We start from the raw sequence: 55,756 nt of genomic DNA on the forward strand, positions 1-55,756 counted from the left end.
GCCGAGCCGAGCCAGCGCTTCGAAATAGCGAAGCTGTTTGAGCGTGAAGTTTGCCATAAGCCCATCTTATCGCGCCAATCAGGAAATCCAACTTAAATTAATGGAAAGGCTTGGCTATAGTGCCGCAGCAGAGATGAGATGCGGCCGCCTGTCATACGAAGCTCATATCGAGAGCAATGACTACGCTCAGTTCATCGATGCACGGGCCGGTCGGAAGGCAGGGGACCCAAGCTTTGCCTGCTTCCACGTCTCCGTTTCACGCGAGGCCAGAACAACGAGAGATTCATGCGTCTGACATGTCGCTGCCATATCCGTTTTAGAACCGGGCCATTTTCCGGCGGGCTGGCAAAGCTCCTTCTCCGGTCGTCACAAATCAAATCATCGTAAGGGAGAGTATCATGGATACAAAAGTCGAAACTGCCGGCAAATGTCCGTTTCCGCATGGAAACACGAGCGTTTCCGCACGTTCGAACCGAGACTGGTGGCCGAATCAGCTGAACCTTCGGATTCTTCACCAGAATTCGGCCCTTTCCAGCCCGATGGGCAAGGCGTTCAACTACGCCGAGGAATTCAAGAAGCTCGATCTGGAGGCCCTGAAGAAGGACCTCACCGCCCTTATGACGGATTCGCAGGATTGGTGGCCAGCCGACTTCGGTCACTACGGTCCGCTCTTCATCCGCATGGCCTGGCATAGCGCCGGCACCTACCGCACGGGCGACGGCCGCGGTGGCGCCTCCTCCGGCACGCAGCGTTTCGCTCCGCTCAACAGCTGGCCGGATAACGTCAACCTCGATAAGGCCCGCCGCCTGCTCTGGCCGATCAAGCAGAAATACGGCAATAGCATCTCCTGGGCCGACCTCATGATCCTGACGGGCAACGTTGCGCTGGAATCGATGGGCTTCAAGACCTTCGGCTTCGGCGGCGGTCGTGAAGATGTCTGGGAACCGGAAGAAGACATCTATTGGGGCGCGGAAGACACCTGGCTCGGCGACAAGCGCTACAGCGGCGATCGCGATCTGGAAAACCCGCTCGCAGCCGTGCAGATGGGCCTCATCTACGTAAATCCTGAGGGACCGAACGGCAATCCGGACCCGCTTGCAGCCGCACGCGACATCCGCGAGACCTTCGCCCGCATGGCAATGAACGACGAGGAGACCGTCGCCCTCATCGCCGGCGGCCATACCTTCGGCAAGACGCATGGCGCAGGCGATGCCGCCCATGTCGGCCCCGAGCCGGAAGCAGCCGGCATCGAAGAACAGGGCCTCGGCTGGAAGAACAGCTTCGGCACTGGCAAGGGCGGCGACACGATCGGCAGCGGTCTCGAAGTCACCTGGACCTCGACGCCCACCAAGTGGAGCAACAACTTCTTCTGGAACCTGTTCGGCTATGAATGGGAACTGACGAAGAGCCCTGCTGGCGCGCATCAGTGGGTGCCGAAGCACGGCGCCGGCGCCGGCTCGATCCCCGACGCGCACGACAAGTCCAAGCGTCATGCGCCGTCGATGCTGACGACCGACCTCGCCCTGCGCTTCGATCCGGCCTATGAGAAGATTTCTCGCCGCTTCTTCGAAAATCCGGATGAGTTCGCCGATGCCTTCGCCCGCGCATGGTTCAAGCTGACCCATCGCGACATGGGGCCGCGTGTTCGTTATCTCGGTCCGGAAGTGCCGAGCGAAGAGCTCATCTGGCAGGACCCGATCCCGGCTGCCGGTCCCGCATCGATCGATGCCAACGATGTCGCTGTCCTCAAGGCCGAGATTGCTGCATCGGGTCTCACCATCCCGCAGCTGGTTTCGACCGCCTGGGCTTCAGCTTCGACGTTCCGCGGCTCGGACAAACGCGGTGGTGCAAACGGCGCTCGCATCCGTCTTGCTCCGCAGAAGGACTGGGAAGCCAACCAGCCGGCCCAGCTCGCTTCCGTGCTGGCAACGCTTGAAGGCATCCAGAAGAAGTTCAACGATGCTCAGACCGGTGGAAAGACGGTATCGATTGCCGATCTGATCGTTCTCGGCGGCTCGGTTGCTATCGAACAGGCTGCGAAGAAGGCCGGTCATGACCTGGTCGTCCCCTTCGCTCCCGGCCGTACCGATGCGACGCAGGAACAGACCGATGTCGAGGCCTTTGCCGTTCTCGAGCCGATCGTCGATGGCTTCCGCAACTACCAGCGGCAGGCCTACACCGTCTCTTCCGAGGAGCTGCTGATCGACAAGGCACAGCTGCTGACGCTGACGGCGCCGGAAATGACCGCCCTCATCGGCGGCTTGCGCGTGCTGAACGCCAATGTCGGTCAGAGCCAGCATGGCGTCTTCACCAAGCGTCCGGAAACGCTGACCAACGACTTCTTCGTGAACCTGCTTGACATGGGCACGGAGTGGAAGGCGGTTTCGGATGCCAAGGACGTCTTCGAAGGCCGTGACCGGGCAACCGGCGACGTGAAGTGGACCGCAACGCGCGTCGATCTCGTTTTCGGCTCCAACTCGCAGCTGCGCGCGATCGCCGAAGTCTACGGCCAGTCCGATGCCGAGACGAAGTTTGTCCAGGACTTCGTTGCGGCATGGACCAAGGTCATGAACGCCGACCGCTTCGACATCGCTTGATGCAAGATATCGGGCGCGATCAAAGGTGATCGCGCCCTTTTCAACCGGTCTCAGAGACGGCATTTTGCCGCTTGCTTCTTTCGAACCACGCATTCAATCCCGTGCGTGCCGGCTGCTCGATCAGATAGTAGCTAAGCAACCCGAGGCATACGGCTATGACAAGCGCAGGCAGTTCGGCCAAGCGATCTAGCCGAGCCAGTACGTAAAACGGTTGCTGCCATAAATATATTGAGAACGACATCCGCCCAAGTCGCCGGATGGCAGAGCCTTCAAATAAAATCTTAGAGAAGCGAGTAGCACTCTCGATCGAACATACGCTGATCGCCAGCAACAAGGTTTTAACGCCAAAAAACAGCCAGGCGGCGTCCGCGAACAAGCGTGCGGCCAAGCCGCAGAAAAATATCAAAGGTACCAACCATTCCAGGGATAATCCGCAGCTTCGCTGCCCGATCAGCAGGAACAACGCGGCAGAAATCAAAATTGGCGCTGCCGCCACTTGGCTCGACCAAAAGACGATAAATGGATTTTGCCCGTAAACGTCATATTGCAAAATGCCGGTGGCAAGTGCGGTAAGACCAAGTAACAACAGGGAAAATCCCACGAATTTGTTGCCGGCATCGCGCAAGCCAAAGGCCAGCAGTCCGAGCAGAAGATAGCTGTGCTCTTCGACGCATAATGACCAAATGTGATCGAATATCGAAATGAAAGTATGGCTCGTAATTATAAAGTAGTTCAGCGTGAAAGAAAGCGCGGCGAGCACACCCGCAAGATCGGGTGCAAGCGACGTTGAGGAGAAGATCGCTGCATTCACCAAAACAAATATAAACAAAGTCGGATAGACGCGGCTGAAACGCCGAAAGAAGAAAATGCCCAAAGGCATCTCCCTGACGAAAAGGATCTCGGCCATAAGCCGTCCTGAGAGGACAAAAAATAGATCAACACCGGCGGATCCAAGACCGGGCAGGTAGTTGTCACCGCCGAAATGACCCATCAACACCAGAAAGACGGCCAGTCCACGCCATCCATCTAGGGCCGGAATATGGGGCGGTCTTCCTGCTTCTGACATCGGTAACCATCGGTTGAGCTATCCAACCGCTAGCGTAAGACATCAATATTAATGAAATTACTTTAAGTATTACCGAAATTAAGCACACGCTGGCATTTGAAGTAATGCGACTTCGTTACACTAACTCCTCAAACACGTGCTGGGAGTTCAATCGACGCAGCACAGGGGCGCGGCGTTGTACAACGGCGACGGCAGGGCCGTCACTGGATTCGGAATGGTAAGCGCATCCAGCGTCGCTGTCTGTTCGGGCGAGAGCCGGACTTCGAGCGCACCGATATCCTCATTGAGTTGCTTCAGCGTATGGACGCCGATAATCGTCGAAGATACGCCAAGGCGCGCCATTGCCCAGGCAAGGGCGACGCGTGCGGTTGTCGTACCGAGTTCATCGGCAACGCGGAACAGGGCGTCGACGATTTCAAGATCCTGTTCGTCGGGCCGTTGCATCAATTGCGCCGCATGCCCTGTTCTTGCGCCCGCATTGTTGGCACGCGTATATCGGCCGCTGATGAGGCCGCCGCTCAATGGCGAATGCGAGACGACGCCAAGCCCCAACCCGCGCGCCAAGGGAATGAGCTCGATTTCAAACAGCCGTGCGGCAAGCGAATATTCGATCTGCAAACCGATGAATGGAGCCCAGCCGTTGGACTGCGACAGGAGATGGGCATGCGCTACCTTCCAGGCCGGCGTATCTGAAATGCCGAAATAACGCAGCTTTCCCGACTGAACGAGATCGTGGAGCGCCTCCAGCATTTCTTCCAAAGGCGCCTGTATGTCCCAATTGTTCAGCCAATAGAGGTCGAGATAGTCGGTGCGCAGCCGACGAAGCGTCTCCTCGAAGCCGTCGATCACAGCTTTGCGGCCAAGCCTTTCGCCATGTCGCGCGACATCGAATTTGGCGGCGATGACAAGACGATCGCGCTGGATCGAGTTTTGTGCGACATAGCTGCCGACGACCGTCTGGCCGCCCGCTTTCATCGCTCCGTTGCCTGTATCGAGATAATTGCCACCGAGTTCGAGATAGCGCGTCAGGATCGCCGCAGGCTGATTTTCATGCGAATGCCGAATGAACCCCTTATCGAAAGTCATGGTTCCGAGCGCAAGCGGACTGACGCGCAACTCCGAGCGGCCGAGTGCGGCATAGTCTTCAAGATGCATGCATAATCCCCCAGCCGGCCTGCAACCGTTACATACCCGTGCAGGTTATGTAAAAGCATCCAGCAAAGGAGATAAGCACCAATTTCCAATTTTACAATTCGGGAATCCGGATAATCAGCCCGATATCGTTCAATTTTGCAATTGCGAAGAGGGAGGAACAGTTCTAGCGCTTGCGTATGAACTCGGTGCGAAGAACCAAACCCTTGATCCCGTCGTAACGGCAATCGACCTCTTCAGGATTGTCGGTCAGTCGAATCGACTTGATAACGGTACCCTGCTTCAAAGTCTGATTGGCGCCCTTCACTTTCAAATCCTTGATGAGGGTGACGGAGTCGCCATCAGCGAGGACGTTGCCGCTTGCATCGTGAACGACAAGCTCCGTAACGACGGCAGCCGCTGCCACCTCCGCGGCAGGTCGCCACTCGCCGGTCACTTCGTCATAGACATATTCGTCATTTTGGCTGGTCATGCCAAACTCCATTCTGCAAGTTTCTTGAGTATTCCAAAGCAGGCAAATGCCTAGCTTTCGTCTCATTCACGATCTGTGAATGGCATCTACCCGAGACAATCAGCCGATGCAACAAGCGCAAAGTGGTGAGCCGATGCGGACATTCGGCTTTGCTATTTCAGCTCAGATGCCGGCCAGGGATTGCGACCTTCCCGAAGCCAGGACAGCGTATCGACCCAGAAACCGGCGGCATGGCTCTCGTGAAAGAGGCCGAAATGGCCGATTGCGTCCCGACCGAAATCAGCCGGACGGAGCAGCACCGACTGGCGTTGCGCGCCCGTATAATAATTCAGTGTGCGGCGAATTGCCGGTACAGTGCCAAGCTCGTCGTCCGAAACCGCAACGGCCAGGATCGATGCTTTGACGGCGCTCATTCGCCGCAGCACCTCCCGCCTCTCGCCCGCAGGATGGCTGCGCTCGAACCTGGGGCCACGAAAGCTCCACTCGTTTGCCACGCCTTTCGGCAGATCCTCCAGCCAGCCAAGCCGCCGGCCCGGGAAATAGCCGCAGAGCGCAGTCATCGCAGGCATCGCGACATGCCATTTGAGGAATAGAGCGGCCCGCCTGCTCCGCATGTAATCGCCCCACCAGGCATATTGAGCTCCGACCGTCAGCATCCTGTCTATCTCCGGAGCATTCTCAGCCAATCCCGGCAGGAATCCGCCGACGCTATGACCCACCACCAAAAGCGGACCGTTGCGGCGGTGATCGGACATCAGCCGAAGCGCGGCGTCGAAATCCTGCTCGCCCCAATCCCGCCAGCGATAACGGGACCCACGCAGCCGTTGCGGACGCGACTGGCCGATGCCGCGATAATCGAAGGTCAGGACATCGAACCCATGCCGCACCAGGAATTGCGCATAGCGGTGATAATAGCGTGCGAGAACTCCGGTGGCCGGGTTGATGATGACGCTGCCTTCCGGCCTTTTCGTCTCCGCCAGCCAAAGGCGGCCACCGAGAACGACGTCATCCCGACAGGGGATGGAAATCGAAAGACTGTCTTCATTCAGGGATGGTCGAGGTTGCTGGCTCATGGGCGTCAAGATGGGACGATCGCCGCGTTGTGTATATTCACTACCCGGTATACATTGAACCATGAGAGACAGTTCCCTGCCGACACGCGAGCGTATTCTTCAGGCCGCCGCAAAACTCTTCCACAGCGACGGCATCCGCGCGATCAGTGTCGACGCCATCGCCGAGAAGGCAGCCGTCACCAAGCGCACCCTCTATTATCATTTCCGCAGCAAGGACGACCTGATCGCCGCCCATCTGCAGGCGCGCGACGAGCCGAACCTTGCCTTCTTCAAACGCTGGTTCGAAGAAACCGAAGGCGACATTTCAGAAAAGGTTGCCAGCATTTTCCGCCAGCTGGCGCAATCGGCGCGCAGCGCCAAATGGAAGGGCTGTGGTTTTTTGCGGACTTCGGTGGAACTCATCAACCTTCCCGGCCATCCCGCGCTGGTTGCGGCGCGCGCTCACAAGAAGCGGGTTGAGGAGTGGCTGGGATCGGTCTTCGTGGAGGCGGGCGCGGGCAACAATGCCCTGCCGCTCGCGCGCCAGATCATGCTGCTCCTCGACGGTTCATTTGCGGTGGTCCTGCTCCATCGCGATCCGAGCTACATGGAAACCGCTGCTGATGCGGCGGCACGGCTGATTGCCGAACGATTGTCGGATGCAAAGACGCCCGAGAACCGGCTCTCGGGCGCTGCATAGCAATACGCTCAATGATACTTCAGGCGCTCGCGACCGAGGATGGCGGGCGCGTCCACGCCAGCGATCGGCTGGGAAAGATCGCTGGAAATGTCGCCGGCCAGCTGCAGGTCGAGATAGCGGGCGCAGCACACCCGCAGGAACGAGGTGAAATTGCCGAGATCGTGGCCGGCGTCGATGGATTCGTGGTGCAGCTTGGTGATCAGCTGCACTACATTCATTCCGTCACGTCGCGCGATTTCCTCCAGCTTCGACCAAAAGAAATTTTCCAGCCGGACACTGGTCACCATGCCATCGATGCGCAGGGAGCGCGTGGTGCTTTCCCAGAGCCTGGCATCGGCCTTGATGAACAATTCGCACATGCGCGTCTCCCCTCAAGTTCAAGCAGCGTTTGCTGACGACAAGGCATTGGCATCCAGCACGGCCATGAATTGGCGCAGCCATGACGGATGCGCCGGCCATGCCGGTGCAGTCACGAGGTTGCCGTCGGCAACTGCATCATTGATGGCGATGTCGGCATAAATGCCGCCGGCAAGCTCCACCTCGGGCCGGCAGGCGGGATAGGCCGAGCAGGTGCGTCCCTTGAGGACGCCGGCCGCGGCTAACAGCTGCGCGCCGTGGCAGATGGCGGCAACCGGCTTGCCCGCCTCGAAGAAGTGCTGAACAGCCTTGGTGACGTCTGGATTCAGGCGCAGATATTCCGGCGCACGGCCGCCCGGAATGACGAGCGCATCGTAATCTTCGGCGCGGATGCTGGCGAATGTCGCATTCAATGCAAAATTATGACCGCGCTTCTCGGAATAGGTCTGATCGCCTTCGAAATCATGAATGGCCGTTGCCACCGTCTCGCCGGCATTCTTGCCAGGGCAGACGGCATGGACCGTGTAGCCGCAGGCAAGCAGCGTCTGGAACGGCACCATGGTCTCGTAGTCTTCGGTGAAATCACCTGTAATCATCAGGATCTTTGCTGCTGGCATCGTCTTCCTCCCTGAAAACCAACGGACGGCACTTTAGCAAAGTGTCTGCGGTCGCAGGTATTAGGCGAATACTACACGCCGTTTATGGCCCCGCCTATTGCAGCGGCGCACGGCTGATGTCCGGGATTGCGCAGGCTTCGCCACCGCCGAAGAGGCGCGAGCGTGTGAGAAATCGTTTCTCCCGCCCATTGTCGAGCGAGAACATGCCGCCGCGTCCCGGTACGACATCGATGATGAGCTGCGTGTGTTTCCACGCCTCCCACTGACTGCCGCTGATATAGACGGGCATACCGGCGATCTCGCCGAGCTTGACGTCGTTGTCGCCAATCATGAATTCGTCTGCCGGATAGCACATCGGCGAAGAGCCATCGCAGCACCCGCCCGACTGATGAAACAGGATATCGGGATGGTCTTGCTGTATCTCGCGGATAAGCTCAAGTGCCTTCTCGGTCGCAAGCACCCGCGGTTCCGATCCATTATCGTCCATGATGATCCTCCATCCCGAATGTGCGAATACTCGAAGGCTCCCGGCCGCAGCCGGGAGCCTTCCTAGCTTTGTTGGGAGGTCTCAGAAGAAGCCCAGAGCCTTCGGGCTGTAGCTCACCAGCATATTCTTGGTCTGCTGATAGTGATCGAGCATCATCTTGTGCGTCTCACGTCCGATGCCCGATTGCTTGTAGCCGCCGAAAGCGGCGTGGGCCGGATAGGCGTGATAGCAATTCGTCCAGACGCGGCCGGCCTGGATCTCGCGACCAAAGCGATAGGCGCGATTGCCGTCGCGGGTCCATACGCCGGCACCGAGGCCGTAGAGCGTATCGTTCGCGATCTCAAGCGCTTCCCTCTCATCCTTGAACGTCGTGACCGATACGACCGGACCGAAGATTTCCTCCTGGAACACGCGCATCTTGTTGTGGCCCTTGAAGATGGTCGGCTTGATGTAGTAGCCGCTCGACAGCTCGCCGCCGAGATCGGCGCGCGCGCCGCCCGTCAGGACTTCGGCGCCTTCCTGCCGGCCGATATCGAGATAGGAGAGAATCTTCTCCATCTGCTCGCTCGATGCCTGGGCGCCGATCATGGTTGCGGCATCAAGCGGATTGCCCTGCTTGATGGCTTCCACGCGCTTGACGGCACGCTCCATGAAGCGGTCGTAGACCGATTCCTGAATCAGCGCTCGGCTCGGGCATGTGCAGACCTCGCCCTGGTTAAGCGCGAACATCGCAAAGCCTTCGAGCGCCTTGTCGAAGAAATCGTCGTCTTCGGCCGCAACATCGGCAAAGAAGATGTTCGGCGACTTGCCGCCGAGTTCGAGCGTGACGGGGATGAGGTTCTGGCTGGCATATTGCATGATCAGCCGGCCCGTCGTCGTCTCGCCGGTAAAGGCGATCTTGGCAATGCGCGGGCTGGTGGCGAGTGGCTTGCCGGCTTCGAGGCCGAAGCCGTTGACGATATTGAGTACGCCCGGCGGCAGGAGATCGCCGACCAGTTCGGCCCAGACCAATAGCGAGGCGGGTGTCTGTTCCGCCGGCTTGATGACGACGCAGTTGCCCGCGGCCAGTGCCGGCGCAAGCTTCCAGGCGGCCATGAGGATCGGGAAGTTCCAGGGAATGATCTGGCCGACGACGCCGAGCGGCTCATGAAAGTGGTAGGCGACGGTATCGTGGTCGATCTCGCCAATCGAGCCTTCCTGGGCACGGATGCAGGAGGCGAAATAGCGGAAGTGATCGATGGCGAGCGGGATATCGGCCGCTATGGTTTCGCGGATCGGCTTGCCGTTGTCCCAGCTTTCAGCCTGCGCCAGCACTTCCAGCTTGTCTTCCATGCGCTGGGCGATCTTCATCAGGATATTGGAGCGCTCGGTGGTAGACGTCCGCCCCCACTTGTCCTTGGCTGCATGGGCGGCATCAAGCGCGGCGTTGATGTCCTTTTCGTCGGAGCGCGGTATCTCGCAGATCTTGCCGCCTGTTATCGGCGTGAGGTTGTCGAAATACTTGCCCGCGATCGGCTCGCGCCACTCGCCGCCAATATAGTTGCCATATTTGAGTTTGAACGGAGATTCCACGATCTTCTGATGCAGCATGCCATCCTCCCTTGGTCGGCAGGTTCAATAAGCGAACCGATGGGAGAAGTCTGAGGGCATATCGAGGCGGGCGATAGAGGCGGCTTGCCGTGCTGCAGCGCACAGTGTCGCAACTCTGCGACAGCTGCCAGATCGAATGCGCGTTGATGGCGCTTCAGTGGAGATTGAGGCGGTTCATCTTCCGATGCAGCGTCGAGCGGCTCATGCCGAGCGCCGCGGCCGCCTGGGAGACATTGCCGTTGGCGCGGGAAAGAGCCCTGAGCAGGGCCGCGCGTTCAGCCTCGGCCAGATCCTCGCCGACGGCTCCCTGCTGCTCGCGAAGAACATCGGAGGCAGGAATGCCTGCAGCAATGCGGTGATCATCGAGCCGCAGTGCTAGACGGGCCGCGCGGGTCGCACCAAGCACGAGGTCGTTGCGGTCGACGGCCAATAGCGCCGAGGTGGAAGCCGTATCCGTCGGCACCATGACGAAGCGGGCACCTGCAAAGGCGCTGCGGAAAAGATTGAGTTCGATGCGCACAGCCGCATCGCGCACCGTCTGCGACAGGATCGCCAGTGTCGCGTCGTTCACGTCATCGCGGCAGGTGGAAATGTCGAGCGCGCCGGCAAGCTGGCCGCGATGATCGCGGATCGGCGCTGTGGTGCAGCTGAGATTGACGTTTGAGCAGAAGAAATGCTGGTCACGGAAGATCGCAACGGCCCGCTCGTCGGCAAGCGCCGTACCGATGCCGTTGGTGCCGATGCTCGCTTCCGTCCAGACGGATCCGGTCCATAGACCGAGATCGTGAAAGTCCTTGTCGTCGCCGGCAGCGCCCCGGCGTTCGAGTGCGATGCCATCCCGATCCGTCAGAAGCAGGCAGCAGCCGGCTTTGCCGACCGCGAGAAAAAGACGATCCAGTTCACTGGCCGCTTCGGCAACCAGCCGTTCCGATCGCTCCAGCGCTGTTTGAAATTCCTGGCTGGTCAAGCGCATCGGCAGACGCTTCTCTTCCGGCGCCAGACGATGCATGACCATGCACCGTCGCCAGGAGGCAACGACCGAAGAACTCGCCGCCGCCGATTGCGCCGACGCGTAAACCTGATCCGCATGTGCGGAATAGTGCTGCATTTGGCTCCTCCCACCGAACGCTAGCCCAATTGTCGCTAAAAAAGGCCATCGAAGCAATCCTCCTGGCGACTTTCGCCCGGGGCCGCGAAATTCGGCGGCTACCTTGTTGATGGCACAGTCTTTTTCGGCACCGTTGTTTCTTCAGCCCATGACTGCACAGTCCGACCATCGAAGCTGTCTGGCAGATGCCGTGCGTTTTGGTTTTGCCGCCTACACAACCGAGATCTGACCCGCCAATCGCGACCTTTCAGGCCGCTGTCAGCGTGTTGCTGTAGCAGCTTCTTCCTAGGGAAACGGAGCGGAAGGCGATTGGTGAGCCCAGCTCCACGAGCGGCTGTTTCGACATTGATGGAAGTCGGCTTTATGCAGGCATGGCAGCGGGGCCGAGAGGCCATAAAAGAAATGCTGGGACGTTCCGCCGACACCGGTCGCAGACGCATGGCTGGCGGCCTTCACTGCTTCTTCAACACCCCGACCATTAAGCCGCCTGCGAATCGCGCATTTCTGGAGCGCCCGATCGTTATCATCGCCATCTTCCTCGCCTTATCATTGCTCGTCATGTGGGCGGCCGATTATCCCTTGGGCATCTGGATGAAATCGTTTCCCGCGCAATTGCGTGGGACGGCGAAATGGATCAGCAGCCTCGGCACCGGGCTTCTGGTGCTCTCATTCAGCGGAGCGCTGCTGATATTTGCGATCCTCGCGCCCGCGCATAAGCTGCGGAAATCCATGCGAACGGGGGCAGATCTCATCGCGACTGCGGCTGCTTTCGTCTTCCTGGCGGTGGCCGGCGGCGGCATTGTCGATTCGCTCGCAAAGAACATCATCGGTCGCGCCAGGCCGGAACTCCTGGATACGAACGGCGCCTTCTCTTTCCGACCCTTTGCTTTCCATGCCGACTTCGCCTCCTTTCCTTCCGGACACTCGGCAACGGCCGGCGCCATGGCGATGTCGCTGGCGCTGGTCTTTCCCCGCCTTCGCCCCGTCTTCATGCCTGTCGGCGTCCTGATCTGCCTGTCGCGCCAATGGGTCGGCGCACATTGGGCAAGCGACACGCTGATGGGCTGGGGTGTCGGCGTGGCTTTTGCCCTGTGGCTGGCGCATGCATTCGCGCGACGCCGTCTCCTGTTTGCCTATGATTCCAACGGCCGCCTGTGCCCTGGGGAACAATACAAGGCAATTCTCGCCGTTCTGCGCGCGTTGATCCGGCGCATGCCGGTCATCGGCAGGAAAACGGTGCCTGCGGCAAAATCGTGCCCGGCTCAATCTCGCCTCGCATCCCGAGCCCTTGAAATTCGATCCTGATCCCGCGGCCTGATCCCGCGGTAAGTACAGTTCTCCTGCATCGCTCGCCGGCTTACGCACCGCGTATGCCAGCCTTTCCCGTCCGAATGCAAAATCATCGCTATGCAGCGACGGATTTGCCGCTCGTCCCCGTTCAAGCGCTGAAGGGATAACAGCTTGAAGCTCTTCAAGGACGAATGAGGACATCATGAAAAAGATCATTTTGCTGGCTTTCGCCGCGACCGCCTGCTTTGCGGCCATCTCTCCAGCCGAAGCCCGCGATGGCTGCGGCATCGGCTGGCATCGCAACCCGTATGGCTACTGCCGTCCGGATGGACGGCCTGTGGTCGTCGTGCCGGCGGTTCCGGCCTATGGCATCTACTATCCCGGCCGCGGCTACTGGGATGGGCATCGCTATTGGGTGCATCGCGAGTGGTGGCATGGTGGCTGGCGTTATCGCTAAGCTACTCTTCCGCGATGCGTGCGGCCCGATCTTGCAGATCGGGCCGCATGCCAACCGGCGATCGAACGGCTTGCTTCTCTCGATCCTTCCGCTGCCCAGCGCTGCGATGCAAAGCTCGCGGTCGTTTGCCGGTTTGACATGGCAGCCCACGGAAACGTGCAATTGACGGCGACAATGCAACCGGTCAAAGCTGTGACCAGACCGGTTTACGGAAAATAATGCCGCCAACATGAGCAAAAGCACCATCAGCGATTATCAAGGGCCGATCATCGTCTTTGACGCCATGTGCGTCCTGTGTACCGCTAACGCCCAGTTCGTGCTGCGTCATGATCGCCTCGGCCGTTTTCGTCTTGCCTCCATGCAGAATGAAACCGGTATCGCCCTCTATCGCCGCTGCGGCATGGACCCCGCCGATCCGGATAGCCTCATCATCGTCGACGGCGCGAAGGTGCTGCGCGATAGCGACGCGGTGCTGGCCATTTATGCCGGTCTCGGCTGGCCCTGGAAGGCAATTTCCGTGCTGCGCATCGTACCGCGCATGCTGCGCAACCCGATCTACCTTTGGCTTGCCCGCAATCGCTATCGCATCTTCGGCAAACGGGAGACATGCTGGCTGCCGACACCCGAGCAGGCGAGCCGCATACTTTGAAAAGAATCCTCGTTCTCGGCGGCTATGGCGGGTTCGGCGCGCGGCTGTCGCGGCGCCTTGCCGAAGACGGTTTCGAGGTTCTGGTCGCCGGACGCAATCTCGAAGCGGCAAAGGCATTCGCTTCACGATTACCCAACGCACTTGCCCTGCAAGCCGATCGAAATGGCGATATCTCTGCGATCCTCGGGGAGCACAAACCCCTTCTGTTGATCGATGCGGCAGGTCCTTTCCAATATAGTGAGCGGAGAGTCCCGCAGGCCTGCTTAGAGGCCGGCATCCACTATATCGATCTTGCCGACGCGCGCGATTTCGTCGGCGCGATCGGCTCGCTTGACGAAGAAGCTAAGACCGCTGGCGTCACTATCATCTCGGGGGCGTCGAGCGTCCCGGCGCTCTCCGGCGCCGTCGTAGCCGCCCTTACCAAGAACATGGAGGAGGTTCGCTCGATAGAAATGTCGATCAGCGCCTCCAATCGCGCGACCGCCGGCGCCTCGGTCGCAGCGGCGATCCTGAGTTACGTCGGCAAGCCGGTGCGGCTCTGGCGCGGCCGGCGCTGGCAGGACGCGACGGGCTGGCACATGCTGAGGCGCGAAACCTATACCATCGCCGGCCACCGCGCTCTGCGCCGGCTGGTGGCGCTTGCCGACGTGCCAGATCACGATCTTCTGGTCGATAGTTTTGCCGGACAGCCCGGCGTCATTTTCCGCGCGGGGCCGGAATTCGCCTTTCAGACTTTGGCGCTCTGGCTGTTGTCCTGGCCGGTCACTTGGGGATGGCTGACGTCGCTCAGAAAGATCAGCCGCTTCCTGCTGCCGCTGCAACGCCTGACGGCAAGGCTTGGCACGGCGCGATCGGCCGTGACGATCGAAATCAAGGGCATAGAGCAAGGCGCCATGAAGGCTCGTCGCTGGACCCTGATTGCCGAAAACGGCGACGGGGTGGAAATTCCCACGCTTCCGGCGCAATTGCTGGCGCAAGCCTTGCGCGACTGCCGTCTTTCGCCCGGCGCCCGTCACGCCGGCGGGCTCCTGTCGCTTGAGGATTTCCGGGGCTTGTTTCGCGATCTGGCAATCACAGAGGAAACGACGGAAGCGTCCTATAAGCCGCTCTATCGGCGTGTCATGGGTCCTGCTTTCGCGCATCTTTCCGAGCCGGTGCGCGCCATGCACGAGGTCTTCGGCGACGGCGGCGCCAGAGGCGAGGCGGTCGTCACCCGTGGGCGCTCACCGCTTGCACGGCTGGTCGCGAAAATATTTGGCTTTCCCGCGGCAGGAAAGCACGCACTGCATGTGTCCTTCGAGGAAACCAACGGCATAGAAGAATGGACACGGGATTTTTCCGGCCAGCGCTTCCACAGCCATTTGAGCGAAGAGAATGGCCACCTTGTCGAACGCTTCGGTCCCTTCCGCTTTGCATTCGATCTTCCCATTGGGGGTAACGGGCTCAGCATGGAGATGCGACACTGGTCGCTCCTGTGCATTCCGCTGCCGCGCCTTCTGGCGCCCCAAAGCATCGCTCGTGAATGGGCGGAGGGCGATCGCTTCCACTTCGACGTACCGATTGCCCTCCCTCTCATCGGCCCCGTCGTTCATTATCGGGGCTGGCTGCAGCCAATCGAATGATCCAATCCGGCGTCTTGGCGCCGCCCGGCTATCGGCCGATTTGCAGCCGATAGCGCGAGCGGAACAGACGATCGTCAACCGGCCGCACTGGCGGCGCTGAGGACCGCCTTGACGGTTGCGGTCGCAACATCGGCATCGATACCGACGCCAAACACCTGCGACCCGTCCGGCCGGACGCATTGCAGATAAGCGGCCGCTTGCGCATCGCTGCCGCGGCGCAAGGCATGCTCCTGATAATCCATGACACTCAGTTCCACTGCGAAGGCCTCGGCAATCGCGGCAAGCACCGCCGAAAGGAGGCCGTTGCCGCGACCGCTGACGACGACATCCTGATTGCCATGGCGAATCCGGCCAATGAAGATGCGCTCGGCGCCGGTTCCCCTGCGAAAACCACCTTCGTAATCGACGAGTTCGAAGCGCTCGAAATCGTCAACATGATAGGCGTGGACGAACGCCTTCCAGATATCTTCGGCCGTCAGTTCGCGCTTCGTCTCATCGGCGAGGAGCTGCACCCGCCTGCTGAAATCGACCTGCATGGCGCGCGGCAGCTTCAAGCCCTTGTCCTGCTCGATCACCCAGGCGACCCCGCCCTTGCCCGACTGGCTGTTGACGCGGATGACGGCCTCGTAGCTCTCGCCGATATCGGCGGGATCGACCGGCAGGTAGGGCATTTCCCAGACGCCGTCATTGCGCCGCTCATGCGCGGCAAATCCCTTGCGGATCGCATCCTGATGCGAGCCGGAGAAGGCCGTGTGCACGAGTTCGCCCGCATAAGGGTGGCGCGGATGGATGGGCAGACCGTTGCAATATTCCACCGTCTTGACCACGTCACGGATCGACGGAAAGTTCAGGCAGGGATCGATGCCCTGCGTGTAGAGGTTTAGCGCTAGCGTCACCAGATCGACATTGCCGGTACGCTCGCCATTGCCGAACAGGCAACCTTCGACTCGATCGGCGCCTGCCAGCAGCGCCTGCTCGGCCGAGGCCACCGCCGTACCGCGATCATTATGCGGATGAACGCTGATGATGACGGCATCGCGGCGCGAAATATGGCGGCAGAACCATTCGATCTGGTCGGCATAGACATTCGGCATCGCCACTTCCACCGTTGCCGGCAGGTTGAGGATGGCTGGGCGTTCCGCAGTCGGCTGCCAGACATCGAGCACGCGCTCGCAGATTTCAAGCGCGAAATCCGGCTCGGTGAAGCAGAAGGTTTCCGGCGAATATTCAAAGGTCCAGTCGGTCTCCGGCTGCTTCAGGCTTTCCTCCAGCATTGCGGTAACACCGCTGATGGCAAGGTCGACAATCTCGTGTCGCTCCATGCCGAAGACGACGCGGCGGAAGAGCGGTGCGGTCGCATTGTAGAGATGGACGATGGCTTTGCGGGCGCCGATGAGGGATTCGAACGTGCGCGCGATGAGATCGGCGCGCGATTGGGTCAACACCTGGATCGTCACATCCTCGGGGATGCGGTGTTCCTCGATGAGCGCACGGACGAAATCGAACTCGATCTGCGAGGCCGACGGAAAGGCGACCTCGATCTCCTTGAAGCCGGAGGCGAGCAGCATGTCGTAGAAGCGCAGCTTGCGCTCGACATCCATAGGATTGGCAAGCGCCTGGTTTCCGTCGCGCAGATCCGTTGACAGCCAGCGGGGTGCCTTGGCGAGGCACCTGTTCGGCCATCGCCGATCCGGCAATTCAATGGGCGAGATGAAGGGACGATATTTGGTTTCAGGATTCTTCAGCATGATCCGTTCCGTTGCATGTCGGTCAATTGGGGAGAAAGCGGACAGCAGAATACGGCCGCCGGGATGCCGTCAGGCCCGACGACCGCGGCTAAGTCGCAATGCAACGGAAAACTGAAGAGAAACGGGTATGCAGGACGAAGTGCCGGCATCCATCCGCACGCGCAGCGATGCGACGGCAGCGCCATGCGGCCGATCCGATCGATGCAGATTGTGGGATGCGGCAGACACGAAAGTAGATATCCTGCTGGAAAGGAACTCTAGGTTACTGTCGACATCTTTGATATTCTCGCGCGTATGGATCATTCATCGTCGCAAAAGGATCAATACTATCTTCAGCACGGCACCGATGTCGCTGAAGGTGTCGCCGTCATCGCACATGACGATCATCGCTTCACCAGTTCTCGCCACAGCCATAGGCAGGCGCAACTGCTCTACGCCGTCAGCGGCGTGATCTCCTTGACCACGGATAGCGGCACCTGGGTCGTACCGCCGAGCCGAGCGGTCTGGCTGCCGCCGCAGCTCGAACACGTGACGGCAAGCCATACGAGCGTGCAGTTTCGCTCATTATTGATCGATCCCAATGGCAGAGATGCGTTACCGAATGAGTGCACGGTGGTGGAAGTCACCCCGCTGCTGCGCGAACTCATCCTGCGGCTCGCCGGTCTTGTCGACAAACCCGATCAGAAAGAGGTTGTGGAGGCAGTCATTCACCTGCTGCTTCTCGAACTTACCTTCTTGCCGGCACAGCCGCTGAAGCTCCCTCTACCGAAACATCCGGGGCTTGCGGCGTTCTGCGAAACCTTGCTCGGCGATCTTGCGAGCACAATCTCGATCGAAGAGGCGGCCAATGGGCTGCATATGAGCCGGGCAACCCTCATGCGGCTATTTCAGCGCGAAACGGGACTGAGTTTCGGCCGGTGGCGACAACAGGCACGCATGCTGAAGGCGCTCACCTTGCTCGCGGAGGGTCGAAGTGTTCTCGATGTCGCGCTGGACTGTGGCTATGAGAGCCCGAGCGCCTTCTCGGCAATGTTCCGGCGGGCGCTCGGGCGCTCGCCCCGAGACTATTTTCAATCCGCAGCGCTGGCCGGCGAAATCAGCCAGGGGACTGACTAGAGGCTAGTTCTGTCGGTCGCTGGCCAGGCAGCCGAACATGCGGAAATCATGGAAGGCCTCTTTGAACCGCGCCTTCTGCCGCAGTGTGCCCTCATATTGGAAGCCCGCTTTTTCCAGAACCCGATCGGAAGCTGTGTTTCCCGGCAACGTCCAGGCTTCGATGCGATTGAGCGAAAAATCGTCGAAGCCGCACCGGACGATAGCCCTCGCCGCCTCACTCATCAGCCCCTTGCCCCAGGCCGAAGGATGCAGCTCATATCCAAGTTCGGCGCATTTAGCACGCCGATCGATGCTATTGAAGCGGATCGCGCCGAGCAAGTGGCCTGAAAGCCGATCCTCGATGATCCATGAACAACCTGCTCCCTTGGGGAAGATTTTGATCATCCATCGCAGGGAACGTTCAATCTGCGCCATTTTGGGCGCATCAACCCAATTCGAGAACCGCGTGACCTCCGGAATCGAAATCAGCGCATGGAAGTCGTCGCGATCGTCCATACTCGCTTCGCGAAGCCGCAGCCGCGCGGTGACAAGGGTGGGGAACTCGGTTTTTGAAGGCGCCATCGTCACGCTTTCAGCAGATTGGCAAGGATAATTTCGCGCCAGACGCGGGTGGGCGTGATCCAGGCGTCCCAGGAATTATACCTGCCGGAATAGATGACGGCGGCGATACCCGCATCGGGCATCAGCCAGAGTCTTTGCCCGCCATTGCCGAAGCCGGCATACCACGGGCGCAGCCCATCAAACGCCGGCACCGGCGCGTCGCCCCAGAACCACAACCTGCCGTAGCTCAGACCGTCCCCGGTCGAAATCGCCGGCGCGAGAGATTGCGCGATCCACTCTTCCGAGACGATCCTTTTGCCGTTCCACACGCCCTTCTGGAGGAAAAGCATCCCGATCTTCAGCAAATCGGGAGCGGTCAGGCGTAACCCGGATGCCGGCGACGCCACGCCGTCACGCCCGGCGTTCCAGTGGAATTTTGCAATCTCCAAAGGTTCAAAGAGAACCTCTCGCGCGAAATCGGGCAATTGCTTGCCCGTGCCGCGCTCGATGACCGCCCCCACCAGCGCGACGCTGCCGCCGGAATAAATCCAGCGCGTTCCCGGCTCGGCGATCACCGGACGCTCCAGAACAAAACGATATCGGTCCGGCGCATTCTCCATCGCAATTTCGCTGTTCAGCGGGTCGGTATAGGGGCGATCCTCGTCCCACTCCATCCCCAGCGTCATCGTCAGGGCATGGCCGACAGTGATCTTGGCGCGCGCAGGATCTCGGGCGAGATCGCCGTATTCCGGGAACTGCTCGTAGAGCGATGCATCCAGTGGCGGTACCAATCCTCTGTCGAGCGCGATGCCATAAAGAAGGCCGGCAATGCTCTTGGTGACCGAACGAAGATCGTGCAGCGTATCGGCGTCGAAGGCGACATCCCCAAGCGGATCTCCCCAATTTTCATCGGAACCAACGGCGTAATATTCCAGGCATACGCGCCCGGAACGGGCGGCAAGCACGACATGCAGATCGCGCAGCAGGCCAGATTCGATGCCGGCTTCAAATTTGCGGCCGAGACCGGGATCAAAGCCCATGGCCTGCAAGGTCTCGCGATCAGGTGACAAGGATGAATTGCTCTGCGTCACGGCCATGAAATCACCTTCCTCCGCTATGCGACCTTCAGCTCAGGCTACAATCCAAGCATGTGTTCGGCAAGGTGATCACACCGCATTTCGCCGCCGCTGTCGTCCGTCGAAATCAGCTCCGTTCCACCCGCAATTCACCGCCCGCCTCCACGACGAACGCCGCCACTGTCCTGTTGCGGCCGTTCAGCTTTGCCTTCAGCAAAGCGCCGTCCGCGCGGTTGATCAGGGTCGTGGTCGGTCCCGACACCGGGGAAGAGGCGATGCCGACGGAGACGGAAAGCGGCCCAACAATCCGCGCGCGATAAGAAAAAGGCGTGCCGAACACACTCGTACGCAGCTTCTCGGCAAGCGCAAAACCTTCCTCGTCGGTCATATCCGTGGCAATGACCGTCAACTCCTCCCCGCCGAAGCGGTAGACTGTACCGGCCTCGCCAACCGTATCGGCAACGATCTGCCCGACATGCCGCAGCACCTCGTCACCGGCATCATGGCCGAACTCGTCATTGAAACGCTTGAAGTGATCGATGTCGATCATCATGCAGATGACCGTGCGGGCGGATTGATCCCTGTGAAGGTTGTTGAGCGCCTCGTCCAGGGAGCGCCTGTTGAGCAAGCCTGTCAGCGCGTCGCGCACGGCGAGATTGATCAACCGGTCGCGCAGCTGCAGATTGGCGATCGCAAGGCCGATATTCTCGGCGATCAGCTCCAGATAGAGTCGCGGCGCATCGGCGGCCGTCGCATCCTTCGTGCGGTCCTCGAAATAAAGCAGGCCGATCGCCTCGCCGAGCGCAGTCAGGGGAACGCAAAGACCCGGCACGCCGGAGTGATCCAGATGCTGACAGGGAATATCGGTATCCGCCACGTGGCTGACATGCGGGCGACCACGGCGCAGGCCCCAGCAGGCGGAAGCAGCAAAGGAACGCTCGGTATGTTCGGGCTCCAGCCACCGGCTGACTTCGCTCAGCGTCGTCCTGCTTTCGTTCATCGTGTAGAGGCATCCCGCGACACCGGGAAAGATCTGCGGCACGAAGAGTGCGACGACTTCGGCAAGCTCGTTCTGGGCATAGCAGGCCTGGAGGCGATGCATCATCTGCAGGATGAGATCCTTGGTTTCCAGATCGCGCTTACGCTCGGCGTCGAGACGGTTTCGCTCCAAACCGTTCTCGCGGAAGATCTGGATCGCGTCGTTCATCTCTCCGATCTCGTCACGGCGGCGGTCGGTCGGCACCTCGACGGCATAATCCTGTCTTGCCAGCCGGTTGACGATCCCGGTCATGCGCACCAGCGGCAGCGCCACCCGGCGCCGCAGGATGAAATAGAGCACGCCGAGGAATATGACCGCAGTCAAGGCCAGCATCACTTTGGCAATGTTGGCCCAGAGATCGCTGCGTGCCTGCGCGGAATGGAAGGAGGCCTCGGTGCGCGCCGTCGCCAGGGCGCGAAACTGATTGACGCTGTTGAGCAGTGCCGTCTGGATGCGCTCATGTTCAGGGCCGAACAGCGTATCGCGCGCACCGGTCTGATCGCCGCCGGTATAGGCGGCGACCGCCGCCGCCTCCACTTTATCGAGCGCCTGCGCATTGACCGCCACCTCCTCGATGACCTGACGCTCAGCATCCGGAATGCCGAGGCCGCGCAGAGCATTGATTGCCGCATCCCGACGACGCTCTTCACCTTCGTCGACGGTGAAGGCATTCAGATGTCTCTCCTCGCCGCGCACGACATAGAGGCGAGCTTCGTCCGTCGTTTCCTCCGCGCCGAGTGCAAGCTCCTCGCCCATGCTGTTCAGCAGCAGATGCTGCTCCACGGCCTGCCGCTCCTGCACAGCACTTCGGGCCGAGAGGATGAATGCCACAGCCGACAGCAAGGTCAGGACCACGGTGATACCGTAGGCCCAATTCGTAATTGTGGTAATTCTCATCTGCCGTCCTCTATGCCTTCTTCAGACACTCCTAAAGTACACGCCGTGCCGAGCCCTCTATTATGAAAAGCAGCCGCAGGATCAAGCGAGAATATGCAGCGTGGAAAGCTCATTCCCGGCGCACAGGCACGAACCCTCGTCTGCATCGCGCGGCGCGGAGAGCTGTGGGCGTCGCGATCTTCTGACGAGAACCTCGGTTGCGGCCGAGCGGCCGCTTCCGAGATTCCCGGCTGTCGTCAGGGGTGAGTACGACAGCCGCGTCAACAAATCGATTTTCAGACCCGCAATCCATAGGCCGACTGGAAGCTGGGAAATATATGCTTAAGTTCCACAAGTGACTGCCCCATTTTGGGACATCTTTCACGCAATGCTAAAATTTATCCTGCCAAGATTGGCCTTGCGCACGGCAATTGTTGTTCAAATCTCAGACAAGTGCGATGATTTGAACTTTCCAACCTAACCCATTTTCCTGAATAGCTCCTCGGCTTCTGCACAGATTCTGCAAAGACGAGCGCCATCGTCGCGCCATGAACAACACGCCCGAGACAGTCACCGCTCCGCCCGCCCGCTTGCCACGCAGCCTTCTCAAAGAAGGCTGGTGGCTCAGGGACGATCGTCATCCTCAAGCCGATCCGCCCGCTCAAGGGGCCGAGATCATACCCTTCGCCGAACATCTTGCACGGAGCCGATACCGATGAGCCTATCCGATGCAGCGACCCTTCCCTTAAACTCCACAAATAAATCCCATCGCAAACTCCTCACATTCATTGCCCTTGTCGCCCTGGCAGACCTTCTTCTTTTCGACAGACAGCCCGGCCTCAATCTTTTTATCTTCACCAATGCCGTTGCCGCCGGTCTGCTCAGCTCCTCTCGAAAAAGACCATCCGTTCAAAAAATCGCGGCGCTTGTCACCCTCGGTCTTGTCGCGTCCATTCCGCTTGCCGAAGCCACCTCCTGGATGGGCATCGCAATCAGCCTTCTCAGCCTTTGCTTGATCTCGCTCGACATCGGCGGATTGATCCCCTCGCAATGGACTCGCCTGCCGCTCGTGCTGCTGCGTTTCCTTCTGGACGTGCCGGCGCGGCCTTTTCGCCGCGCGAGCTATCGCTGGCTGCAGCACCTGCAAAAACCGTCACCGCACGGCGTCCGGCATCATCTTCGCAACTGGATCATGCCGCTGGTTTTCGCCGCAGGCTTTCTTGCCCTCTTCGCAGCCGCCAATCCGTTGATCGACAAGACGCTGCGCAGCATCGACCTTACCTTCCTGCTGCAACTGTTGAGCATATGGCGGATCGGCTTCTGGCTTGCCGTTGCAGCCTTCCTGTGCTTGCTGCTTCGCCCACGCCTCATGCGGTGGCGCCTTCGCCGACGGAATGTTCCCGATATCGCAACCGGAGCTGAAGATGCGCTATTCAGCCATGGTGCCCTGCTGCGTTCGCTGCTGGTCTTCAATGTGCTGTTTGCCGTGCAGACGCTGCTCGATCTCACCTATCTCTGGGGTGGCGCCAGCCTGCCAGATGGCATGAGCCATGCCGAATACGCCCATCGCGGCGCCTATCCACTGATGCTCACCGCAATCCTCGCTGCCATCTTCGTGCTTGCTGCCATGCGGCGCGGCGGCCCAGGCGACAGAAGTCCCATGCTTCGCGGCCTGGTACATCTCTGGATCGCGCAGAACATCCTGCTTTGCCTTTCCTCCATTCTGCGGCTCGACCTCTATGTCGAAGTCTATTCGCTGACGGAGCTGCGCGTTGCGGCCGGCATCTGGATGGGGCTGGTCGCGGTCGGTCTCTGCCTCATCCTTCTGCGCATCCTGCTGGATCGCTCCAACGAGTGGCTGATCGCGTTAAGCTCCGCGATGCTGGTTCTTACGCTCTATGCCGCCGCGCTCGCGGATATTCCCGCCTTCATCGCCCGCTTCAACGTTGCCCATAGCCGTGAGATATCGGGTGAAGGCATCGTGCTCGATCTTGATTATCTCTTGACACTCGGCCCGGCGGCCATTCCGGCGCTCGACACCTATCTGGCATCGCTGCCCGCCGACGCGGATGCTCGCAGGGTGCGCGAAGCACTACTATGGCAGCATCTCGGACGCTCGCACGATTGGCGAAGCTGGACATATCGTGGAGCCCGTCTCGACGGCTACCTCAAGCGGAAGCAACTCTTGCAAGATCAGGCGGAAACGAAGAAAACGAATGGGTGAACCAGGACCCTTACAGCATGGCCCAGCGCATCCTCGTCGCCGACGACGAACCGAATATTCGCGACGTGATCTGCTTCGCGCTCGACCGCGCCGGCATGAAGACGACGACCGCGCGCAATGGCACTGAGGCCATGATGGCCTTTCACAAAGGCGGTCTCGATCTCATCGTCCTCGACGTTGGCATGCCCGATATGGATGGACTGGAAGTCTGCCGCCGCATTCGCAAGACATCGAACCTTCCGATCCTCTTCCTGTCGGCGCGCGACGAAGAAATCGACAGGATCCTCGGCCTGGAAATCGGCGGCGACGATTATGTCACCAAACCTTTCAGCCCGCGCGAACTGGTTGCCCGGGTAAAGACTATCCTGAAGCGAACCGGCCATGGCTCTGAGCCGGATGCGGCCAATAGCTCCGTGTCCGTGGGATCTCTGCGGCTCAATCGCGGTGGCCGCACCGCCAGTTTCGCCGATGTACCTCTCACCTTGACCGCACTTGAGTTCTCGATCCTCGATACGCTGCTGTCGCGCCCCGAGATCGTCTTCAGCCGCGATCAACTGATGGAAGCGGCCTATGGCGCTGACATGCAGGTCGCAGACCGCACCATAGACAGCCATATCCGCAATCTTCGCGCCAAGCTTTCGGCCGCCGGCGGCAAGGGCATCATCGCCACGGTGCACGGCATCGGCTTCAAGCTGACATCACCAACGGAAGGAAGCGTCTGATGCACGCGCCAAGGGTAAAGCCGAAGTGGCGGCCGCCGCTTGCCCTCATCGTCTATGCCGTGCTTCTGACCGTGATGATGCTGCCGCTGCTGACTGTCATCTGGTTTCGCGCCGTACGCGCCGCCTCGGGAGCCATGGCACCGGCGGAGATCGCCACCCTCGCTGCCGTTCTGATCCTCACCCTCATCGTCGCCTATGTGCTCACGCGCACGCTGACTACGCCGATCAATGCCCTGATCGCCCGCACCGAAGAGATCGCCCGCGGCGGACGATCCGCAATCCGGCCGCTCGACATCTACGGCACGCGCGAGGTCGCAACCCTTTCGCAGAGCTTTCTCGATCTCGCCGGCAAGCTGGTCGATCATTCCGATTATGTGCGCTCCTTTGCCACCCATGTTTCGCACGAACTGAAATCGCCCCTCACCTCAATCAAGGGAGCGGCGGAACTGCTGCGCGACGATGACGACAGCAATCCGATGAGCCAGGAGCAGCGCAACCGCTTTCTCGCAAACATCATCGCAGACACCGAACGGCTGGACAGGCTATTGTCCCGCCTGCGAGAGCTGGCGAAAGCCGAGCTCCCGTCCGAGCAAGGTTCAAGCAGCCTTCGCGACGTTATAACCGAGCTAAAGATGCAATTTCGCCAATTGGCCATTAGCGACGAAGGCAGCGTCGTCAAGATGCTGCCGCTGCCAGTCGAGGCCGCCTGTATTGTCTTCGCCAATCTGGCGGAAAATGCCTCTCAGAACGGCGCCACAAGCCTTACAATCAAGGCAAGCGACGAAGGGCGGAGAATGACGATCCAGGTGCGCGATAATGGTCGTGGCATTGCCGATGGCAATCGGGATCGCGTCTTCGAGCCCTTCTTTTCGACGCGGCGGGACGATGGCGGCACGGGCATGGGCCTCGGCATCGTGAGAGCGATGCTCGCTTCGCATGGCGGTAGCGTCGAGTTGTTGGATAGCGGCAAGGATGGCACGACGTTTCAGATCATCCTGCCAATTGCCGCCTGAAACGAAAGTGATGCACTCCGCCATGAACTGGCAGCAAAAAGCGGCCGATGGCAGAAACCATCGACCGCTCCACTGCTTCAGGATCCGGAGCTTACGCCGCCTGTGACTGCGCTTGAGCTTCCAAAGCCATGGCGCGTGCCGCGACGAAATCGACCTTGCCGGAGCCGAGAACCGGCACCTTGCCGACGGTCACTTCGGCGGGGACCATCATTTCCGTGGCGCCCTTCGATTTGGCGAATGCTAGGAAATCGCTTCGCGTCGCATCCGGCGCATCGGTCAGGAGCACGAGACGCTCGCCCTTCTTGACGTCGGGCACCGCCGAGACGACGCTGAGAGCACCCGGCCAGAGCTGTGCGGCAAGCGTTTCCACCGCGGCAAGCGAGATCATTTCGCCGCCGATCTTGGCGAAGCGCTTGGCGCGGCCGCGGATCTTGACGAAGCCGTCCTCATCGATCGTAACGATGTCGCCGGTATCGTGCCAACCCTCAGGCAGCGGCTCGAGGACGCCGGGATTGTCGGCGCGCAGGTAGCCGGCCATGACGTTGGCGCCGCGGATCAGAAGACGGCCGCCCTCGTCGATGCCGGGTACCGGCTCGAGCTTCCATTCTATCCCCGGCATGATCTTGCCGACCGTTCCGGTGCGGTTGTACATCGGCGTGTTCAGCGATATGACCGGCGCGGCTTCGGTGACGCCATAGCCTTCCAGGATGCGCAGGCCGAACTTCTCCATATAGACCTCGCGGGTCGATGCCTTCACAGGCTCGGCACCCGAGAAGATGTAGCGGATCGACCGCAAATCGTAAGGATGAGCTGTGCGGGCATAGCCGTTCAGGAACGTATCCGTGCCGAAGACGATAGTAGCGTTCGACACATAGATCAGCTCCGGCACGATGCGGTAGTGCAGTGGCGACGGATAGAAGAACACCGGCACGCCCGAGACCAGCGGCAGGATAGTGCCCGCCGTCAGGCCGAAGGAGTGAAACATCGGCAAGACATTGAACACCTTGTCGCCAGGGTGGAAGTCGATGCGCGAGGCGGCCTGGGCGGCATTCGAGAGAACATTGCGGTGCGTCAGCACCACGCCCTTCGGTGCCCCTTCCGAACCGGAGGTAAAGAGAATGACGGCCGGATCGTCGGCGCTGCGCTTCACCTGTGGCCGATATTTGCGCATGAGGCCGACGATCTTGTCGAAAGCGGTGATCTGCGTGCGCAGCTCGTCCAGCCAGACGAGGGTCACATGCTTTTCGAGCTCCTCGACCACGGGACCGAGCTTTGCCTGCGTGATGAAGGCACGCGAGCAGAGCACATGCTTGACCTCAGCCGTCCGACAGGCGGATAGGATGTTGGCCGCACCAGCCGTGAAGTTCAGCATGGCCGGAACCTTGCCCGCCGACATAACGCCGAGCACGGTCGCGGCGGTGCCATTGGCATTCGGCAGCATCACGCCGAGCGTCTTCTCGTTCGGGAACATCTTCCTGAACTTCGCACCCAATACCGCAGCCCCTGTCAGCAGCTTGGCATAGGAGAGCTTGCCGGCGATCGGGTCTTCGACAGCGAGTTTCTTGCCGCCATATTCATGGGCGCTGTCGATGACGCGTCCAAGGACGGTATTATTGGTGTCGGCGGTGCGGAACATCAGCGTCGACATGATCTGGTAGAGAGCGGCACCTGCGGCGATACGGCGCTTCCTGCCCTTGAGTTCCGCGGGAACATCGAGCTTGACCGGCTCGAGGATCGTCACCTTGACCTTGGGGAAGAGGCGGCGGCGAACATGGTTCGACGTCAGATAGGAAGCATAGCTCTTCTCCAAACCATCGATGCGAACGGGTACGATCATCGCGCCGGTCTTGTCGGCGACCATGGCGGCACCGTCATAGACCTTCATCAGCGTGCCGGTGACGGTCAGGCGTCCCTCGGGGAAGATGCCGACCGGGCTGCCGTCCTGGATGACCTTGATCAGCGAGCGCGTCGCCATCGGCTTGGTCGGGTCGAGCGGCAGGAACTTGCACATCTTCAAAAGCGGCCGTACCCACCATTTCCTCGCGAAGGCATAGTCGATGGCAAAGACCGGCTCTTCCTCGGTGATGGCGAGCGCGAGAGCACCGTCGAGCAGGCTTACATGGTTGAGCGCGATGATCGGTGCGGGGCCGGCCTTGCGGATGTTCTCAAGGCCCTCGACCTCCAGCCGCATGAAGGCGCGGAAGATGATGGAGATGAGATCACGGAAGGCATTGGTTGGCAGCATTTTCAGCATGAGCCAGGCGATCGCCACGTTGAGCACGGAGATGCTGAGAATGATCATCGGGATCGACAGGCCTACGGCCTGAAGCACCGCCACAAGCGCCAGGCCGACGGCAATGAAGAGAGCGGAAAGCACATTCGACGCGCCGATGACGCGAGCGCGGCGATCCTCATGCGCCCAGCTCTGCATGGCCGAAAACGTCGGGACGGCCAGGAACGCACCGCCGATCGCCATGCCGGCGAGATCGATGGCAACGCGGATGGTCTTCGGTCCGGCAAAGAAGGCAAGAATGGTTTCGGCATGAGAGGTCGACTCCAGACCCCACAGGCTCCAGCCGAGATCGAGGCCGAAGAGCGCGACGATCAGCATGCCGATGGGCGCCGGCAGAAGCACGATACGGCCGGCCGCCATCCATCCGGCAATGGCCGAGCCAATGGCGACGGAGATCGCGAAGATCGCCAGATAGGCGGGAACGACGATTTCCGAGCCGCCGAGAATATCGGTGACCATGACCGGCAGCATCGACATGATGAAGGCGCCCACGAACCAGAACCAGCAGTTCATCAGCGAAGCCCGCCAGATGCGGCTATCGGCACGAAGCTCGTTGACCAGCCTGTAGCTGGAACGCACGACATTGGTGTCGACGACGAGATCCGGCGCCTTGGAGCCCGTCGCAGGAATCAGGCGGGCGGCGAACCAGCAGAGGATGGAAAGCCCCATCATCATCGGCCCGAAGATCCAGACATTTTCGCCCTCGCGGAAGGCGACCGCCGCAACCATCGTGCCGGTCAAGATGGCAATGAAAGTACCGCCCTCGATCCACGCATTCGCCTTTGGAAGATCTCGGCTTTGCAGATGATCCGGCAGGATGCCGTATTTGATCGGCCCAAAGAGCGAGGAAATGACGCCGAAGCCGAAGAGGGCAAGCATCAGGATCCAGATGGAGGAGAAGGCGATGCCGACAACGGAGATCGCCGCGACACCGAGCTCGCAGCGCTTCAAAAGCTCTGCCATCTTGGCCTTGTCGTATTTGTCGGCAAGCTCGCCCGCAATCGCCGACAGGAGCAGGAACGGCACGATGAAGATGCCGCCGGCAAGTGTGACCAACGCCGCACCCTCCGTCGCCATCTGCGCGAGAATGACGAAAACCAGAGTCTGCTTTAAGAAATTATCATTGAAGGCGGTCAGGAATTGCGTCCAGAACAGCGGCGCGAACTTCCTCGATCTCATCAGGTGCGTTTGCATGGCGTATCCCTCATTCGGCCAACAGGACGCCATAGAGTTGTTACGCAAAGATTGAGCGCGGATACAACTCTACGGCGTCGTTAATAAAGACTAGTCCTGACCGTCACGATTGAACTTAACCAGAAGCTTTTCCGTACGGGCATCTTCTACCTTGCGGATCAGCTTGTCGGCTTCGCTATTGTCTCGGATCGTCTTGGTGACGTTGACCGCCGTCTGCACCAGCATCAGGATGCCCATGGCGAGATAGCCTTTGCCCCAGAGATCGATCGGCATCATGTAAAGGCCAATGAGGAGCATAAATGCGGCAGCGGCAAAAGAGATGTAGGAAAAGCTGACCCAAGCCTGGGAATGTTTCTGAAAGCTGTCGTTCATGATCGTATCCTCTCAATTATCTGATGAGTTTGTTTTCAGGCTGCTGAATTCATGCGCTCACGCAGGCGGGTAAGCACGTCGTCGGCCGAAGGACCGAGCGGTGCGCCGCAGCCGGCATTGGCGAGTTTTTCGATGATATGTGCCTGTCGGCTCGCGGCATCCATCTCCTTCATGGCCGAGGCTGCGATCTCGCAGCGGCTCTGATAGGCCTGAAGACGGGCAAGCGTCTCCTCGGCGTCATCGAGTGTCGCCAGGCCGGAATTGTCGTCGCAGGCGGCATTGAGCTTCTGTGTCTGCTCGGTGGCGCGCGCCAGGCGTTCGCCCCGCTGCAATTCCTGCAGCCGCGCTTCCGATGTGCGAACGGTTGCCTTGAGTTTGCCGATCGTCTGAGTGAATTGCGCCTGTGCCTTCTCGGATGCGTCGCGCTCGGCTTCGAGTTGGGCGATCGCCTCGGCCGCCTCCCGCGCAAGTTCTTCGCTTCCCTTCTGCAGGGCGGCGACGGCGCGTGTTTCCAAGTCCGCAATGCGGCCGATGATCGCTGCGTGCCGGTTCTTTTCCTGCTCATTCTGCGCGATGGCAATCGCCACGGCCCGCCGCGCCGACTGAATCGCGCTGGCCGCCTCGCGGATCTGCTGGGCCAGCAGCGGCACCGCGTTGCGATCGATGAATGCCTGTTCGGCATCGCAGGCCCGACCGCGAATGAGCGTCAGAATTGAATTGAACATTTGTCGTCTCCCGTTTATGAACGATGTTCACGAAACGATGTATGCCAGAATGATGAACATCGTTCAAGAAAAATTTTGAACGATGTTCAAAAAAATCGGATTGGATGTTCAAAAAAATCGGATTGGAATTGTCAATGGCGAGAAAAACTCTGGAAAAGCGCGAGGACCTGAAGCTCAGGTTGATCGAGGCGGCACGCAATCGCATTGCAGCCAACGGGATTTCCAACCTGAGGGCGCGCGACGTCACACAGGATGTCGGCTGTGCTCTCGGAGGTCTTTACACTGTCTTTGCTGATCTCGACGATCTGGTCATTCACGTCAATTCGGCGACGCTGAAGGCGCTGGAAGCGTCGCTGACACTGGCCGAAGTCAAGAATCACACCCCAACCGACCGGCTGCGCAATCTCGCACGGGGCTATCTGCGCTTTGCGGTCACCCATCGCAATCTGTGGAAGGCGCTGTTCGACCATCGGCCTCCCGATGACCGCCCGAGCCCCGAATGGCATCTCGAAGAGCATATGTTCCTGATGGGCGTCATTGCCGAGCCGCTCGCGGAGTTGCAGCCGAACATGTCGGAAACGGCACGTGCAATCCGGGCGAGAACGCTCTTCGGCGCCGTGCATGGCGTCGTCAGCATCAGCCTCGAAGGGCGTTTCGTCGGCTTGCCGATCGAAAGCCTGGAACAGGAGCTCGACGATTTCATCCTGACGGTCGCAGCGGGAGCTGCGGCGAGGCAAGGCTAATACCCGCTGTAAGGGAAACGCGCTCCGTCGTATGGTGCCGTTCAGACCGCCGCTTCAACGAACGGTTTCCTGACTGCCTCGATATCCCCGTCGACTCCTTCTGTCAGCTTGGAACTTCATTAAGGGAGCACTCAGCCCCCTCGCTCATAGCAACTCCACCCAAGACACGATCGCCGAGTTCACATCGTCCTTGCGGTCCTGCATGATCCAGTGCCCGGCGTTCTTCCAGACATCGACCTTGGACTTCTCGTTCGAGAACCATGTGCGCATCCGCGCCGCCTGGCTCTCGTCACGGCAGAGATGATAGAAAGGGACTGTGATCGTCTTGCAGAAGGTTTCGCTATTGCTGCCAAGGCCGACCTGATCAGATCCGAAGAATAGCGGTCCGAAGGATTCTCGAACAGGATGCTCCGGCATTCCCTGAAGTCGTCTTGCATGCCAGCGCTTGATTGCGGGATCGGTTGAAGGGTCGTAGACGCTTTCGAACAGGGCCGGACCGACCACGCCGGGACTCTGCGTCTGGAGGCCGTCGACGGTTTTCTTGAAGATCGGCCCAAGGCTGTCCGCAAAGCCGAGAGAACCATCGACTGATACAACCGCATCGACAAGATCCGGCCGCTTTGCCGCAAGGCGCGCGGCGACCTGCCCACCCATGGAATGTCCTATCAATATAAATCTCTCACCCTCGAATTTCCTTTCGATCAGAGCTTCGATGTCACGAACATAGTCGCCAGGCATGTAGCTGCCTGATGGCATGATCTCGGACCAGCCATGGCCGCGCAGATCGACGGCAACGACCCGATAGCGGCTTTCAAGGGCGGGCAATTGCCAACTCCAGTCATGGGAATCACACGTCCAGCCATGCAGCAGCATTACGTTCCGGCCCTTTCCGGAGACCGTATAGAAAAGCTTGGCGGTGCGCAGCGGCGCGGCAAGGGCAGCACCGGGGCCTGCAGCAGCAGCCGCAACCGTCATTCCAAGGATGGTCATCAGACCGCGCCGCGATAGGTCGAAATTGCTCTCTGCCACTGATAGTCTCCTTTGAAATCTCTGGCATGTCCGCCAGCTTCCCGCTCGGCGGCCCGGTGTTGATTGCTCGGTGACTCGTAGATATACATTGTCAATCTACGATCAATTACGCACCTTAAAGTGCGTAGATATACCGGAGGATATCCAGATGCCCGGCAAGGTGGACAACGTCTTCTTCGCGGACTGTGCGGCGCGCTCGTTCTTCGATCAGGTCGCGAACAAATGGTCCGTCATGATACTGACCGTGCTTGAGGAAAAGCCCACCCGCTTCAATGAGTTCATGCGCAGGTTGGAAGGAATTACTCACAAGGCGCTGACCCAGGCATTGCGACGGCTTGAAAGAAACGGGCTGATTTCGCGTAGAGTGCTGGCAACCTCACCGGTCGCGGTGGAATATTCGATCACCGATCTTGGCCGGACGCTTCAAGTGCCGTTCGGCGCGGTCTACGAATGGGCGATCAACCATCTGCGGCACATCGAAGAGGCACAGGAAAACTATGACACCCGCGCGAATACATAAGGCGAGCATATTCGAAAACGACGATCGCTTCTGTCTCGAGCCTTCGCCCTGCCGCGCAAACATGCACGGTGATTTCGCGCTATGTCCGAGAGATCACAGACCCGAACCTGAAGACACAGAAGTGTTCAAGGTTTCGAGGGCGCATAATTCCTGATGTCGCCGAAAGCGTAGCCGCGCTCCCTAAGCTTGCGGATCAGCGACTGCAGGTTTTCGCGACCATTGAACTGGTCCTGAAACATCTCGTCATGCATGAGCAGGATCATCTTTCCACGCTGCGTGAAACGACCGTATTGAAAAAGGTGGTCGATCTCGTTGACGAGATGGTCCACCGATTGGACCGGCTTGCCGTCGTCGCTATGCACCCATTCGAAATCCCAGCCGAAGAGATAGAACCCCGCTTCGGCGACGAGCTCGTAGTCCAGCCACTCGCGCTCCCATTGGGCGACGTTGATGGATAGATCCTCCCGCGATACGGTCGGAAGCCGGAAGACATCCCTGCCCGGCAGTCGCGCATTGACGATAGGCGTCAGACCCAGCACCTCATTGGCGTGCAGCATGTCGGCAACCACGGCCTGGGTATTGGAATAGTATCGTCTATAGCGATTATTGGCGTGGCTGTAGCTGTGATTGCCGACAGTCACCAGCGGCATCGCCTTGGCCTCCGCCAAGAGGTCGCGCCCGGCCGGAATAGTTTCGACATGCTGGCCGACCATGAACATGGCGGCGGGGACATTTTCCTGACTTAGCACGGAAAGAATGTTCTTCGTTCCAGGCAAAGGGCCGTCATCGAAAGTCAGAAAGATCGTCTTATCGGCCGCGCGAGCAGAGACGGCGCAGGCCGCAACCAAGAGGCCGGTGAGCAGCCATCTGAAGATCGCATTCCATCGATAATTCAACCTGCTCAAGCCAGCCGCCTCCCGCCTCATCGCTGCAAACTGGCATATCGCATGGAACAAGAAAAGCACCAGGAATGCGACAAAAGCAAAGGGCGCTCTACCCATTTCTGGGGAGCGCCCTTGCTTATTGACCCGGACAGCGAACACCGGCTCGACACAGAAATGTCAGCGCGGCAGGCCATCGATACAGGTGATGGGCTGCAAATAATCGCGAATCGCACTCTTTGCAAGAGGTAGGTGCGAAAATTTTAGCAATTCTGTCACACGAGAATTCCATGTGACAGAATTCGCAGATTTTACAAGCGCTGATCTTTCGTCAGGCGGCCTGCAAGGCCGCGTCGCGCGGGATCTCGACATCGATCTCCAGCATTGAGACATCCTTGTCGCGATCCATCTTCACTTGCACCTTGTCGCGATCGACCTGCACATGCTTGGCGATGACGGCGAGGATTTCCTCCCTCAGCACGGATACGAGATCCGAGCCTATCGAGGCGCGCTCATGGGCAAGGAGAATCTGCAGACGCTCTCGCGCCATAGGTGCAGATCTCTGCTTGCGGAACAGTCCGAAAATGCTCATGCGGCCCTCCTTGCGAAGATCTTGCCGAAGATACCCCGCTTCTCGCCGGGGATAGTGATCGGCACCTGCTCGCCGGCAAGACGGCGTGCGGCGTCGAAATAGGCAAGCGACGGCGCGCAGCGCGCGTCGGCAAGCGTCACGGGCGAGCCGAGGTTGGACGCGCGCAGGACATCAGTGCTTTCCGGGATGATGCCGAGCAACGGGATGGAGAGGATCTCCAGCACGTCGTCGACCTTCAGCATGTCGCCGCGTTCGGCGCGGCCAGCATCGAAGCGGGTCAGCAGCAGGTGCTTTTCCATGCGCTCGCCGCGCTCCGCCTTCAGCGTCTTGGAGTCCAGCAGGCCGATGATCCGGTCGGAATCGCGTACCGAGGAGACTTCCGGGTTGGTGACGACGACGGCGACGTCGGCATGACGCATGGCAAGCGTGGCGCCGCGCTCGATACCGGCCGGGCTGTCGCAGATGACCCAATCGAAATAATTCTTGAGCTCGTTGATGACGCGCTCGACACCCTCGGGCGTCAGATTATCTTTGTCGCGGGTCTGCGAAGCCGGCAGGAGGAAGAGCGTCTCCAACCGCTTGTCGCGGATCAGCGCCTGCGGCAGCTTGGCATCGCCGTGGATGACGTTGACAAGGTCGTATACAACGCGGCGTTCCGCGCCCATGACCAGGTCGAGGTTGCGCAGGCCGACGTCGAAATCGACAACGACGACCTTTTCGTTTCTCTGCGCCAGAGCCGCCCCCAATGCGGCCGTCGAAGTCGTCTTTCCAACTCCGCCCTTGCCTGATGTGACGACGATTACCTTGCCCATCTTGCTCTCCTGTTTTGGCCGGCTTCGGCTCAGATTAGTTTTTCGGCCATGATCGTTTCACCATCCAGCCAGAGCTGGACGGCTTGCCCCTTGAGGCCGGGTGATATGTCTTCCGCCATCTTGTAGATGCCATCGATCGCCAGCAGCTCGGCCTCGAGCTTGCGGCAAAAGATTCGCGCCGAGGCATTGCCGATCGATCCTGCCATGGCGCGGCCGCGCAGGGCGCCGTAAATATGGACCGATCCACCCGCGATAACTTCCGCGCCCGATGCCACCGAACCGATGACAGTGACATCGCCTTCGGGAAAGATCACCGATTGGCCGGATCGTACCGGCTCGCGGATGATCAGCGACTGCGTAACCGCACGAACTTCCGGCGGCGGCGCCTTGGGCTCGCTATTGCGGCGCTCCACGACCGGTTCGGCCTCGGAGACTTCGAAATCGGCAGCCGGACGCCCACCCTTCAGGATCGGCGGCATGCCGGGGCCTGATATCGACGGGCGACCGCCCTCAATGCCCATGATGCTGACATTGCGGGCCGAAAGCTCGGCAATCAGCTCCTTGAGCTGCGCCTTGTCGATCGGCAGATCGGTGATGTCGAGCACGACCGGCCGCCCCAGAAAGAAGCCGGCCGAACGGGCTGCAAGGTCGTCAAGCCTGGTCAACCACTGGTCCAGCGGAAGATCCGGCGAAAGCATGACCGCAAGAAAGGAGCGGCCCTTGATACGGATCGAACGAGCGTCTGTTAGCACTTTGGTCATCTATGTGAATAAATCGTTGATCCTGTGTACCGTTGATATGGTTAACAAATGGTTAATTCGGGGCTCGATTGGGGCCCGAACCGCCCCACAAAACGGCGAGGCTCGCAAGCGCCGAAGGCTCGTTGGAGCTGGGGTCGTAGACGCAGGGAGCGGCAAAAATCGCAGCTCCTGCAAGGAGAAGAATGATTGGTCGCATGAAATCCTCCAGAGGGAAAAGCAGGCGCCGGCCTGCTTGATAGTCAATGCAGAAAAATTAACGATTCGGCGCGCCGCACCCTCCGGAACGACGCGCAATATCGACGCTTGAGCGATTCTCAGGCGAGCTTCAGCTCGACATTGATGTTGCCGCGAGTCGCCTTCGAATAGGGGCAGGTCTGGTGGGCTTCCTCGACCAGCGTTCGGGCAAGCTCTGGCTCGATGCCGGGCATGCTGATGGTCAGGCGCGCCTGCAGGAAGTAAGCACCATCCGTGGTACCCAGATCCACTTCGGCATCGACGGCGAGATCGGCCGGCAGCTTGACCTTGCGCTTTCCCGCGGCAAGACCCATTGCGCCGATAAAACAGGCCGACCAGCCGGCTGCAAAGAGCTGCTCGGGATTGGTACCGGCATGGGCGCTGCCGGGAGGCGAAAGCTTGACATCGAGCTGGCTGTCATCGCTGCGAGCGAAACCATCGCGGCCGCCGATGGTATGGGTCTTGCCGGTATAGAGAACCTTGTCGATCTTGGTCATGGAACACTCCTTCGTTGCGTCGCCCGTCTGCTATGTCGTGCGGACAACGTCTGTTGACGGAGTTGTTTTTGATGGATCGACGTATCCGGCATGTTTCCGGAATCGCCGGAAGTGTTACAAAACGTGGGGCTTAACACGCCGGATACAAATGCTTACAAAGATCCTGAAAATAATAAATGGACCGGATAACAGGAACGGCGAAGTCGGAGACACGCTTGGGGTACAACGAAACCAGACAACATTTCGAGACACGCGATCTGGACGGGGATGCAGAGAAGATTCGGATGGAGGCATATAAAGTTGTTTCCAAAGAGGATGCCAAACGACGATCCAGAGAACGACTCCTGTCTTGGTTGGCGCTAGCTATTATGCTCCTGCTACTAGCGCGGCTCTTTGGTTGGATTTAACCGCCATCCGGACGAACAGACGACCAGTTATCTAAATCCTTTCCGCGCGATCAGGAAATGACGACCTCGGCGGCCAGGCCGCCGCCTTCGCGGTTATAGAGTCTGACGGAGCCGCCGAGCGTCTGGGCTAGCTGCTGGGCAATCGCCAGACCAAGCCCAGTGCCACCGGTGTTGCGGTTGCGTGACTGCTCCAGCCGGAAGAAGGGCTGCATCGCCGCCTCTATCTGGTCCTGCGGAATGCCGGGACCGCGATCCAGAACAGTGATCGCAATCTGGCCCGTATCCCGCCGCTCCACGGCGATTTCCGCCGCACCGGCAAACTTCAGGGCATTGTCGATGAAGTTGGTGAGGATGCGGCGGAGCGCATGCGGCTTCGTCGTCGCCGTGCCCTGGATCAGGCCAAGAATCTCGACGGACTTGCCGGTGTCCTGATAATCGTAGCTGATGCTTTCGATGAAGGAAGCGAGATCGATGCGGGCGCTCTTCTCGCCATTGCCGTGCGCGCTGCGTGCATAGGCGATCCCGTCCTGCACCAGACGCTCGATCTCGCCGAGATCCTGCAAGAGCTTAGTTTTCTCGGGCGAATCGTCGGCAATGTCGGCGCGCAGGCGCATGCGGGTGATCGGCGTCTGCAGATCGTGCGAGATCGCCGCCAGGATCTGCACGCGCTCTTCGAGATAATGCGCGATTCGATCCCGCATGGCATTGAAGGCCCTGGCGGCATGCGCCACTTCGCTCGGCCCCCTATCGCTCAAGGCCGGACTCTTGTTGTTCGGATCGAGCGCATCGGCCGCAGCAGCAAGCTCGGCGAGCGGACGTGTCGCTTGGCGGACGGCAAACCAGGTACAAAGCACGATCAGCAGCATCTGTACAACGAAGACATAGGGCAGCCAGGCCGCGATCGGCATGACGCCCTTGGGCGTAACATCGATCGTCAGCGGACTGCCATCGCTCAAATTGAGATGTGCCTGCAGCCGCGAGATCGGCCCTGGTATCGATTCCATGCGAATGGGAAAGCGATGGCCAACCGCCTCTTCTATCTTGGCGGCGATCTCCGCGCCATGGGCAGAGGTATCGGGCACACCAGGCAGGCCCGTCCCCAGCTCGAAATTGTAATTGCCGCGGCTGAGCCAATCGACGAAATTCGCCCTCTCATCGGCCGGCAGGCGATCAAGAACCGCGATCGAGGTCGCAACGTCGTTCTCCAGCGTGCCGAGCATGACCGCCTTTGCCGACATATAGCGCTCGATATAAAGCACGCTGAAAGACAGGCCGTAAGCAATTGCGAGGCCAGCCAGCAGGATCAGCGAAATGCGAGCACGCAGGGTGCTCGGCCACCATGGCCGGTGACCCGAAAGGTCGATCACCGTCATGGGCGAAGCTCCGCAATTTCCACCGGCACGGAGAAAACATAGCCTTCGCTGCGCACCGTCTTGATATACATCGGCTCCCGCGCGTCATCCCCCAGCCGCTGACGAAGACGACTGACGAGCAGGTCGATGGAGCGATCGAAGAGATCGGCGTCGCGGCCCTGGGTGAGATTCAGAAGCTGGTCGCGGTTGAGCACCCGCTGCGGATGATCGATGAAAACGCGCAGCAGGCGGTATTCCGCACCGCTAAGCGTGATCTCCGTGCCGTCCTTATCGAGCAGATGACGGCCGACCGTATCCAGCCGCCAGTCTCCGAAGACCAACAATTGACCGGCTTCGCTGATCTGCAAATTGGGCGGCAGCATGCGGGTGCGCCGAAGAACCGCCTTGATGCGGGCAAGCAGCTCGCGGGCGGCAAACGGCTTTGCCAGATAATCGTCCGCGCCCATTTCCAGGCCAAGGATCCGGTCCATTTCGTCGCTGCGCGCCGTCAGCATCAGAATGGGTGTCGCCTTGTGCTTTCCGGCACGAAGCTCGCGACAAAGCACCAGGCCGTCGTCGCCGGGCATCATCACGTCGAGCACGATCAGATCGACTGAATTGGCCTCGAGGAAACTGCGCATCTGCCGGCCATCGGCGGCCGTTGTCGCCCGCAGACCGTTCTTTTTCAGATAGCTCGACACCAGTTCGCGGATTTCCCGATCGTCATCCACGATCAGGATATGGTCGATATGATCCATTTCGATTTCCCACTCATCATCGTAAGCATCGAGCTACGAACATTCCCTCATAGCACCAACGACAGGAGGCGCCAGCTTACGCCGGCACCCTCCCACACGCTACCGCTGAACTAGAAACGATCAACATCTATTACAGCCTGGGCGAAAGCCTGCGGCGCTTCCTGCGGCAGATTGTGGCCGATGCCGCCGGTGATGGTGCGATGCTCGTACTTGCCCGAGAACTTGCCGCGATAGGCCGCAGGCTCCGGATGCGGCGCGCCGTTGGCGTCACCTTCCATGGTGATGGTCGGGATCGAAATCACCGGGCCGGTGGCGAGCTTCTTTTCATAGGCATCGAACTTCGCCTCGCCTTCGACCAGACCGAGGCGCCAGCGGTAGTTATGGATGACAATGTCGACATGGTCGGGATTGTCGAAGGCTGCAGCCGAACGATCGAAAGTGGCATCGTCAAAAGCCCATTGCGGCGAGGCGGTGTGCCAGATCAGCTTTGCGAAATCGTGCCGATTCTCCTGGTAGCCGAGACGGCCGCGCTCGGTGGCGAAATAGAATTGATACCACCATGCGAGCTCTGCCTTTGGCGGCAGCGGCTTGCGGTTGACCTCCTGGCTGCCGATGAGATAGCCGCTGACCGAGACCAACGCCTTGCAGCGCTCGGGCCAAAGTGCGGCCATGATGTCGGCGGTGCGGCCGCCCCAATCATAGCCGGCAACGACAACCTTATCGATCTTCAGCGCATCGAGAAGCGCAATCATATCGGCGGCGAGTGCCGCCTGCTGACCGTTGCGCGGCGTGTCCTTTGAAAGGAAGCTGGTGGTGCCATAGCCGCGAAGATAGGGGATGATGACCCGGTAGCCGGCACCGGCCAAGAGCGGCGCGACATCGACGAAGCTATAGATATCATAGGGCCAGCCGTGCAGCAGCAGCACGACCGGGCCATCGACCGGGCCGGCTTCCGCATAACCGACATTGAGCACGCCGGCATTGATCTGCTTCAGCGCGTCGAAGGACGTGTGAGTGCCGGCCTTGATCGCCGGCAGGGTCGATGCGGAAGCCTTTGTTTCTTGTGTGCCGGCAATGGCAGGCAGGCCGAATTCGGCAGCGGCGACGGCGATGGCGGCCATGCCGAAAAAGCGGCGGCGGGTGTGGTTGATTTCCTCGGACATCTCTATCTCCTGTCGATTGGATCGTGAGCATAAGAGAGCCAGCCACATGTATCGCCGATGTGTCGCAGCCAGTGGCGTTTTGAATGCCTTTGTAGCTTCCGGCGGCACAGATACAGTGTGATACAATCCACTACGCCTGACCCGCAAACATTCGATAGGCGCCGAGACCCCTGTCCAAATCGGCTCGCGACAATCAATTTGTATCGCAATGTATCGCAGCCCGAGACGTCGACGTTTCGGTACATTCGGCCATCCAATCAGACACATTTGAGATACGTCGCCACCGGCAGATAGCGTCACTGCTGCACACGGCACCTGGCCGTTCGCAGCCGCTCAATCGCTTCTAAAGGAACAAGAACGATGACGCTTCTTATCATAGCTTATCTCGGAGGAGCGCTGACGATTCTCAGTCCGTGCATCCTGCCCATCCTCCCCTTCGTCTTTGCCCGTGCAGGACAGCCCTTCGTCCGCAGCACGCTTCCCATGCTTGCGGGCATGGCGCTCACCTTTGCTGTCGTCGCGACGCTGGCTGCTGTCGGCGGTGCCTGGGCGATCCGCGCCAATGAATATGGCCGCCTCGCGGCGATCGTTCTGCTCGGCCTCTTCGGCCTGAGCTTGATTTCGCCGCGCATCGCCAGCGCCCTCTCCCGACCGGCCGTCGATCTCGGCAACAACCTGCTGAACGCCGCCGGAGCCAATCGGGCAACAGCGAGCGTCAGAAGCTCCTTCGTGCTTGGCATCGCAACGGGCCTGCTTTGGGCACCCTGTGCCGGCCCGATCCTCGGGCTCGTCCTGACGGGTGCGGCTTTGAAGGGCGCCAATCTGCAGACGACCTTCCTGCTGCTTGCCTATGGTGCCGGTGCCTCGACCTCGCTTGCCGTTGCTCTCTTTGCCGGCGGCAAGATCTTTGCCCGCATGAAGCAGTCCCTCGGTATCAGCGAGCGCATCCGCCAGTTTGCCGGTGCTGCCGTTCTCGCCGGCGTTGCTGCGATCGCCCTTGGCCTTGATACCGGTCTGCTCGCCCGCCTCTCCTACGCCAGCACCCGTTCCTTTGAGCAGACCTTGCTGGAGAAGCTGCGCCCCAAGACCTCAGCCCCGGAAACCGAGGTTGCCAGCAACAGCGCCATCAAGGTTGCGACAGACGAGGTGCGCCCGTTCCACAGCAATCTGCCCGTCGAAGGCCCCGCTCCGTCGCTCGATGGCGCGGTCACCTGGCTGAACTCGCAGCCGCTGACAATGGCTCAGCTTCGCGGCAAGGTCGTCCTCATCGATTTCTGGACCTATTCCTGCATCAACTGCATCCGCACCATTCCCTATGTTCGTGCCTGGGCGGAAAAGTATAAGGATCAGGGCCTCGTCGTCATCGGCGTCCATGCTCCGGAATTCGCCTTCGAGAAGAATGTCGACAACGTCAAGAAGGCAGTCGCCGACTTCAAGATCAGCTACCCCGTTGCGATCGACAACGACTACCGCATCTGGCGAGCCTTCGAAAACAACTACTGGCCTGCCCATTATCTGATCGATGCCAAGGGACAGATCCGCTACCAGCATTTCGGCGAAGGCAACTACCGCCAGACCGAACAGGCAATCCAGGACCTCTTGCGCGAAGCAGGCAGCGACATGGCCCAGAGCGCCCCTGTGGTTCCGAATGCAAAGGGTGCGGAAGCAAGCCCGGACCTCAGCCATATCCGCTCCGGCGAAACCTATATCGGCTATAGCCAGGCGACAGGCTTCGTCTCCCCCGAAGGACTGAAGGCAGATACGGCCGCCGACTATTCCATTGCCAATCCCGGCCTCAATCAATGGGGTCTGACGGGCACCTGGACAATCGGCCCGGAACAGGCATCGCTCGATAAGGCAGGCGGCGGCATCACTTACCGCTTCAGCGCCCGCGACCTGCACCTCGTCCTTGGCCCCTCGGCAGATGGAAAGCCGATCCGCTTCCAAGTGACCGTGGATGGAAAGGCGCCCGGCGCCGACCACGGTTCCGATATCGACGCCGACGGCAACGGCACAGTGACGGCCACCAAGCTCTATCAGCTCGTCCGCCAGTCCGGCGACGTCACCGCCCGCAACTTCGAGATCCGTTTCCTCGATCCCGCGGTGCAGGCCTACGCCTTCACTTTCGGCTGAAATTCCCCTTCACCCCCCAAGCATGAAGCTCAACTGACAGGAGTTATACCCATGAAGACCCGTTTTCTCTCCATCATCGCTCTCGGCCTTGCCGCAAGCACCTTTGCCTTTGCTGCACAGGCAGCCGAGATCAAGAACATCGTTATCGTCCACGGCGCCCTTGCCGACGGTTCGGGATGGCGCAAGACCGCCGCAATCCTTGAAAAGGACGGCTTCAACGTCACCGTCGTGCAGGAACCGATCACCTCGCTCGCCGACGATGTCGCCGCCACCAATCGCGTGCTCGATCTCCAGAACGGGCCGAGCCTGCTCGTCGGCCACAGCTATGGCGGCATGGTCATCACCGAAGCGGGCAATCGCCCTGATGTTGCCGGTCTCGTCTATGTCGCAGCGTTCCAGCCCGACAAGGGCGAGAGCCTGATCAGCCTTGCGAGCTCAAAGCCGGCAGGTAGCATGAACATCCGCGAAACCAAGGACGGCCAGTATCTTTATCTCGATCCGGCGACTTTCGCTGCTGACTTTGCCGCCGACCTGCCGAAGGATGAAGCCAATTTTCTGGCGAAGTCACAGGTTTTCGCATCGAAGGCCGCCTTCACCGCCAAAGTCGGCGATCCCGCCTGGAAGGCGAAGAAGAGCTGGGCAGTCGTCGCGACCAACGACCGCTCCATCAACCCCGAGCTTGAGCGCGACATGGCAAAGCGCGCCGGCAGCGACATGACCGAAATCAAGGCGAGCCATGCCGTCTTCGCCTCGCAGCCGGAAAAGGTCGCCGCCGTCATCGAAAAGGCGGCCAAGGACGCCGGCAAGTAAACTCAAGCAGGCGGCGGCTCAGGAATGAACCGCCGCCTGCCTCCAGTCCTTATACAGGATCGTAGCGGCTAACTTCGATCCCGGAACCGACGGGTAACAGAACAGAGGTAATGCCAGGTTTGGCGCGAACGGCTTCGCCATAGCGTTTCACATCCTCATTGCCGGGCATGAACATATTGTCGGCCACGATGATCGCGCCGGCGTTGAGCTTCGGATAGAAGGCCTCAAGGCATGGGATGTAGAGATCCTTCCACAGGTCAACGAGCACGAAATCGACGCCGGACGACAGCGCCTTGATCATCTCCACCGCATCGCCGATCTGGAAATCGATATGCGCCGATAACCCTGCCTTTTCAGCCATCTCTCTGGCAAACTCGGTCTTGTAGGCGTGCAACTCCATGGAAATAAGCTTGCCGCCGCTGGCGCGCGCGGCCTCGGCAAGCCAGATACCTGAATAGCCGAAGGATGTGCCAAGCTCCAGAATGGTGGGCGCCTTCAGGCTCTTCGCCAGAATGTTGATGAAGCGACCCGTCTCCGGTCCGACCGCCCTCAACCGACGATCCTGACCACCGTCACGCCCGCCCGGCGGCATTTCCCTCGGCTTGCTGTGCTCTTCGCGAATTAGCTCATGATAGGCTTCGAGAACGGCTTCGATCCTCTGGTCCATGACACGCTCACCTTCCAAACAATCATCTCGACGATATCTCAGGCGATATGGCTACATCTCGATATGGCGCCACTCAAGCGCTATGGAGATTCATGTCTGAAACTTAATCTTTCACCGACGTTCAGCGGGACGCATTGTGCTCGCGGATCAGCTCGATCAAGGCCCGCAATCGGGCCGGCATCTGGCGGCGCTGGGCAAAATACAGGCTGAGCCCCGGATAGGGTGGGCTCCAATCCTCCAGCACCGCGATCAGATTGCCCGCCGCTATGTGCCCGGCAACGGAGGCTTCGCTGATATAGGCCAGCCCCGCCCCCTCGAGCGCAGCGCTTAACATCAGGTCGGAAGCATCGAGGGTGAGGCTTCCCGGCGCATCAATCAGGATGGATTGGCCGTGCCGCTCGAACTCCCAGCGATAAAGCTTGCCGCTCGCCATGCGAGCACGGATGCAGCGATGTCGCAGGAGATCGCCCGGAACAAGCGGGTATGGCCTGTTGCTGAAATAGGCAGGTGAGCCGACGACCAGCGAGCGCAGCGTCGGAATAATCGGGATTGCGACCATATCGGTCGGAACTGCCTCGGCAATCCGGATGCCGGCGTCAAAGCCCTTGCCGATGACATCGACCAAGGCGTTATCGGTGACGATCTCGATTTCGACATCGGGATAGCGCCGGCTATATTCGAGAATAAGCGGCGTCAGTAGTATGCGCGCTGCGCCGGGCGCCATATTGAGACGAAGCGTACCTGATATCGTACCGGAAGATAGGCCTGCATTTTCGATCGCCCTGTCGATTGCCACGAGCGCCGGCGCCACTTCCGCCACGAAGCGCTCGCCGGCATCCGATAGCGTGACACTGCGCGTCGTCCTGTTGAATATCCGTACGGACAGGCGCTCCTCCAGTGTTGCGACCGCGTGGCTGAGCGCCGAGGAGGACATGCCGAGTTCGCGGGCGGCCGCGCGAAAACCGCCATGGCGGGCAACCGCAGCGATCGCTTCAAGCTCCGTCAGACTGGCCTTCATTGCGCGATTTTCCTTATCAGCCTGTCCCACTTTGTCCTACTAGACCGAACAGATAGCGCATCTTACCTCTGCCGTGAAGATGAAGGAGACGCTCATGCACGCGATAGATACGATTTACATCAATGGCAGCTTCGTTCGGCCCCATGGCAAAGAGGAAGCACCTCTTTTCAACCCGGCCACGGAAGAGCGGATCGGCACCGTATGCCTTGGCGACGAGCAGGATGTTGACAACGCTGTCAGCGCCGCCAAGGCAGCATTTGCGAGCCAGTCGCAAAGCTCGAAGGCCGAGCGCGTCGCCATGCTGCACAGCCTGCACGACGCGGTTGCGGCCAGAGCCTCAGACCTCACCGACGCCATGCGCGAGGAATATGGCGCGCCGGCATCCTTCATCGGTTTTTCGGTGCCACATGCCGCCACGGCATTCCTCAACATGGCCAAGACACTCGAAACCTATGAATTTCGCCGCCGTATCGGCCATGCGGAAATAGAGATGCGCCCGGCCGGCGTTGCAGCCGCGATCACGCCCTGGAACAGCAATTATGGCTTCATCTGCAACAAGCTGGCCACAGCCATCGCGGCAGGCGCGACCATGGTCATCAAGCCCTCCGAGATGAGTGCGATCCAGACGCAGCTCCTCACCGAGTGCCTGCATGCGGCCGGCCTGCCGAATGGGATTTTCAACATCGTCAACGGCTACGGCCATGTGGTAGGCGCCGCTCTCAGCAGCCACCACGATATCGCAAAGATCAGCTTCACCGGCTCGACGGTGACGGGACGGGCGATCCTTCAGGCGGCGTCGGCGACCTTTAAGCGCGTGACGCTTGAGCTTGGCGGCAAGAGCCCAAACATCATTCTCGACGATGCCGATCTCGATCTTGTCATCCCGCAGGTATTGGCAGCCGGATTTGCCAATAGCGGCCAGGCGTGCATCGCCGGCACACGCATTCTCGCGCCCGAAGGCCGGCTGGCGGAAATCCACGATCGTCTTGCTCAAGCGGTTGCGACACTCAAGGTGGGCGATGCAAGCGATCCCGCCGTCAGGATCGGCCCCATGGTCAGCCGGAAACAATGGGATCGCGTGCAGTCCTATATCCGTCTCGGCCAGGAAGAAGGCGCGTGGCTGCTCGCGGGTGGTGAAGGGCGGCCGGAAGGGGTCGATCGCGGCTGGTTCGTTCGTCCAACCATCTTCTCCCGCGTCAATAGCGACATGAGGATCGCTCGCGAAGAGATTTTCGGACCGGTACTCTGCGTCATCCCTTATCGCGATGAGACGCATGCACTCGAGATCGCCAATGACACCGTCTATGGCTTGCAGGCCTACATCTTCTCCGCCGATGTCGACAGGGCAAAGCGGATGGCGGATCGCATCGAAGCGGGCCGCGTCGTCATCAATGGCGCGCCGCATGAACCGACTGCACCCTTCGGCGGCTTCAAGCAATCGGGCATAGGCCGAGAATTCGGCGCCTTCGGCCTGGAATCATTTCTCGAGCCGCGCGCGGTGCTCAGCTGATGTGAGGAAGCCCGGAGCCCCGGAAGAGCTTAACAGCCTTCCGGGCACCTCCCTAGCCGGACGCGAAGGCTGGCGCCCTCAGGATACCGCCAGGTATGCGCCAGGATATGAGGATGCCGAACGAAGCACGCTGGAGGGCTCGCATTCAGGTTCTCGTTAGAATCATGTTCTACCTTTAGAACAATTCCAATTTAAGGAGGCCCGATGCCTGCCAGATCGACCTACTCTGCTCCGCAACGCATTCTTCATTGGCTCATGGCCATTCTCATCTTTTTCAATCTCCTGTTTCCCGATGGCATGAACGCGTGGCGGCGTCTTGTGCGGCATGGCCAGGTGCCAACACCGGCCGATGTCGCCAGTGCCAACATCCATGCCTATGCCGGTATCGCGATCCTGCTGCTAGCTATCGTGCGCCTTTGCCTGAGATTGGTGTCCGATGTCCCAGCATTGCCCGACAATCAGCCCGCATTTCTGCATTACATCGCAAACATCACGCATTTCCTGCTCTACGCACTGATCTTCGCAATGCCCCTATCGGGAATGGCAGCCTACTATTTCGGTATCGATACAGCCGCCTTCGTCCATGGCGGCCCGATCAAGACGCTGCTTTGGATCGCCGTCGTACTGCACATATTCGGAGCGTTTGTTCAGCACTTCTATTTCAAATCGGATGTCTTGCGACGTATGACGATCGGCTAGGTCATCTGCGAAATTGGCGGCTAAGCGGGTTGGCCGCCGAAGTGCTTTTCGAAGGAGAACAGAGCAGTCGGCAGCGCGCTGCCGCCTTGGAGCGCCAGATCGGCGAGAATCTCGCCGACCACGCTCGTAAACTTGAAGCCGTGGCCGGAACAGGCTGACGAGACCACCACATTCGGCTGTCCAGGCACTTTATCGATGAGAAAATCTTCGCTCGGCAGCATTGTATAGCGGCAGGTCGTCGCCCGCACGCGATATGACGCGGCATTCGGCAAGCGCTTGCGGGCGAAGCTGTCGAGCAGATCGGTGTCGGCGTCATTGACAGGCGGATTGGGCATGGCGGGATCGATCGGCTCCCTGAAGTGAGCATGGCGGCCGATTTTCACACCATCGATGCCAATGGCCGGAAAGCCGAAATAGGAGCCTTCGGCGCCTTCATCCCGCAGGAAGCAGGGCATGCGCTGCGGCTCGGCAACAAAACCGTCCCTCGGCTGATACCAGGCAACCACCTGGCGGATCGGCTGTGCGTGCGCCTTCAGCTGTGGCACGAGTTCGGCAATCCATGCACCTGTTGCAACGATCACCTTGCGGGCGCGATATCGTCCCGTCGAGGAAACGACCGTCACGCCCGTATCGTCGGGCTCGATCGCGACAACGCGCTCGCCGAAATGCAAAACGGCACCATCTTCCGCCGCAAGCTTCAAATAGCCCATGATCGCTGCTTCAGGCCTGACATAGCCGCCCTGCGGATCGAGCACGCCGACCTCCCCTTCTTCCAGCGCAAAAGCCGGAAAGCGCCGCTTCATGGCATCGCGATCGAGTATCTCGTGCGGCAATCCATGCATGTCACAGGAGGCGCGCGTGCCGCTGACGATCTTGCTGTCGGGCGTGCCAATCTGCAGAACACCCGTGACGGTCAGGATTTCGGCCCGCAGCCGCGCCTCCAGTGAGCGCCAGTTTTGATAGGCACGCTTCAGCAGCGGAACATAGGACGGATCTTCGAAGTAGCCGAGGCGGATCAGGCGGCTGTCGCCATGCGAGGAGCTGAGCGCATGGGCGGGAAAATGTGCCTCGATCCCGATCGCCTTTGCACCGCGCGCTGCGGCGAAAGACAAGGCTGCACTTCCCATTGCGCCGAGGCCAATGACGGCAAGGTCGAATTCCGCAGTCATTTCATGCTCCAGTTTCATCTTCCGCAGGTGGCGCGATCTTGGCGATCATGGCCCGCAAGGCTTCCATATCCGCATTCAACGGACGGTCATCGCCATAGATGGGCACGCAGGAACGGGCGGCCGCGTAGATACGCTCGGTTCCTGGCGCCCGCCTCCCGTGCGAGGTAAGAAAATCATGCGCCTGGGCCGCCGCCATCAGTTCGATCGCCAGGATGTATTCCGCGTTATCGAGGATCGCGAGCAGCTTGTTCGCCGCCGCTGTCGGATGGGCCAGAAAATCCTCCTGCAGGCCGGAGGTCAGTCCGCCGTCAAGCGATGCGGGCGCGGCGAGACGCCGGTTGTCGTTGCTCAGCGCGGCAGCCGTGTATTGCGCGATCATGAAGCCGGAATGGCTGCCGGCGTCGCTCGCAAGGAACGGCGGCAGGCCGCTGACCAGGGGATTGACGAGACGATCCGTCCGCCGCTCGCTCATCGCGGCAATTTGGGCGATCGCGATCGCCAAACTATCGGCCGCCTGGCCGAGAGCGGGGGCAACGGCATGGGCTTCGGACGAGACGATAGGCTCCTCCGGCGTGCCCGAGACGGCCGGATTATCGGTGACCGAAGCCAGTTCCTGATCGACGATATCAGCCGTCTGCTCGAAGACATCCCAGGCCGCGCCATGGGCATGAGGCACCGATCTCAGGCTCAAGGCATCCTGCGTGCGCCGTCCGAGAGCCGCAGCAATGAGGCCGCTGCCATTCAAGCGGCTGCGAAGCCTGCGCCCGACCTTGGCGATCCCGGCCGATGGACGCAGCGCAAGCACATTTCCCTCGAAAGCTGCCATCTGGCAGCCTACGGCTTCCAAGGTCAGCGCGGCGATGGCATCGGCCCAATCGAGCAGGCGTTCGGCACGCGAGACTGCAAGCGCCGACAATCCCGTGGCGCATGCCGTGCCGTTGACGAGGCTCAAACCCTCCTTGGCACCCAGTACCAGGGGAGGCAGACCGATCGCAGCGAGCGCCTCTGCACCACTCATCAGCTTGCCCTTCACGACAGCTCTGCCCTCGCCGATCAGAACGAGAGCGATGTGGGCATTGTGTGTGAGATAGCCGGCAGAGCCTTTGGACGGGACTTCCGGAATGCAGTCATATCCGAGAAACGCAGCCAGATGCGTGACGATCTCGGGCCGCACACCGGAATAGCCATGGGCGAAATTGGCGATCTGCGCCGCAATGATCGAGCGCACCTCGCGCGCCGGCAGAAGCGGACCGACACCGCAGGCATGGCTCAAGATGATGTTGCGCGAGAGCCGGCTCTGGGAATCGCGATCGACCACCGTATCGGAGAGCGCGCCGACGCCGGTGTTGACGCCATAGGCGCGCACGCCCGTTTCGACGATACGCTCGACGATGCGGTTTGCCTGCTCAACGCGCTTCCAGGCTTTGTCGGAGAGGGTCAGCGGCTCACCGCCGCCAACACGAACGACGTCGCGCCAGGATAGCGACTTATCGATGGTGACGGTCATTGCCCATTTCCGAAATGGCCGATGAATTGACGGAAGGCCGGTGAGGCGCCGCCGCCGAACATCTCGTCCGGCGTGCCGGTGCTTTCGACGAGGCCTTCCTTCATGAAGACGACGCGGTTGGAGACGTTGCGGGCAAAGCTCATCTCGTGGGTGACGACCAGCATCGTCGTGCCTTCTTCGGCAAGCGAGCGCATGACGCGCAGCACTTCGCCGACAAGCTCGGGATCGAGCGCCGAAGTCGGCTCGTCGAACAGCATGAGCTTCGGCTTCATGGCAAGCGCGCGGGCAATCGCCGCACGCTGCTGCTGCCCGCCTGAGAGATGAGCGGGATAGGCATGGCGCTTGTCGGCAATACCGACCTTTTCCAGCAGCACTTCCGCCTCGGCGATGCATTCTGCGCGGGGACGCTTCAGGACATGAACCGGACCTTCGATCACATTCTGCAGGATCGTCATATGGGACCAGAGATTGAAGCTCTGGAAGACCATGCCGAGTTCGGAGCGGATATGATCCACTTGCTTATGGCTCGCCGGATAGCTCTTGCCATTCTTGTGAACCATGCGGATCTGCTCGCCATCCACCCAGATCTCGCCATCCGTGGCGATTTCGAGGAGGTTGATGCAGCGAAGGAAGGTCGATTTGCCCGAGCCGGAAGCGCCCAGCAGCGAAATCACATCGCCATCCTGTGCATCGAGGGAAATGCCGCGCAAGACCTCGTGAGTACCGAAGCTCTTGCGGATGTTGCGGACGGAAAGTCGGGTGACATCTGGCATGATTTGCCTGCTCCAGTAAGCTTTAAGCCTTCAGCGCCGGCGGGATCGCACGGCGATGGCGGGACAGAGAATATTCCAGCAGGGCCATGGCCTGCAGAATGATGAAATTCAGCACGAGGTAGATGATCGCCGCGCAGATGAAGACCTCCATCGTGCGGTAGGTTTGCGAGATCAGCCGCTGCGCAACGCCCGTGACCTCCCAGACCGTGACGAGGCTCGCGAGCGCGGTCGACTTCATCATCAGCACGATCTCGGTCGAATAGGCCGGGAGCGCATGCCGGAAGGCGATCGGCGCGATGATGCGACGCACCAGCAGGAAGCCGGACATGCCGATCGAGCGCGCGGCTTCGATCTCCTTCGGCGAAACGGCACGGATGCCGCCGCGGAAGATCTCGGCCGAATAGCCGGCGGTGCAAAGCGCCAGCGACAGGATCGCGCAGACGACCGGCTCGCGCAGGAAGGGCCAGAGGAAGGAGTAGCGAATGATCGAAAATTGCGCCAAACCGTAGAAGACCAGGAACATCTGGATCAGCAGCGGCGAGCCGCGGAACACGAAAATATAGCCCTTGGCAAAACCGGAGAGAATCGGATTGCCGCTGACGCGCATGGCGACGATGACAAGCGCCAGAATGCCGCCAAAGAAGATCGACAGGAAGAACAGCAGCAGCGTCATTGGCACTGCCTTCAGCAGTGTGACCATCGTGCTCGAAAGGAAATCGAAATCCATACCGTCCTCCTCAAGCCTGGCCGATCGTCGCAGCCGGCATGCTGCGATTGGCGCGACGTTCAGCCTTGTTGAAGATGCGATCCGATAGGCTGGTCAGGACCAAATAGAGAATGCCGCCGGCTATGAAGAAGAGGAAATACTGGCGGGTGGAACCGGCAGCCACCTGACTGGTGCGCATCAATTCCGCAAGGCCGGTGACCGAGATCAAAGCGGAATCCTTGAGGCTGAGCTGCCAGACATTGCCGAGCCCGGGAATGGCGAAGCGGAAGACCTGCGGAATGATGATGCGACGCAAGCGCAAACCGCGATGCATGCCGATTGCGGACGCCGCCTCAAGCTCTCCCTTGGAAATGGCGAGATAGGCTCCACGGAAAACCTCTGCCTGATAAGCGCCGGAAATGATGCCGACAGCGAGAGCACCGGCGGCAAAGGATGGCAGGCCGAGAAAGCCTTCATAACCAAGCCATTTGCCGATGGAGGTTACCGCCGACGACCCGCCGAAATAGATCAAATAGATAATCAGAAGTTCGGGCACACCGCGGAAAACGGTAGTGTAGATATTGCCGAGCGTCTTCAACACCATGCTTCCCGAGAGCTTCGCGAAGGCAATGGCCGCGCCGAGGACGGCCCCGATGGCCAAGGCGGTCGCCGTCACGGCCAGCGTCATCAAGGCGGCAACAAGCAGCAGCGCGCCCCACCCGTTCGAGCCGAAGCCCAGCAATTGCAAGCTTGCCATAGATCCAATCCCTGTCCGTGGCAGTTTCAGGCGTCAGGATACCATAGGGTCTCCGGCCGCAAAGCCGGAGACCGATGATAACGGCCCAAAGACGTACTCATCAATTCGGGCTCACGTCGACCTTGAACCACTTCATCGACAAGGTCTTGATGGTACCGTCGGCAAGCGCGGACTTGATCGCCTCATTGAACTTGTCGCGCAGGTCGGTATCCGCCTTGCGGATGCCAAGGCCTTCGCCTTCGCCCCAGATGGAACCGGCGATTTCCGGGCCGGTGAAGGCGAGCGAATCATTCGCGCTGGCAAAAGCGTTCGCGAAGTAGACGGCATCGTCGAAGCCGAGATCGATGCGGCCGTTCTGCAGGTCGAGATCGCGGTCGGCGCCGGTCTTGTACTCGCGGATCGTGGCGATCGAGCCGAAATTGTCATAGACGAACTTGGCATAGACGGTTGCGGCCTGGATGCCGATGGTCTTGCCCTTGAAGGCTTCCTTCAACACGTCGATTTCCTTAACGCCGGTCTGGCCGGGGGTCATCTTGATCGTGGTGCCGGTGCCGGCAGCATTGGCAAGCGGGCTGTCCTTGGCGGTCGCAAAAGCGGCAGGCGTTGCAGCATAAGGAATGGTGAAGCCGATGACCTGCTTGCGCTCGTCGGTGATCGACAGAGCATCCATGATGACGTCGAACTTGCCGGCGTTCAGCGCCGGGATCATGCCATCCCAGTCGGAAGCGACGAGCTTGCAATCGATCTTGGCGCGTTCGCACAGAACCTTGGCAAGCTCCGGCTCGAAGCCGCCGAGCGTACCATCGGCGTTCGTCATGTTCCACGGCGCGTAAGCACCTTCCAGGGTGATCGTTGCCGTCTTCCAGTCCTTGGCGAAGGCCGGCGCGGCAAAAGCGGCGGCAGCCACGACGCCTGACAAGAGAATTGCACTGAATTTCATCGTGTAGAGCTCCTCTGAGGTTGAAATAAGCCTTGCAGCATTTCCTACCGATCTTCGCCGGCTTGCCCGCTTTCCCAATTAATTTTTAGGATTGATTGCGAGGTTGTATAGGGTACCATATGTGATAATTTATGATATGCAAGTGGGAAAGTTGTTTTCGAGGCAGATTCACTCTGTGCAAAGGGAATAGGCAATGAAACGTTCCGGCGAGATGAAACGCGAACTGGCGGAAAATGACGCCGCGCCCCTCTATGCCGGCGTCAAGCAGATGATACTCGACCGCATTCATAGTGGCGAGTGGCCGCCCAAATATCGCGTTCCCTCCGAAAACGAATTGGTGGTCGAACTTGGCGTCAGCAAAATGACGGCCAATCGTGCGCTGCGGGAACTGGCCAATGAAGGCGAGCTCGTTCGCATCCAGGGCGTCGGCTCCTTCGTCGCCGAGCGCAAGGGCGCCTCCGCCCTGTTCGAGGTCCGCAACATCGCCGAGGAGATCACCGAACGCGGCCATTCCCATCAGGCAAGCGTAATCGTTCTCGCCCGGGAAGCCGCATCGCCCGACATTGCCGACGCATTGGAACTCGACATCGGATCGCCGGTTTTCCATTCGCTGATCGTGCATAGCGAGAACGGCGTGCCCGTGCAGATCGAGGACCGGCATGTCCATCCGGATGCCGCACCCGACTATCTGCAGCAGGATTTTACCGACATGACGCCGAACGCATATCTCTCGGCCGTTGCTCCGCTCAGCGGATCGGAACATGTCGTCGAAGCCGTCATGCCGCAAGCCTGGGAATGCAAGCTGCTGACGATCCTGAAGACCGAACCCTGCCTGACGATCTGGAGGCGCACCTGGTCGGCGCGCGGCATCGTCTCCACAGCGCGGCTGGTTTATCCGGGACATCGCTATCGGCTGGAGAGCCAAAGCGGCAAACCGTCTGATCGTTAGTTGTATATGGAAGATATTAGCATTCATTCGCTTTGAGAAAGCGCAAAGGATGCAGGAGGGGTCGAATGGGCTGGGTGCTGTCGGCAAATTACGATGCCTGCAGCACGCACTCCATAAATAATGCGCCCAAAAGCAGGCCCGAAACCGTGGCAAGCACTTTCAAGATCGCGCGCTCGATCCTGAGGCACTTCTGCGGCAGGATGAGCGCGAGCGACTCGCTTGCAGCTGCAACCAATATGCACACAAGAGCAATGATGCGGCGGTCTTCCGGGTAAGCCATGACAAACAGAAACCCCAGAAGGCCGAACGGGATGACGCTGTCGATGCTCGCCATCGCCATGAACGGATACTTCGTCCCGACCGGAACGACCGTCGTCACGGCGATCAGACCGAGCACGATCCAGGCAAGGGCGTGGGCAAGCAGAGCAAGTTCCATACGAAAATCATAACAACAAGCCGCGAGTTTTCAAGCTGCGGGGCACGGCCTGTCTGCGCTTCCGTTCGACAGCGCGAGAATCCATGATGGCTGGCTGTATGCGGTTCGCATCGGCCACATCCGCCAACGATGCCTCTCACAGGCTGCTCAGCAAAAGGCTTGTCTCGCTGTTCGCAACGCCATCGATCATCCGCACTTCGCGCAAGACCCGATCAAAGTCCGACAGGCTGGTCGCTCGGATATTGGCGACCAGATCCCAATTGCCATTCGTCGTATGCAGCGAATATATTTCGGGAAGGCCGCGCAGTTTACGGATGACCTGCGTCGTCGATTTCCCGACGACTTCGATCATCATGACGGCATGCACGGTCTGCTCCTCATAATCTTCCCGAACCCTTACGGTGAAGCCAAGCAGCGTGCCGGTCTCTATCAGTCGATCCAGCCGATTCTGCACCGTACCACGCGCGACGCCCAAAACATCGGACAGTTTGGAGAGCGAAGCCCGCCCGTCGGCGCGCAGATGAGCGATGATACGCCGGTCGAGATCATCGGGAATATATTTGGCGAGCGTCATCGCACGATCCTGATCTTGTTCAATCCGTCAAAAATTATGGGCAATTTGTGCAAACCCATACCAAAACTGGCACAGTTTTGCGATTTCAGTCAATCGATCCGCTTGATACCCTATGGGAAATGATTTCCATCGAGGATACGAGAATGTCCGCACCGCTCCCATCGGAAAGAGCTTTCATTCCCTTCGTCAGCGTCGAGAACATGATGCGGCTCGTCCATCACATCGGCATCGAAACCGTGCTCATCGAACTCACCGACGCCATCGAAGCGGATTTCCGCCGCTGGGATCTCTTCGACAAGACGCCCCGCGTCGCTTCTCATTCGCATGACGGCGTCATCGAGCTGATGCCGACCTCGGATGGCGCTGTCTACAGCTTCAAATATGTAAACGGCCATCCAAAGAACATGGCGCAGGGCCTGCAGACGGTGACCGCCTTCGGCTTGCTTGCGGAAGTTTCGACCGGCTATCCCGTGCTGCTAACGGAAATGACGCTGCTGACGGCGCTGCGCACTGCGGCAACCTCGGCGATGGCGGCGAAACATCTGGCGCCGGCCAATTCACGGCGCCTCACCTTGATCGGCAATGGCGCACAGGCCGAATTCCAGGCGCTGGCGATGAAGGCCGTCCTCGGCATCGAGGAAGTCCGCCTTTACGACATTGATCCGAGAGCCACGGAAAAGACGGTTCGCAATCTCGCAAAGACCGGCTTGAAGCTCGTGCCCTGCACTTCGGCCCAGGCCGCCATCGAAGGTGCCGACATCATCACGACCTGTACGGCCGACAAGCAATTCGCGACCATTCTGACGGACAATATGGTCGGTGCCGGCGTGCACATCAACGCCATCGGCGGTGATTGCCCCGGCAAGACTGAGCTTCACCGCGATATCCTGCTGCGCTCCGACACTTTCGTCGAATATCCGCCGCAGACCCGCATCGAAGGCGAAATCCAGCAGATGGATCCGGATTATCCGGTCACCGAACTCTGGCAGGTCGTGAGCGGCCGGGCACCCGGCCGCAGCAGCAACCGGCAGATCACGCTGTTCGACAGCGTCGGCTTCGCGATCGAGGATTTTTCCGCCCTGCGCTATGTCCGCGAGAAGCTGGCGGGCACGGACTATTTCCAGAAGCTCGACATCATCGCCGATCCGGACGATCCGCGCGATCTCTTCGGCATGCTGCTGCGGGCAGCCTGAAGAAAGATAATG

54 protein-coding genes (1 of these 54 only partly in view) are annotated in these 55,756 nt (G+C 60.0%); 18 read left to right on the forward strand and 36 right to left on the reverse strand.

Annotation, left to right across the window (positions count from 1 at the left end; translation table 11 throughout):
• On the reverse strand, positions 1-57 hold the 5' portion of the coding sequence (locus AC13RC_RS13540; protein ID WP_113329694.1) for a LysR substrate-binding domain-containing protein. Its footprint begins 954 nt before the window's first position; only the first 57 of its 1,011 coding nucleotides appear in the window; the start codon lies at positions 55-57; its stop codon lies beyond the left edge, outside the window.
• Positions 58-398: 341 nt separating this feature from the next.
• Here AC13RC_RS13540 and katG point away from each other — a divergent pair, with 341 nt between their 5' ends.
• Entirely contained in the window at positions 399-2,597 is a 2,199-nt protein-coding gene (gene katG, locus AC13RC_RS13545; RefSeq protein ID WP_488557422.1) for a catalase/peroxidase HPI, read from the forward strand.
• 40 nt (positions 2,598-2,637) lie between these two features.
• On the opposite strand, the gene AC13RC_RS13550 is transcribed toward katG, so the two are convergent.
• From AC13RC_RS13550 to AC13RC_RS13565, 4 genes are all read right to left on the reverse strand, one after another.
• Entirely contained in the window at positions 2,638-3,663 is a 1,026-nt protein-coding gene (locus tag AC13RC_RS13550; protein WP_145318695.1) for an acyltransferase family protein, read from the reverse strand.
• Between the two features lie 147 nt (positions 3,664-3,810).
• On the reverse strand, positions 3,811-4,818 hold the full coding sequence (locus AC13RC_RS13555; protein WP_488557423.1) for an aldo/keto reductase: 1,008 nt from the start codon (positions 4,816-4,818) through the stop codon (positions 3,811-3,813).
• Positions 4,819-4,981: 163 nt separating this feature from the next.
• On the reverse strand, positions 4,982-5,299 hold the full coding sequence (locus AC13RC_RS13560; protein ID WP_488557424.1) for a zinc ribbon domain-containing protein YjdM: 318 nt from the start codon (positions 5,297-5,299) through the stop codon (positions 4,982-4,984).
• A 140-nt stretch (positions 5,300-5,439) separates the two neighbouring features.
• The gene (locus AC13RC_RS13565; RefSeq protein ID WP_488557425.1) at positions 5,440-6,360 is read right to left on the reverse strand and encodes an alpha/beta hydrolase family protein; all 921 of its coding nucleotides are present in this window, start codon (positions 6,358-6,360) and stop codon (positions 5,440-5,442) included.
• A 61-nt stretch (positions 6,361-6,421) separates the two neighbouring features.
• Between AC13RC_RS13565 and AC13RC_RS13570 the strand changes: the two genes are divergently transcribed.
• Positions 6,422-7,039 carry a TetR/AcrR family transcriptional regulator gene (locus AC13RC_RS13570; protein ID WP_488557426.1) on the forward strand — a complete coding sequence of 206 codons (618 nt, stop codon included), beginning with the start codon at positions 6,422-6,424 and terminating at the stop codon, positions 7,037-7,039.
• A gap of 8 nt (positions 7,040-7,047) precedes the next feature.
• Here AC13RC_RS13570 and AC13RC_RS13575 read toward each other — a convergent pair whose 3' ends face one another.
• The 5 genes from AC13RC_RS13575 to AC13RC_RS13595 all read right to left on the reverse strand — a co-directional run bounded on the left by AC13RC_RS13575 (position 7,048) and on the right by AC13RC_RS13595 (position 11,198).
• Complete coding sequence (locus AC13RC_RS13575) at positions 7,048-7,398, reverse strand: ribbon-helix-helix domain-containing protein (protein WP_004124790.1); 351 nt, start codon at positions 7,396-7,398, stop codon at positions 7,048-7,050.
• An 18-nt stretch (positions 7,399-7,416) separates the two neighbouring features.
• Positions 7,417-8,013 carry a DJ-1/PfpI family protein gene (locus AC13RC_RS13580; RefSeq protein ID WP_488557427.1) on the reverse strand — a complete coding sequence of 199 codons (597 nt, stop codon included), beginning with the start codon at positions 8,011-8,013 and terminating at the stop codon, positions 7,417-7,419.
• Positions 8,014-8,107: 94 nt separating this feature from the next.
• A complete protein-coding gene (locus AC13RC_RS13585) occupies positions 8,108-8,500 on the reverse strand; it encodes a DUF779 domain-containing protein (RefSeq protein WP_488557428.1) in 393 nt (130 codons plus the stop codon).
• Between the two features lie 81 nt (positions 8,501-8,581).
• On the reverse strand, positions 8,582-10,090 hold the full coding sequence (gene adh, locus AC13RC_RS13590) for an aldehyde dehydrogenase (RefSeq protein ID WP_488557429.1): 1,509 nt from the start codon (positions 10,088-10,090) through the stop codon (positions 8,582-8,584).
• Positions 10,091-10,244: 154 nt separating this feature from the next.
• A complete protein-coding gene (locus AC13RC_RS13595) occupies positions 10,245-11,198 on the reverse strand; it encodes a helix-turn-helix domain-containing protein (protein ID WP_488557430.1) in 954 nt (317 codons plus the stop codon).
• 402 nt (positions 11,199-11,600) lie between these two features.
• On the opposite strand from AC13RC_RS13595, the gene AC13RC_RS13600 reads away from it, so the two are divergent.
• From AC13RC_RS13600 to AC13RC_RS13615, 4 genes are all read left to right on the forward strand, one after another.
• Positions 11,601-12,503 carry a phosphatase PAP2 family protein gene (locus AC13RC_RS13600; protein WP_488557431.1) on the forward strand — a complete coding sequence of 301 codons (903 nt, stop codon included), beginning with the start codon at positions 11,601-11,603 and terminating at the stop codon, positions 12,501-12,503.
• Positions 12,504-12,690: 187 nt separating this feature from the next.
• Positions 12,691-12,945 carry a GCG_CRPN prefix-to-repeats domain-containing protein gene (locus AC13RC_RS13605; RefSeq protein WP_113329682.1) on the forward strand — a complete coding sequence of 85 codons (255 nt, stop codon included), beginning with the start codon at positions 12,691-12,693 and terminating at the stop codon, positions 12,943-12,945.
• A 229-nt stretch (positions 12,946-13,174) separates the two neighbouring features.
• Positions 13,175-13,594, forward strand: coding sequence for a thiol-disulfide oxidoreductase DCC family protein (locus tag AC13RC_RS13610; protein ID WP_488557432.1), 420 nt, complete (start codon positions 13,175-13,177; stop codon positions 13,592-13,594).
• Positions 13,552-15,216, forward strand: coding sequence for a saccharopine dehydrogenase family protein (locus AC13RC_RS13615; protein ID WP_488557433.1), 1,665 nt, complete (start codon positions 13,552-13,554; stop codon positions 15,214-15,216). Before AC13RC_RS13610 ends, AC13RC_RS13615 begins: the two co-directional genes overlap by 43 nt.
• Positions 15,217-15,290: 74 nt before the next feature.
• Here AC13RC_RS13615 and leuA read toward each other — a convergent pair whose 3' ends face one another.
• Positions 15,291-16,964 (reverse strand): 2-isopropylmalate synthase, encoded by a 1,674-nt coding sequence (leuA, locus tag AC13RC_RS13620; RefSeq protein WP_488557434.1) that lies wholly within the window; start codon positions 16,962-16,964, stop codon positions 15,291-15,293.
• Between the two features lie 294 nt (positions 16,965-17,258).
• On the opposite strand from leuA, the gene AC13RC_RS13625 reads away from it, so the two are divergent.
• The gene (locus AC13RC_RS13625) at positions 17,259-18,080 is read left to right on the forward strand and encodes an AraC family transcriptional regulator (protein ID WP_488557435.1); all 822 of its coding nucleotides are present in this window, start codon (positions 17,259-17,261) and stop codon (positions 18,078-18,080) included.
• Between the two features lie 3 nt (positions 18,081-18,083).
• Here AC13RC_RS13625 and AC13RC_RS13630 read toward each other — a convergent pair whose 3' ends face one another.
• The 3 genes from AC13RC_RS13630 to AC13RC_RS13640 all read right to left on the reverse strand — a co-directional run bounded on the left by AC13RC_RS13630 (position 18,084) and on the right by AC13RC_RS13640 (position 21,632).
• Complete coding sequence (locus tag AC13RC_RS13630) at positions 18,084-18,641, reverse strand: GNAT family N-acetyltransferase (protein WP_488557436.1); 558 nt, start codon at positions 18,639-18,641, stop codon at positions 18,084-18,086.
• A 2-nt stretch (positions 18,642-18,643) separates the two neighbouring features.
• The gene (locus tag AC13RC_RS13635) at positions 18,644-19,717 is read right to left on the reverse strand and encodes a serine hydrolase domain-containing protein (protein WP_488557437.1); all 1,074 of its coding nucleotides are present in this window, start codon (positions 19,715-19,717) and stop codon (positions 18,644-18,646) included.
• A gap of 106 nt (positions 19,718-19,823) precedes the next feature.
• Positions 19,824-21,632, reverse strand: a complete 1,809-nt coding sequence (locus AC13RC_RS13640; protein ID WP_488557438.1) for a diguanylate cyclase — start codon at positions 21,630-21,632, stop codon at positions 19,824-19,826.
• Positions 21,633-22,326: 694 nt separating this feature from the next.
• Between AC13RC_RS13640 and AC13RC_RS13645 the strand changes: the two genes are divergently transcribed.
• Genes AC13RC_RS13645 through AC13RC_RS13655 form a run of 3 tightly spaced genes read left to right on the forward strand, consistent with a single transcriptional unit; the run spans position 22,327 to position 25,570 of the window.
• Positions 22,327-23,835, forward strand: coding sequence for a DUF4153 domain-containing protein (locus AC13RC_RS13645; protein WP_488557439.1), 1,509 nt, complete (start codon positions 22,327-22,329; stop codon positions 23,833-23,835).
• Between the two features lie 17 nt (positions 23,836-23,852).
• Positions 23,853-24,557 carry a response regulator gene (locus AC13RC_RS13650; protein WP_113351034.1) on the forward strand — a complete coding sequence of 235 codons (705 nt, stop codon included), beginning with the start codon at positions 23,853-23,855 and terminating at the stop codon, positions 24,555-24,557.
• Entirely contained in the window at positions 24,557-25,570 is a 1,014-nt protein-coding gene (locus AC13RC_RS13655) for a sensor histidine kinase (RefSeq protein ID WP_488557440.1), read from the forward strand. The genes AC13RC_RS13650 and AC13RC_RS13655 overlap by 1 nt, the downstream gene beginning before the upstream one ends.
• Before the next feature lie 91 nt (positions 25,571-25,661).
• Here the strand turns inward: AC13RC_RS13655 and AC13RC_RS13660 are convergent, their stop codons facing one another.
• The 3 genes from AC13RC_RS13660 to AC13RC_RS13670 form a co-directional block, all read right to left on the reverse strand.
• Positions 25,662-29,057 carry an acyl-[ACP]--phospholipid O-acyltransferase gene (locus tag AC13RC_RS13660; protein ID WP_488557441.1) on the reverse strand — a complete coding sequence of 1,132 codons (3,396 nt, stop codon included), beginning with the start codon at positions 29,055-29,057 and terminating at the stop codon, positions 25,662-25,664.
• 90 nt (positions 29,058-29,147) lie between these two features.
• Positions 29,148-29,429: a YiaA/YiaB family inner membrane protein gene (locus tag AC13RC_RS13665; RefSeq protein WP_069610368.1), complete on the reverse strand. Its 282-nt coding sequence runs from the start codon at positions 29,427-29,429 to the stop codon at positions 29,148-29,150.
• 35 nt (positions 29,430-29,464) lie between these two features.
• Complete coding sequence (locus tag AC13RC_RS13670) at positions 29,465-30,154, reverse strand: PspA/IM30 family protein (protein WP_488557442.1); 690 nt, start codon at positions 30,152-30,154, stop codon at positions 29,465-29,467.
• A gap of 134 nt (positions 30,155-30,288) precedes the next feature.
• Between AC13RC_RS13670 and AC13RC_RS13675 the strand changes: the two genes are divergently transcribed.
• Positions 30,289-30,897 (forward strand): TetR-like C-terminal domain-containing protein, encoded by a 609-nt coding sequence (locus AC13RC_RS13675; RefSeq protein WP_113329668.1) that lies wholly within the window; start codon positions 30,289-30,291, stop codon positions 30,895-30,897.
• A gap of 144 nt (positions 30,898-31,041) precedes the next feature.
• On the opposite strand, the gene AC13RC_RS13680 is transcribed toward AC13RC_RS13675, so the two are convergent.
• A complete protein-coding gene (locus AC13RC_RS13680; protein ID WP_488557443.1) occupies positions 31,042-31,926 on the reverse strand; it encodes an alpha/beta fold hydrolase in 885 nt (294 codons plus the stop codon).
• 148 nt (positions 31,927-32,074) lie between these two features.
• Here AC13RC_RS13680 and AC13RC_RS13685 point away from each other — a divergent pair, with 148 nt between their 5' ends.
• Positions 32,075-32,446: a winged helix-turn-helix transcriptional regulator gene (locus AC13RC_RS13685; protein ID WP_488557444.1), complete on the forward strand. Its 372-nt coding sequence runs from the start codon at positions 32,075-32,077 to the stop codon at positions 32,444-32,446.
• 125 nt (positions 32,447-32,571) lie between these two features.
• Here AC13RC_RS13685 and AC13RC_RS13690 read toward each other — a convergent pair whose 3' ends face one another.
• From AC13RC_RS13690 to AC13RC_RS13725, 8 genes are all read right to left on the reverse strand, one after another.
• The gene (locus AC13RC_RS13690) at positions 32,572-33,351 is read right to left on the reverse strand and encodes a polysaccharide deacetylase family protein (protein ID WP_488557445.1); all 780 of its coding nucleotides are present in this window, start codon (positions 33,349-33,351) and stop codon (positions 32,572-32,574) included.
• 307 nt (positions 33,352-33,658) lie between these two features.
• On the reverse strand, positions 33,659-33,919 hold the full coding sequence (gene minE / locus AC13RC_RS13695) for a cell division topological specificity factor MinE (protein WP_069610364.1): 261 nt from the start codon (positions 33,917-33,919) through the stop codon (positions 33,659-33,661).
• Positions 33,916-34,731 carry a septum site-determining protein MinD gene (minD, locus tag AC13RC_RS13700; RefSeq protein WP_095437032.1) on the reverse strand — a complete coding sequence of 272 codons (816 nt, stop codon included), beginning with the start codon at positions 34,729-34,731 and terminating at the stop codon, positions 33,916-33,918. The genes minE and minD overlap by 4 nt, the downstream gene beginning before the upstream one ends.
• Before the next feature lie 29 nt (positions 34,732-34,760).
• Positions 34,761-35,492 (reverse strand): septum site-determining protein MinC, encoded by a 732-nt coding sequence (minC, locus tag AC13RC_RS13705; RefSeq protein ID WP_069610362.1) that lies wholly within the window; start codon positions 35,490-35,492, stop codon positions 34,761-34,763.
• A 314-nt stretch (positions 35,493-35,806) separates the two neighbouring features.
• Positions 35,807-36,223 carry an organic hydroperoxide resistance protein gene (locus tag AC13RC_RS13710; RefSeq protein ID WP_488557446.1) on the reverse strand — a complete coding sequence of 139 codons (417 nt, stop codon included), beginning with the start codon at positions 36,221-36,223 and terminating at the stop codon, positions 35,807-35,809.
• Between the two features lie 457 nt (positions 36,224-36,680).
• The gene (locus AC13RC_RS13715) at positions 36,681-38,003 is read right to left on the reverse strand and encodes an ATP-binding protein (RefSeq protein WP_488557447.1); all 1,323 of its coding nucleotides are present in this window, start codon (positions 38,001-38,003) and stop codon (positions 36,681-36,683) included.
• A complete protein-coding gene (locus AC13RC_RS13720; RefSeq protein ID WP_113329663.1) occupies positions 38,000-38,740 on the reverse strand; it encodes a response regulator in 741 nt (246 codons plus the stop codon). Before AC13RC_RS13720 ends, AC13RC_RS13715 begins: the two co-directional genes overlap by 4 nt.
• A 110-nt stretch (positions 38,741-38,850) precedes the next feature.
• A complete protein-coding gene (locus AC13RC_RS13725) occupies positions 38,851-39,903 on the reverse strand; it encodes an alpha/beta fold hydrolase (RefSeq protein ID WP_488557448.1) in 1,053 nt (350 codons plus the stop codon).
• A 360-nt stretch (positions 39,904-40,263) separates the two neighbouring features.
• On the opposite strand from AC13RC_RS13725, the gene AC13RC_RS13730 reads away from it, so the two are divergent.
• Complete coding sequence (locus AC13RC_RS13730; protein WP_488557449.1) at positions 40,264-42,036, forward strand: cytochrome c biogenesis protein DipZ; 1,773 nt, start codon at positions 40,264-40,266, stop codon at positions 42,034-42,036.
• Positions 42,037-42,087: 51 nt separating this feature from the next.
• Positions 42,088-42,846 (forward strand): alpha/beta fold hydrolase, encoded by a 759-nt coding sequence (locus AC13RC_RS13735; protein WP_488557450.1) that lies wholly within the window; start codon positions 42,088-42,090, stop codon positions 42,844-42,846.
• Between the two features lie 49 nt (positions 42,847-42,895).
• Here the strand turns inward: AC13RC_RS13735 and AC13RC_RS13740 are convergent, their stop codons facing one another.
• Positions 42,896-43,513, reverse strand: coding sequence for an O-methyltransferase (locus AC13RC_RS13740; protein WP_488557451.1), 618 nt, complete (start codon positions 43,511-43,513; stop codon positions 42,896-42,898).
• 121 nt (positions 43,514-43,634) lie between these two features.
• Positions 43,635-44,531, reverse strand: a complete 897-nt coding sequence (locus tag AC13RC_RS13745; protein WP_488557452.1) for a LysR family transcriptional regulator — start codon at positions 44,529-44,531, stop codon at positions 43,635-43,637.
• A 94-nt stretch (positions 44,532-44,625) separates the two neighbouring features.
• On the opposite strand from AC13RC_RS13745, the gene AC13RC_RS13750 reads away from it, so the two are divergent.
• Entirely contained in the window at positions 44,626-46,041 is a 1,416-nt protein-coding gene (locus AC13RC_RS13750) for an aldehyde dehydrogenase family protein (protein WP_488557453.1), read from the forward strand.
• 204 nt (positions 46,042-46,245) lie between these two features.
• Entirely contained in the window at positions 46,246-46,740 is a 495-nt protein-coding gene (locus tag AC13RC_RS13755; protein WP_069610354.1) for a cytochrome b, read from the forward strand.
• Between the two features lie 20 nt (positions 46,741-46,760).
• On the opposite strand, the gene solA is transcribed toward AC13RC_RS13755, so the two are convergent.
• The 6 genes from solA to AC13RC_RS13785 all read right to left on the reverse strand — a co-directional run bounded on the left by solA (position 46,761) and on the right by AC13RC_RS13785 (position 52,592).
• Entirely contained in the window at positions 46,761-47,909 is a 1,149-nt protein-coding gene (solA, locus tag AC13RC_RS13760; protein WP_488557454.1) for an N-methyl-L-tryptophan oxidase, read from the reverse strand.
• Position 47,910: 1 nt separating this feature from the next.
• Positions 47,911-49,416, reverse strand: a complete 1,506-nt coding sequence (locus AC13RC_RS13765) for an HAL/PAL/TAL family ammonia-lyase (protein WP_488557455.1) — start codon at positions 49,414-49,416, stop codon at positions 47,911-47,913.
• Positions 49,413-50,189: an ABC transporter ATP-binding protein gene (locus AC13RC_RS13770; RefSeq protein WP_488557456.1), complete on the reverse strand. Its 777-nt coding sequence runs from the start codon at positions 50,187-50,189 to the stop codon at positions 49,413-49,415. Before AC13RC_RS13770 ends, AC13RC_RS13765 begins: the two co-directional genes overlap by 4 nt.
• Before the next feature lie 22 nt (positions 50,190-50,211).
• On the reverse strand, positions 50,212-50,916 hold the full coding sequence (locus AC13RC_RS13775; protein WP_113329654.1) for an ABC transporter permease: 705 nt from the start codon (positions 50,914-50,916) through the stop codon (positions 50,212-50,214).
• Positions 50,917-50,926: 10 nt separating this feature from the next.
• The gene (locus tag AC13RC_RS13780; protein WP_113329653.1) at positions 50,927-51,652 is read right to left on the reverse strand and encodes an ABC transporter permease; all 726 of its coding nucleotides are present in this window, start codon (positions 51,650-51,652) and stop codon (positions 50,927-50,929) included.
• A gap of 100 nt (positions 51,653-51,752) precedes the next feature.
• Positions 51,753-52,592 carry a transporter substrate-binding domain-containing protein gene (locus AC13RC_RS13785; RefSeq protein WP_113329652.1) on the reverse strand — a complete coding sequence of 280 codons (840 nt, stop codon included), beginning with the start codon at positions 52,590-52,592 and terminating at the stop codon, positions 51,753-51,755.
• A gap of 193 nt (positions 52,593-52,785) precedes the next feature.
• Here AC13RC_RS13785 and hutC point away from each other — a divergent pair, with 193 nt between their 5' ends.
• Complete coding sequence (hutC, locus tag AC13RC_RS13790) at positions 52,786-53,541, forward strand: histidine utilization transcriptional repressor HutC (RefSeq protein ID WP_488557457.1); 756 nt, start codon at positions 52,786-52,788, stop codon at positions 53,539-53,541.
• 88 nt (positions 53,542-53,629) lie between these two features.
• Here hutC and AC13RC_RS13795 read toward each other — a convergent pair whose 3' ends face one another.
• Together AC13RC_RS13795 and AC13RC_RS13800 are read right to left on the reverse strand one after the other, a co-directional pair.
• Positions 53,630-53,977 carry a hypothetical protein gene (locus AC13RC_RS13795; RefSeq protein WP_488557458.1) on the reverse strand — a complete coding sequence of 116 codons (348 nt, stop codon included), beginning with the start codon at positions 53,975-53,977 and terminating at the stop codon, positions 53,630-53,632.
• Between the two features lie 136 nt (positions 53,978-54,113).
• Positions 54,114-54,551, reverse strand: a complete 438-nt coding sequence (locus tag AC13RC_RS13800; RefSeq protein ID WP_015343394.1) for an Lrp/AsnC family transcriptional regulator — start codon at positions 54,549-54,551, stop codon at positions 54,114-54,116.
• A gap of 143 nt (positions 54,552-54,694) precedes the next feature.
• Between AC13RC_RS13800 and ocd the strand changes: the two genes are divergently transcribed.
• Complete coding sequence (ocd, locus tag AC13RC_RS13805) at positions 54,695-55,744, forward strand: ornithine cyclodeaminase (protein WP_488557459.1); 1,050 nt, start codon at positions 54,695-54,697, stop codon at positions 55,742-55,744.
• Positions 55,745-55,756: the final 12 nt, after the last annotated feature.

It is taken from the genome of Martinezella sp. CNPSo 3890, assembly GCF_057784455.1.

Excerpts from the sequence above, each read along its gene's own strand:
- katG (WP_488557422.1), top strand. The coding sequence starts at position 399 with ATGGATACAAAAGTCGAAACTGCCGGCAAATGTCCGTTTCCGCATGGA.
- AC13RC_RS13550 (WP_145318695.1), bottom strand. The coding sequence starts at position 3,663 with ATGTCAGAAGCAGGAAGACCGCCCCATATTCCGGCCCTAGATGGATGG.
- AC13RC_RS13555 (WP_488557423.1), bottom strand. The coding sequence starts at position 4,818 with ATGCATCTTGAAGACTATGCCGCACTCGGCCGCTCGGAGTTGCGCGTC.
- AC13RC_RS13560 (WP_488557424.1), bottom strand. The coding sequence starts at position 5,299 with ATGGAGTTTGGCATGACCAGCCAAAATGACGAATATGTCTATGACGAA.
- AC13RC_RS13565 (WP_488557425.1), bottom strand. The coding sequence starts at position 6,360 with ATGAGCCAGCAACCTCGACCATCCCTGAATGAAGACAGTCTTTCGATT.
- AC13RC_RS13570 (WP_488557426.1), top strand. The coding sequence starts at position 6,422 with ATGAGAGACAGTTCCCTGCCGACACGCGAGCGTATTCTTCAGGCCGCC.
- AC13RC_RS13575 (WP_004124790.1), bottom strand. The coding sequence starts at position 7,398 with ATGTGCGAATTGTTCATCAAGGCCGATGCCAGGCTCTGGGAAAGCACC.
- AC13RC_RS13580 (WP_488557427.1), bottom strand. The coding sequence starts at position 8,013 with ATGCCAGCAGCAAAGATCCTGATGATTACAGGTGATTTCACCGAAGAC.
- AC13RC_RS13585 (WP_488557428.1), bottom strand. The coding sequence starts at position 8,500 with ATGGACGATAATGGATCGGAACCGCGGGTGCTTGCGACCGAGAAGGCA.
- adh (WP_488557429.1), bottom strand. The coding sequence starts at position 10,090 with ATGCTGCATCAGAAGATCGTGGAATCTCCGTTCAAACTCAAATATGGC.
- AC13RC_RS13595 (WP_488557430.1), bottom strand. The coding sequence starts at position 11,198 with ATGCAGCACTATTCCGCACATGCGGATCAGGTTTACGCGTCGGCGCAA.
- AC13RC_RS13600 (WP_488557431.1), top strand. The coding sequence starts at position 11,601 with ATGCTGGGACGTTCCGCCGACACCGGTCGCAGACGCATGGCTGGCGGC.
- AC13RC_RS13605 (WP_113329682.1), top strand. The coding sequence starts at position 12,691 with ATGAAAAAGATCATTTTGCTGGCTTTCGCCGCGACCGCCTGCTTTGCG.
- AC13RC_RS13610 (WP_488557432.1), top strand. The coding sequence starts at position 13,175 with ATGAGCAAAAGCACCATCAGCGATTATCAAGGGCCGATCATCGTCTTT.
- AC13RC_RS13615 (WP_488557433.1), top strand. The coding sequence starts at position 13,552 with ATGCTGGCTGCCGACACCCGAGCAGGCGAGCCGCATACTTTGAAAAGA.
- leuA (WP_488557434.1), bottom strand. The coding sequence starts at position 16,964 with ATGCTGAAGAATCCTGAAACCAAATATCGTCCCTTCATCTCGCCCATT.
- AC13RC_RS13625 (WP_488557435.1), top strand. The coding sequence starts at position 17,259 with ATGGATCATTCATCGTCGCAAAAGGATCAATACTATCTTCAGCACGGC.
- AC13RC_RS13630 (WP_488557436.1), bottom strand. The coding sequence starts at position 18,641 with ATGGCGCCTTCAAAAACCGAGTTCCCCACCCTTGTCACCGCGCGGCTG.
- AC13RC_RS13635 (WP_488557437.1), bottom strand. The coding sequence starts at position 19,717 with ATGGCCGTGACGCAGAGCAATTCATCCTTGTCACCTGATCGCGAGACC.
- AC13RC_RS13640 (WP_488557438.1), bottom strand. The coding sequence starts at position 21,632 with ATGAGAATTACCACAATTACGAATTGGGCCTACGGTATCACCGTGGTC.
- AC13RC_RS13645 (WP_488557439.1), top strand. The coding sequence starts at position 22,327 with ATGAGCCTATCCGATGCAGCGACCCTTCCCTTAAACTCCACAAATAAA.
- AC13RC_RS13650 (WP_113351034.1), top strand. The coding sequence starts at position 23,853 with ATGGCCCAGCGCATCCTCGTCGCCGACGACGAACCGAATATTCGCGAC.
- AC13RC_RS13655 (WP_488557440.1), top strand. The coding sequence starts at position 24,557 with ATGCACGCGCCAAGGGTAAAGCCGAAGTGGCGGCCGCCGCTTGCCCTC.
- AC13RC_RS13660 (WP_488557441.1), bottom strand. The coding sequence starts at position 29,057 with ATGCAAACGCACCTGATGAGATCGAGGAAGTTCGCGCCGCTGTTCTGG.
- AC13RC_RS13665 (WP_069610368.1), bottom strand. The coding sequence starts at position 29,429 with ATGAACGACAGCTTTCAGAAACATTCCCAGGCTTGGGTCAGCTTTTCC.
- AC13RC_RS13670 (WP_488557442.1), bottom strand. The coding sequence starts at position 30,154 with ATGTTCAATTCAATTCTGACGCTCATTCGCGGTCGGGCCTGCGATGCC.
- AC13RC_RS13675 (WP_113329668.1), top strand. The coding sequence starts at position 30,289 with ATGGCGAGAAAAACTCTGGAAAAGCGCGAGGACCTGAAGCTCAGGTTG.
- AC13RC_RS13685 (WP_488557444.1), top strand. The coding sequence starts at position 32,075 with ATGCCCGGCAAGGTGGACAACGTCTTCTTCGCGGACTGTGCGGCGCGC.
- minE (WP_069610364.1), bottom strand. The coding sequence starts at position 33,919 with ATGAGCATTTTCGGACTGTTCCGCAAGCAGAGATCTGCACCTATGGCG.
- minD (WP_095437032.1), bottom strand. The coding sequence starts at position 34,731 with ATGGGCAAGGTAATCGTCGTCACATCAGGCAAGGGCGGAGTTGGAAAG.
- minC (WP_069610362.1), bottom strand. The coding sequence starts at position 35,492 with ATGACCAAAGTGCTAACAGACGCTCGTTCGATCCGTATCAAGGGCCGC.
- AC13RC_RS13710 (WP_488557446.1), bottom strand. The coding sequence starts at position 36,223 with ATGACCAAGATCGACAAGGTTCTCTATACCGGCAAGACCCATACCATC.
- AC13RC_RS13715 (WP_488557447.1), bottom strand. The coding sequence starts at position 38,003 with ATGACGGTGATCGACCTTTCGGGTCACCGGCCATGGTGGCCGAGCACC.
- AC13RC_RS13720 (WP_113329663.1), bottom strand. The coding sequence starts at position 38,740 with ATGGATCATATCGACCATATCCTGATCGTGGATGACGATCGGGAAATC.
- AC13RC_RS13725 (WP_488557448.1), bottom strand. The coding sequence starts at position 39,903 with ATGTCCGAGGAAATCAACCACACCCGCCGCCGCTTTTTCGGCATGGCC.
- AC13RC_RS13730 (WP_488557449.1), top strand. The coding sequence starts at position 40,264 with ATGACGCTTCTTATCATAGCTTATCTCGGAGGAGCGCTGACGATTCTC.
- AC13RC_RS13735 (WP_488557450.1), top strand. The coding sequence starts at position 42,088 with ATGAAGACCCGTTTTCTCTCCATCATCGCTCTCGGCCTTGCCGCAAGC.
- AC13RC_RS13740 (WP_488557451.1), bottom strand. The coding sequence starts at position 43,513 with ATGGACCAGAGGATCGAAGCCGTTCTCGAAGCCTATCATGAGCTAATT.
- AC13RC_RS13745 (WP_488557452.1), bottom strand. The coding sequence starts at position 44,531 with ATGAAGGCCAGTCTGACGGAGCTTGAAGCGATCGCTGCGGTTGCCCGC.
- AC13RC_RS13750 (WP_488557453.1), top strand. The coding sequence starts at position 44,626 with ATGCACGCGATAGATACGATTTACATCAATGGCAGCTTCGTTCGGCCC.
- AC13RC_RS13755 (WP_069610354.1), top strand. The coding sequence starts at position 46,246 with ATGCCTGCCAGATCGACCTACTCTGCTCCGCAACGCATTCTTCATTGG.
- solA (WP_488557454.1), bottom strand. The coding sequence starts at position 47,909 with ATGACTGCGGAATTCGACCTTGCCGTCATTGGCCTCGGCGCAATGGGA.
- AC13RC_RS13765 (WP_488557455.1), bottom strand. The coding sequence starts at position 49,416 with ATGACCGTCACCATCGATAAGTCGCTATCCTGGCGCGACGTCGTTCGT.
- AC13RC_RS13770 (WP_488557456.1), bottom strand. The coding sequence starts at position 50,189 with ATGCCAGATGTCACCCGACTTTCCGTCCGCAACATCCGCAAGAGCTTC.
- AC13RC_RS13775 (WP_113329654.1), bottom strand. The coding sequence starts at position 50,916 with ATGGATTTCGATTTCCTTTCGAGCACGATGGTCACACTGCTGAAGGCA.
- AC13RC_RS13780 (WP_113329653.1), bottom strand. The coding sequence starts at position 51,652 with ATGGCAAGCTTGCAATTGCTGGGCTTCGGCTCGAACGGGTGGGGCGCG.
- AC13RC_RS13785 (WP_113329652.1), bottom strand. The coding sequence starts at position 52,592 with ATGAAATTCAGTGCAATTCTCTTGTCAGGCGTCGTGGCTGCCGCCGCT.
- hutC (WP_488557457.1), top strand. The coding sequence starts at position 52,786 with ATGAAACGTTCCGGCGAGATGAAACGCGAACTGGCGGAAAATGACGCC.
- AC13RC_RS13795 (WP_488557458.1), bottom strand. The coding sequence starts at position 53,977 with ATGGAACTTGCTCTGCTTGCCCACGCCCTTGCCTGGATCGTGCTCGGT.
- AC13RC_RS13800 (WP_015343394.1), bottom strand. The coding sequence starts at position 54,551 with ATGACGCTCGCCAAATATATTCCCGATGATCTCGACCGGCGTATCATC.
- ocd (WP_488557459.1), top strand. The coding sequence starts at position 54,695 with ATGTCCGCACCGCTCCCATCGGAAAGAGCTTTCATTCCCTTCGTCAGC.